Source organism: Trinickia sp. HAY1-2D, assembly GCF_056754935.1.
Window position 1 is genome coordinate 3014775 of the sequence record NZ_JBPGWX010000002.1, and the last position, 57029, is coordinate 3071803.

The 57029-nt window shown below is 64.7% G+C and carries 51 protein-coding genes, 1 other RNA gene and 1 pseudogene (2 of these 53 cut by a window edge); 21 read left to right on the plus strand and 32 right to left on the minus strand.

Annotation, left to right across the window (positions count from 1 at the left end):
- The 3 genes from ACR9ZC_RS21065 to ACR9ZC_RS21075 form a co-directional block, all read left to right on the plus strand.
- Positions 1-174 carry the end of an AMP-binding protein gene (locus tag ACR9ZC_RS21065; protein WP_481581802.1) on the plus strand. It extends 2625 nt beyond the left edge of the window, so 174 of the gene's 2799 nt are visible here — the last part of the coding sequence; its start codon lies off the left edge, out of view; it ends in the stop codon at positions 172-174.
- 11 nt (positions 175-185) lie between these two features.
- Positions 186-1052 carry an alpha/beta fold hydrolase gene (locus tag ACR9ZC_RS21070; protein ID WP_481581803.1) on the plus strand — a complete coding sequence of 289 codons (867 nt, stop codon included), beginning with the start codon at positions 186-188 and terminating at the stop codon, positions 1050-1052.
- Positions 1053-1152: 100 nt separating this feature from the next.
- Entirely contained in the window at positions 1153-2565 is a 1413-nt protein-coding gene (locus ACR9ZC_RS21075) for a DHA2 family efflux MFS transporter permease subunit (RefSeq protein WP_481581804.1), read from the plus strand.
- 23 nt (positions 2566-2588) lie between these two features.
- Here ACR9ZC_RS21075 and ACR9ZC_RS21080 read toward each other — a convergent pair whose 3' ends face one another.
- Positions 2589-3437 (minus strand): helix-turn-helix domain-containing protein, encoded by an 849-nt coding sequence (locus ACR9ZC_RS21080; protein ID WP_481581805.1) that lies wholly within the window; start codon positions 3435-3437, stop codon positions 2589-2591.
- A gap of 165 nt (positions 3438-3602) precedes the next feature.
- On the opposite strand from ACR9ZC_RS21080, the gene ACR9ZC_RS21085 reads away from it, so the two are divergent.
- Entirely contained in the window at positions 3603-3971 is a 369-nt protein-coding gene (locus ACR9ZC_RS21085; protein ID WP_481581806.1) for a nuclear transport factor 2 family protein, read from the plus strand.
- A gap of 74 nt (positions 3972-4045) precedes the next feature.
- On the opposite strand, the gene ACR9ZC_RS21090 is transcribed toward ACR9ZC_RS21085, so the two are convergent.
- Entirely contained in the window at positions 4046-4534 is a 489-nt protein-coding gene (locus ACR9ZC_RS21090) for an Lrp/AsnC ligand binding domain-containing protein (protein ID WP_173258793.1), read from the minus strand.
- Between the two features lie 97 nt (positions 4535-4631).
- Here ACR9ZC_RS21090 and ACR9ZC_RS21095 point away from each other — a divergent pair, with 97 nt between their 5' ends.
- A complete protein-coding gene (locus ACR9ZC_RS21095; protein WP_481581807.1) occupies positions 4632-5918 on the plus strand; it encodes a D-amino acid dehydrogenase in 1287 nt (428 codons plus the stop codon).
- A 66-nt stretch (positions 5919-5984) separates the two neighbouring features.
- On the opposite strand, the gene ACR9ZC_RS21100 is transcribed toward ACR9ZC_RS21095, so the two are convergent.
- The 5 genes from ACR9ZC_RS21100 to ACR9ZC_RS21120 all read right to left on the minus strand — a co-directional run bounded on the left by ACR9ZC_RS21100 (position 5985) and on the right by ACR9ZC_RS21120 (position 11524).
- Entirely contained in the window at positions 5985-7775 is a 1791-nt protein-coding gene (locus tag ACR9ZC_RS21100; RefSeq protein WP_481581808.1) for an acyl-CoA dehydrogenase, read from the minus strand.
- Between the two features lie 143 nt (positions 7776-7918).
- The gene (locus ACR9ZC_RS21105) at positions 7919-8866 is read right to left on the minus strand and encodes an electron transfer flavoprotein subunit alpha/FixB family protein (RefSeq protein WP_481581809.1); all 948 of its coding nucleotides are present in this window, start codon (positions 8864-8866) and stop codon (positions 7919-7921) included.
- 15 nt (positions 8867-8881) lie between these two features.
- Entirely contained in the window at positions 8882-9631 is a 750-nt protein-coding gene (locus ACR9ZC_RS21110; RefSeq protein ID WP_481581810.1) for an electron transfer flavoprotein subunit beta/FixA family protein, read from the minus strand.
- Between the two features lie 215 nt (positions 9632-9846).
- Positions 9847-10500, minus strand: coding sequence for a methionine ABC transporter permease (locus tag ACR9ZC_RS21115; RefSeq protein WP_481581811.1), 654 nt, complete (start codon positions 10498-10500; stop codon positions 9847-9849).
- Positions 10493-11524: a methionine ABC transporter ATP-binding protein gene (locus ACR9ZC_RS21120; protein WP_440559390.1), complete on the minus strand. Its 1032-nt coding sequence runs from the start codon at positions 11522-11524 to the stop codon at positions 10493-10495. The genes ACR9ZC_RS21115 and ACR9ZC_RS21120 overlap by 8 nt, the downstream gene beginning before the upstream one ends.
- A 239-nt stretch (positions 11525-11763) precedes the next feature.
- On the opposite strand from ACR9ZC_RS21120, the gene ACR9ZC_RS21125 reads away from it, so the two are divergent.
- On the plus strand, positions 11764-12678 hold the full coding sequence (locus tag ACR9ZC_RS21125) for an alpha/beta hydrolase (RefSeq protein ID WP_481581812.1): 915 nt from the start codon (positions 11764-11766) through the stop codon (positions 12676-12678).
- Between the two features lie 55 nt (positions 12679-12733).
- On the opposite strand, the gene ACR9ZC_RS21130 is transcribed toward ACR9ZC_RS21125, so the two are convergent.
- Both ACR9ZC_RS21130 and ACR9ZC_RS21135 read right to left on the minus strand, forming a co-directional pair.
- Positions 12734-13570: an enoyl-CoA hydratase gene (locus ACR9ZC_RS21130; protein WP_481581813.1), complete on the minus strand. Its 837-nt coding sequence runs from the start codon at positions 13568-13570 to the stop codon at positions 12734-12736.
- A gap of 76 nt (positions 13571-13646) precedes the next feature.
- Complete coding sequence (locus ACR9ZC_RS21135; RefSeq protein ID WP_481581814.1) at positions 13647-14570, minus strand: histone deacetylase family protein; 924 nt, start codon at positions 14568-14570, stop codon at positions 13647-13649.
- A gap of 198 nt (positions 14571-14768) precedes the next feature.
- Between ACR9ZC_RS21135 and mltB the strand changes: the two genes are divergently transcribed.
- Complete coding sequence (gene mltB, locus ACR9ZC_RS21140; protein WP_481581815.1) at positions 14769-15950, plus strand: lytic murein transglycosylase B; 1182 nt, start codon at positions 14769-14771, stop codon at positions 15948-15950.
- 48 nt (positions 15951-15998) lie between these two features.
- Here the strand turns inward: mltB and cysM are convergent, their stop codons facing one another.
- The 17 genes from cysM to gyrA all read right to left on the minus strand — a co-directional run bounded on the left by cysM (position 15999) and on the right by gyrA (position 35212).
- Positions 15999-16901: a cysteine synthase CysM gene (cysM, locus tag ACR9ZC_RS21145; RefSeq protein WP_331570544.1), complete on the minus strand. Its 903-nt coding sequence runs from the start codon at positions 16899-16901 to the stop codon at positions 15999-16001.
- 270 nt (positions 16902-17171) lie between these two features.
- Positions 17172-17543, minus strand: coding sequence for a ComEA family DNA-binding protein (locus tag ACR9ZC_RS21150; protein WP_481581816.1), 372 nt, complete (start codon positions 17541-17543; stop codon positions 17172-17174).
- A gap of 78 nt (positions 17544-17621) precedes the next feature.
- On the minus strand, positions 17622-18614 hold the full coding sequence (gene rfaD / locus ACR9ZC_RS21155) for an ADP-glyceromanno-heptose 6-epimerase (RefSeq protein ID WP_481581817.1): 993 nt from the start codon (positions 18612-18614) through the stop codon (positions 17622-17624).
- A gap of 44 nt (positions 18615-18658) precedes the next feature.
- Entirely contained in the window at positions 18659-19654 is a 996-nt protein-coding gene (rfaE1, locus tag ACR9ZC_RS21160) for a D-glycero-beta-D-manno-heptose-7-phosphate kinase (protein ID WP_481582732.1), read from the minus strand.
- 1 nt (position 19655) lies between these two features.
- Positions 19656-21062, minus strand: coding sequence for a UDP-glucose dehydrogenase family protein (locus ACR9ZC_RS21165; RefSeq protein WP_481581818.1), 1407 nt, complete (start codon positions 21060-21062; stop codon positions 19656-19658).
- Between the two features lie 135 nt (positions 21063-21197).
- Positions 21198-22373, minus strand: a complete 1176-nt coding sequence (gene lapB / locus ACR9ZC_RS21170) for a lipopolysaccharide assembly protein LapB (RefSeq protein WP_331570536.1) — start codon at positions 22371-22373, stop codon at positions 21198-21200.
- A 57-nt stretch (positions 22374-22430) separates the two neighbouring features.
- Positions 22431-22724 (minus strand): LapA family protein, encoded by a 294-nt coding sequence (locus ACR9ZC_RS21175; RefSeq protein ID WP_331570534.1) that lies wholly within the window; start codon positions 22722-22724, stop codon positions 22431-22433.
- Positions 22725-23015: 291 nt separating this feature from the next.
- Entirely contained in the window at positions 23016-23348 is a 333-nt protein-coding gene (locus ACR9ZC_RS21180; protein ID WP_173258764.1) for an integration host factor subunit beta, read from the minus strand.
- A gap of 21 nt (positions 23349-23369) precedes the next feature.
- Entirely contained in the window at positions 23370-25082 is a 1713-nt protein-coding gene (gene rpsA / locus ACR9ZC_RS21185; RefSeq protein ID WP_331570532.1) for a 30S ribosomal protein S1, read from the minus strand.
- Between the two features lie 188 nt (positions 25083-25270).
- Positions 25271-25945: a (d)CMP kinase gene (gene cmk, locus ACR9ZC_RS21190; RefSeq protein ID WP_331570530.1), complete on the minus strand. Its 675-nt coding sequence runs from the start codon at positions 25943-25945 to the stop codon at positions 25271-25273.
- A 3-nt stretch (positions 25946-25948) separates the two neighbouring features.
- Positions 25949-27262, minus strand: a complete 1314-nt coding sequence (gene aroA / locus ACR9ZC_RS21195; RefSeq protein ID WP_481581819.1) for a 3-phosphoshikimate 1-carboxyvinyltransferase — start codon at positions 27260-27262, stop codon at positions 25949-25951.
- A 12-nt stretch (positions 27263-27274) separates the two neighbouring features.
- On the minus strand, positions 27275-28219 hold the full coding sequence (locus ACR9ZC_RS21200) for a prephenate dehydrogenase (RefSeq protein WP_481581820.1): 945 nt from the start codon (positions 28217-28219) through the stop codon (positions 27275-27277).
- Positions 28220-28303: 84 nt separating this feature from the next.
- Complete coding sequence (gene hisC, locus ACR9ZC_RS21205; protein ID WP_481581821.1) at positions 28304-29416, minus strand: histidinol-phosphate transaminase; 1113 nt, start codon at positions 29414-29416, stop codon at positions 28304-28306.
- A gap of 99 nt (positions 29417-29515) precedes the next feature.
- Positions 29516-30598: a prephenate dehydratase gene (gene pheA, locus ACR9ZC_RS21210; RefSeq protein WP_331570557.1), complete on the minus strand. Its 1083-nt coding sequence runs from the start codon at positions 30596-30598 to the stop codon at positions 29516-29518.
- A 72-nt stretch (positions 30599-30670) separates the two neighbouring features.
- Entirely contained in the window at positions 30671-31753 is a 1083-nt protein-coding gene (serC, locus tag ACR9ZC_RS21215) for a 3-phosphoserine/phosphohydroxythreonine transaminase (RefSeq protein ID WP_331570522.1), read from the minus strand.
- A 191-nt stretch (positions 31754-31944) separates the two neighbouring features.
- Positions 31945-32550: a DUF2059 domain-containing protein gene (locus ACR9ZC_RS21220; RefSeq protein ID WP_481581822.1), complete on the minus strand. Its 606-nt coding sequence runs from the start codon at positions 32548-32550 to the stop codon at positions 31945-31947.
- Positions 32551-32590: 40 nt separating this feature from the next.
- Positions 32591-35212, minus strand: a complete 2622-nt coding sequence (gene gyrA, locus ACR9ZC_RS21225) for a DNA gyrase subunit A (protein WP_331570518.1) — start codon at positions 35210-35212, stop codon at positions 32591-32593.
- A gap of 486 nt (positions 35213-35698) precedes the next feature.
- On the opposite strand from gyrA, the gene ompA reads away from it, so the two are divergent.
- From ompA to ssrA, 4 genes are all read left to right on the plus strand, one after another.
- Positions 35699-36358, plus strand: a complete 660-nt coding sequence (gene ompA, locus ACR9ZC_RS21230) for an outer membrane protein OmpA (RefSeq protein WP_331570516.1) — start codon at positions 35699-35701, stop codon at positions 36356-36358.
- Between the two features lie 188 nt (positions 36359-36546).
- Positions 36547-37254 carry a bifunctional 2-polyprenyl-6-hydroxyphenol methylase/3-demethylubiquinol 3-O-methyltransferase UbiG gene (gene ubiG, locus ACR9ZC_RS21235; RefSeq protein ID WP_481581823.1) on the plus strand — a complete coding sequence of 236 codons (708 nt, stop codon included), beginning with the start codon at positions 36547-36549 and terminating at the stop codon, positions 37252-37254.
- Complete coding sequence (locus ACR9ZC_RS21240) at positions 37251-37964, plus strand: HAD family hydrolase (protein ID WP_481581824.1); 714 nt, start codon at positions 37251-37253, stop codon at positions 37962-37964. The genes ubiG and ACR9ZC_RS21240 overlap by 4 nt, the downstream gene beginning before the upstream one ends.
- Before the next feature lie 99 nt (positions 37965-38063).
- Positions 38064-38454: a transfer-messenger RNA gene (ssrA, locus tag ACR9ZC_RS21245) on the plus strand.
- A gap of 110 nt (positions 38455-38564) precedes the next feature.
- Here the strand turns inward: ssrA and ACR9ZC_RS21250 are convergent.
- Positions 38565-39485 (minus strand): alpha/beta fold hydrolase, encoded by a 921-nt coding sequence (locus ACR9ZC_RS21250; RefSeq protein ID WP_481581825.1) that lies wholly within the window; start codon positions 39483-39485, stop codon positions 38565-38567.
- A gap of 161 nt (positions 39486-39646) precedes the next feature.
- On the opposite strand from ACR9ZC_RS21250, the gene ACR9ZC_RS21255 reads away from it, so the two are divergent.
- Together ACR9ZC_RS21255 and ACR9ZC_RS21260 are read left to right on the plus strand one after the other, a co-directional pair.
- Positions 39647-40144, plus strand: a complete 498-nt coding sequence (locus ACR9ZC_RS21255) for a winged helix-turn-helix transcriptional regulator (RefSeq protein ID WP_481581826.1) — start codon at positions 39647-39649, stop codon at positions 40142-40144.
- Positions 40145-40255: 111 nt separating this feature from the next.
- Positions 40256-40639 carry a hypothetical protein gene (locus tag ACR9ZC_RS21260; RefSeq protein WP_481581827.1) on the plus strand — a complete coding sequence of 128 codons (384 nt, stop codon included), beginning with the start codon at positions 40256-40258 and terminating at the stop codon, positions 40637-40639.
- A gap of 28 nt (positions 40640-40667) precedes the next feature.
- On the opposite strand, the gene ACR9ZC_RS21265 is transcribed toward ACR9ZC_RS21260, so the two are convergent.
- Both ACR9ZC_RS21265 and ACR9ZC_RS21270 read right to left on the minus strand, forming a co-directional pair.
- Positions 40668-40940 carry a hypothetical protein gene (locus ACR9ZC_RS21265; RefSeq protein ID WP_481581828.1) on the minus strand — a complete coding sequence of 91 codons (273 nt, stop codon included), beginning with the start codon at positions 40938-40940 and terminating at the stop codon, positions 40668-40670.
- A 173-nt stretch (positions 40941-41113) separates the two neighbouring features.
- Complete coding sequence (locus ACR9ZC_RS21270; RefSeq protein ID WP_481581829.1) at positions 41114-42202, minus strand: substrate-binding domain-containing protein; 1089 nt, start codon at positions 42200-42202, stop codon at positions 41114-41116.
- 134 nt (positions 42203-42336) lie between these two features.
- Here ACR9ZC_RS21270 and ACR9ZC_RS21275 point away from each other — a divergent pair, with 134 nt between their 5' ends.
- The 4 genes from ACR9ZC_RS21275 to ACR9ZC_RS21290 are packed head-to-tail and all read left to right on the plus strand — an operon-like array spanning position 42337 to position 47702.
- On the plus strand, positions 42337-42867 hold the full coding sequence (locus ACR9ZC_RS21275; RefSeq protein WP_481581830.1) for an NAD(P)H-dependent oxidoreductase subunit E: 531 nt from the start codon (positions 42337-42339) through the stop codon (positions 42865-42867).
- Positions 42864-44456: a formate dehydrogenase beta subunit gene (locus tag ACR9ZC_RS21280; RefSeq protein ID WP_481581831.1), complete on the plus strand. Its 1593-nt coding sequence runs from the start codon at positions 42864-42866 to the stop codon at positions 44454-44456. The genes ACR9ZC_RS21275 and ACR9ZC_RS21280 overlap by 4 nt, the downstream gene beginning before the upstream one ends.
- 38 nt (positions 44457-44494) lie before the next feature.
- Entirely contained in the window at positions 44495-47440 is a 2946-nt protein-coding gene (gene fdhF / locus ACR9ZC_RS21285; RefSeq protein WP_481581832.1) for a formate dehydrogenase subunit alpha, read from the plus strand.
- Positions 47441-47459: 19 nt separating this feature from the next.
- Positions 47460-47702, plus strand: a complete 243-nt coding sequence (locus tag ACR9ZC_RS21290; protein ID WP_481581833.1) for a formate dehydrogenase subunit delta — start codon at positions 47460-47462, stop codon at positions 47700-47702.
- Positions 47703-47743: 41 nt separating this feature from the next.
- On the opposite strand, the gene ACR9ZC_RS21295 is transcribed toward ACR9ZC_RS21290, so the two are convergent.
- Positions 47744-49465, minus strand: coding sequence for an FAD-dependent monooxygenase (locus tag ACR9ZC_RS21295; protein WP_481581834.1), 1722 nt, complete (start codon positions 49463-49465; stop codon positions 47744-47746).
- A gap of 130 nt (positions 49466-49595) precedes the next feature.
- Between ACR9ZC_RS21295 and ACR9ZC_RS21300 the strand changes: the two genes are divergently transcribed.
- A complete protein-coding gene (locus ACR9ZC_RS21300; RefSeq protein WP_481581835.1) occupies positions 49596-51506 on the plus strand; it encodes a tetratricopeptide repeat protein in 1911 nt (636 codons plus the stop codon).
- Positions 51507-51563: 57 nt separating this feature from the next.
- Here the strand turns inward: ACR9ZC_RS21300 and pgsA are convergent, their stop codons facing one another.
- Together pgsA and uvrC are read right to left on the minus strand one after the other, a co-directional pair.
- Entirely contained in the window at positions 51564-52154 is a 591-nt protein-coding gene (pgsA, locus tag ACR9ZC_RS21305) for a CDP-diacylglycerol--glycerol-3-phosphate 3-phosphatidyltransferase (protein ID WP_481582733.1), read from the minus strand.
- 138 nt (positions 52155-52292) lie between these two features.
- Positions 52293-54317 carry an excinuclease ABC subunit UvrC gene (gene uvrC, locus ACR9ZC_RS21310; protein ID WP_481581836.1) on the minus strand — a complete coding sequence of 675 codons (2025 nt, stop codon included), beginning with the start codon at positions 54315-54317 and terminating at the stop codon, positions 52293-52295.
- Positions 54318-54430: 113 nt separating this feature from the next.
- Here uvrC and earP point away from each other — a divergent pair.
- The 3 genes and pseudogenes from earP to ACR9ZC_RS21325 form a co-directional block, all read left to right on the plus strand.
- Positions 54431-55626, plus strand: a pseudogene (earP, locus tag ACR9ZC_RS21315) (elongation factor P maturation arginine rhamnosyltransferase EarP).
- Positions 55627-55727: 101 nt separating this feature from the next.
- The gene (efp, locus tag ACR9ZC_RS21320) at positions 55728-56285 is read left to right on the plus strand and encodes an elongation factor P (RefSeq protein ID WP_331573969.1); all 558 of its coding nucleotides are present in this window, start codon (positions 55728-55730) and stop codon (positions 56283-56285) included.
- 325 nt (positions 56286-56610) lie between these two features.
- On the plus strand, positions 56611-57029 hold the 5' portion of the coding sequence (locus tag ACR9ZC_RS21325) for a sigma-54-dependent transcriptional regulator (protein WP_331573971.1). Its footprint extends 958 nt past the window's final position; 419 of the gene's 1377 nt are visible here — the first part of the coding sequence; the start codon lies at positions 56611-56613; the stop codon falls past the right edge of the window.

Genomic DNA, 57029 nt, shown 5'->3' on the forward strand with positions numbered 1-57029 from the left:
ACGAAAGCCGACTATCTCGAGCAGGAGCTCAAGCGCTGGGACGCGTTCGCGCGCGGGACGAACCGCTATATCGAGGTTGGCGGCGAGCATCACACGATGCTCGATGTCCGGCACGTCGCCGCCTTCCAGGCCACGCTGCGCGCCGAGATCGATCGCGCCATGCAAGGCCGTTGAGGGGGACGGGGATGAGCACGAAAGTCCGGCAAATCGATTGGGACGGCACATCGTTGCACTATGTCGACGAAGGGCACGGCTCGCCCATCGTCTTCGTTCATGGCTACATCTCGGACGAGCGCGTCTGGCGCAACCAGCGCGCCGCCTTTGCGCGATCGCACCGCTACATCGGAGCGACACAGCGCTACTTCGGTCTCGCGCCGTGGCCCGACTCCGGCGAGCGGTTTTCGCTCGATACGCACGTGGAGGATCTCGCCGCGCTCATTCGAGCGCTCGGGGCGGGTCCCGTCGAAGTCGTCGGCTGGTCGTACGGCGCCTCGCTCTCGCTCGAGCTCGCCGCGCGTCACCCCGAGTGCGTCCGCTCGCTGTTCGCGTACGAGCCAGCCAATCTGGCATGGCTCAGCGATCGCGTCGCGCAGGAGGCCGCCGCCAAAGACAGGGGCGAGATGGTCGGACCGGCGCTCGCCGCGCTCGAGCGAGGCGACACGACCGATGCGGTTCGACAAATATTCGATCATGCCCACGGCCGGCCCGGGCTCTTCGACACCTTGCCCTCCGACATGCGCCGCTGTTTTCTCGACAACGCGCGCACGGTTGCGCTGCTGTTCGGCACGAAACCGTTGCCGGGCATCGATGCGTCCGCGTTGTGCTCGCTGACGATGCCGATCGCGGTTGCCCACGGCGCGCTGACGAGACCGTTCTATCGGATCGTGGCCGAAGGTATTGCGGCACGGATCGCGAGCGCCCGGCTCGTCGTGCTGCCGAACGGCATGCACGCCGCGCCCGTGCTTGACGCGGCACAGTTCAACGCCACGGTCGCGGACTTCCTGCATACGGCGCAAGCCGATGGCACCGCACGCATGCCGGCGAGCGCTTAGACACCGCCGTCGACGCTCGCTTCATCGTCGCACGACGTGCGCCGAGCCCCGACGTCCTCATCGATCGATATACAGCCACCCCCTTAATGACCAGGACTGCATGATGAACCCTCCGACCGATCAGCAATCGATGCAAAAGTGGGTACTCGCCCTGACGTCCGTCGCCGCGTTGATGGCGATGCTCGACGCGATGGTCGTCGCCACCGCGATCAACGCGATCCGAGCCGATCTCGGCGCCTCGCTCGATGCGTTGCAATGGACCGTCAACGCCTACAACCTCAGCATCGCCACGGTACTGCTCACCGGCGCGGCACTGGGCGACCGCTTCGGACGCCGACGCATGTTCTCGTTCGGTGTGGCGCTGTTCGCCGTATCGTCGGCGGCTTGCGCACTCGCAAAAAGCGTCGCTTGGCTCATCGCCGCCCGTATTGCACAGGGCGCCGGTGCAGCGTTCATCATGCCGCTGGCGATGGCCATCCTCACCGCCGCCTATCCGCCCGAGCGGCGCGGCAAAGCGCTCGGGCTCTTCAGCGGCATCACCGGGCTCGCGCTCATCGTCGGGCCCGTGCTCGGCGGAGCCATCGCGGGCAAGCTGTCGTGGCAATGGATCTTCTGGATCAACGTCCCGATCGCCCTCGTCATCGTGCCGCTTGCGTGGCGTCGTATCCCCGAGAGCTTCGGTCCGGCTGTCGCCGTCGATGTGCCCGGCATGGTGCTGGCCGCGCTCGCCGCGCTCGGCATCGTCTGGGGCCTCATTCGCGGCAGTGTTGCGGGCTGGAGCAGCGCCGAAGTCGTCGCCGCACTCGGGGGCGGCGCGGCGCTCGCGGTCGCATTCGTCGCGCGCGAGCGTGTCGCCGCGCAGCCGATGATGCCGATGCGTATGTTCGGCTCGCGCGCATTCTCCGCGAGCATCGCCGCCAGCTTTCTCTTCTACGCCGCCATGTACGGCGTGGTGTTCTTCCTGCCGCAATTCTTCCAGGTCGCCCAAGGGTGCGATCCGCTCGGCGCGGGTCTGCGCCTTTTGCCATGGACGGCCACGCTGTTCGTCGTCGCACCGGTCGCGGGCAGCCTCGTCGACAAGATCGGCGAACGCGCGCTCATGATCGTGGGACTTGCGTTGCAAACGCTGGGATTCGCCTGGGTCGCGTACAACGCAACGCCCGATGTGTCGTACCTCCACCTTGCCGTCGCGCTGACGCTCGCCGGCGCCGGCGTGTCCATGGCCGGTCCCGCGGCGCAAAAGGCGGCGGTGGGCGCGGTGAGCCTCAAGGAGATCGGCAAGGCCTCGGGCATCTTCAATATGTTCCGGATTCTCGGAGGCGCAGCCGGCATCGCACTGGCCGTTGTCGCGTTCTCGGTGGGCGGGCGTTATGCGTCACCTCAGGCATTCGCCTCCGGATTCGGCGCCGCGATGAAGGTGTCGGCCATCCTCTCGGCCGCCGGCGTGCTCGCGGCGCTCGGCCAGCCGGCGCGCCGCGCGCTGTCCGCCGCGTCGGCCAGAGCCAAAGTATAGAAAGCCCGTGCCGGGCGGGCACGCTACGCCGTTCGTTCCCTCGCGTACGCGCGCAGCGCCTCGCCCGTTTGCTCATCGCTCGGAAAAAACGCCTCGATGGCGAGTTCCGCGAGCGTGATGTCGACGGGCGTACCGAACACCGTTGTCGTGCTGAAGAACGACAACGTTCCGAGCGCCGTACGCAGGCGCAACGGCACGACGATATCCGAGGACATCTCCGTGTCCCCGGGTGCGTCCTCGGCGCCCGGCGGCGCGGGATAGGCCGCCAGTTCCTCGACGAGCGCTTCGAGCACCGCATCCCCGCTCGTCTGGGCCTGGCGCTCGACGCGCTGGAGCACATGCGCGCGCCAGGCAAACCAGTTGACGATACTGCTCGCGAGCCCCTCGGGATGCAGCGACAGACGCAACACATTGACGGGCGGCTCGAGGAGCCTCGGCGCGGCGCCCGCCACGAGCGGCGCGAGCGCGCCGTTTGCAGCGATCATCGTCCAATGCCGGTCGACGGCCAGTGCGGGAAACGGCTCGTGCGCGCGCAGCACGAGTTCCACCGCCTGGCGCGCAGCACTGAGTTGAGGATCGTCGAGCGGACGCTCGCGAAAAAGCGGAGCGTAGCCGGCCGCCACGAAGAGCGCGTTGCGCGCCCTCAGCGGCACCTCGAGGCGCTCGGCCAGACGCAGGATCATCTCCCGGCTCGGCACGGCGCGGCCCGATTCCACGAAGCTCAAGTGCCGCGACGAAATCTGCGCTTCCGTAGCGAGCACGAGTTGGCTCATGCGGCGCCGCTGGCGCCATTCGCGCAGTAGATCGCCGACGCCGCGGCTCGTGCCGCGCGCCGCGGGAGGGCTTCGAAACGAAGTGGCAAGCGTATTCATGGCGTCGATCATAACGAATCGGCGCGGCATTTCCATTACCTGCGACGTAATCGACCGGCCTCGCGGTTTCGACGATCCTTCGTTCTCGAGCGAGTCGCCATTCCCGAAGCGGCGACCGCACCACCCGCGGCCTCGCGCCGCCATTGAACGTCCAAGGAGCCTGACATGAACGCACATACCCCGCTCGTCGCCCGCTACTTCGCCGCCTGGAACGAGACCGACGCCGTGCGCCGCCGCGCGCTCATCGGCGAAACCTATGCCGACGGCGCCGTCTATGTCGATCCTATGCTCGAAGGCAAGGGCCATGAAGGCATCGACACCATGATTGCGGCCGTGCATGAGCGATTCCCGGCCTTCGTGTTCCACCTCAGCACCGACATCGACGGATTCGGCCCGTACGTACGCTTCTCCTGGGAGCTGGTCGGCCCGGACGGCACCGTTGCGGCAAGGGGATCGGACTTTGCCGTCGTCGATGCAACGGGACGCTTCTCGAGCGTCACGGGCTTTCTCGACGCGGTAGCGCAACCTGCCTGAGCGACGTGCAGGCGAGCGCCGCGGCGAACCCCTCTGTCGCGGCGCCGAGACACAGCGGGCGGCTCGCCTGAGCCTCAACCCGGGACAGGGATCGCGAGCGTCTCCTTGATTTCCTCCATGACGACATAGCTCTTCGACTGCACCGCGCCCGGCAACTGCAAGAGGATGTCGCCGAGCAACTTGCGGTAATCGGCCATCTCGCCGATGCGCGCCTTGATGAGATAGTCGAACTCGCCCGACACCAGATGGCACTCGAGCACCTCGGGGATCTTGTGCACCTCGCGCCGAAACTGCTCGAACATGTTGCCGCTCTTGTGGCCCAGTGTGATTTCGACGAACACGAGCAGCGCCGCGCCGAGCTGGGCCGGATCGATACGCGCGTAGTAGCCCGTGATGACCCCGTCGCGCTCCATGCGCTTGACGCGCTCGATGCACGGCGTGACCGTCAGCCCCACGCGCTCGGCCAGATCCTTCATCGCGATACGGCCGTCTTCCTGAAGGATGCGCAGGATATGGTGGTCGAGCTTGTCGAGCTTGCGGATCGGTTGGCGCTGCGTTCTCACTGTTTTCACCAAAAATATGAAAACTACAAAAACAAAAACTGCTTTCGTCGCAATAGTATAGCTCCAATAACTGGATCAAGCGTCTTTTGGAGTAGCTATGCGAGTCATCGTCTTGGGCAGCGGCGTGGTGGGCGTAACGAGCGCCTATTACCTGGCGCGCGCGGGCCATGAAGTCACCGTGGTCGACCGCGCCGCGGGTCCCGCGCTCGAAACGAGCTTTGCGAACGCGGGCCAGATTTCTCCCGGTTACGCGGCACCGTGGGCCGCGCCGGGCGTTCCGCTGAAAGCCGTCAAGTGGATGTTCCAAAAGCATGCCCCGCTCGCCATCCGCCTGGACGGTACGCAGTTCCAATTGAGTTGGATGTGGCAAATGCTGCGCAATTGCACGGCCGAGCGCTACGCGGTCAACAAGGGCCGCATGGTGCGCCTGGCGGAGTACAGCCGCGATTGCCTGCAAGCATTGCGCGCCGATACCGGCATCCGGTACGAAGGCCGCACGGGCGGCACGCTGCAACTCTTTCGCACGCAGCAGCAACTCGACGGTGCGCAGAAAGACATCGCGGTGCTGCGCGAGGCGCAGGTGCCTTACGAACTGCTCGCGCCGGACGAGCTCTCGCGCGCGGAACCCGCACTCGCCGCCGTCTCGCACAAGTTGACGGGCGGGTTGCGTCTTCCGGGCGACGAAACGGGCGACTGCCAGCTGTTCACGACACGGCTGGCCGCGCTTGCCGAACAGCTCGGCGTGAAGTTCCGCTACAACACGCCCGTCGATGCACTCGAGATGGCGGGTGGCAGGATCGCCGGTGTCCGCAGCGGCAACGAAACCCTGCGCGCCGACACCTACGTCGTCGCATTCGGTGCGTATTCGACGCAGTTCGTAGCCGACATCGTGAAGATTCCGGTTTATCCGCTCAAGGGCTATTCGATCACGGCACCCATCGTCAACCCCGCCGCGGCGCCCGTATCGACGGTGCTCGACGAAACGTACAAGATCGCCATCACGCGCTTCGACGATCGGATTCGAGTGGGCGGCATGGCGGAAATCGTCGGCTTCGATCAGAAACTGCGCAACGCACGCCGCGAGACGCTCGAGATGTGCGTCAACGACCTTTTCCCCGGCGGCGGCGATACGGCGCATGCGACATTCTGGACGGGCTTGCGCCCGATGACCCCGGACGGCACGCCGATCGTCGGCCGCACGCCTGTCGCGAATCTGTTCCTCAATACCGGCCACGGCACGCTGGGCTGGACGATGTCGTGCGGCTCGGGCCAACTGCTTGCCGACCTCATCTCCGGCCGGCGCCCCGCCATCCAGGCGGACGACCTATCGGTGCATCGCTATCTGGGCGACATCGGCACGTCGCCCAGACCCGCTTACGCGTAACGGCTCACGCCACCCGAAGAGCCCAGGCAGCACAAACGGCGCCCCACACGGGCGCCGTTTGCATTTTCAGAACTGGTCTTCGGACAGTGCGTAGACGCCCTCACCGCCCTTGCCGGTGACGATGGCCGTTTCGAGCGCGGCGGCCCGAGGCAGGATTTGCTCGGCGAAAAATCGCGCGGTTGCGATCTTTGCGCCATAAAACGGCGCGTCGCCGACTTCGTCGCGCGCCGCGACGAGCATGGCACGCGCCATATGCCAGCCTGCCAGCACGATGCCCGCGAGCTCCAGGTACAGCACACTGCCCGCGAACACGGCTTTTGGATCGGACTTCGCATTGGCGAGCACGAAATCGACGACGGTGTCGAACGAACGCACGGCCAGCGACAACTGCAAACGCATGGCCGCGAAAGCGGGCCCCTCGTGCGCCGAAAGCGCATCGAGTGTCGCGCGAATCTGCGCGGCGAACTTCTTTGCGACGGCGCCGCCATCGCGCAGCGTCTTGCGACCGACGAGGTCGTTCGCCTGGATCGCCGTGGTGCCTTCGTAGATGGTCAGAATGCGCGCGTCGCGATAGTACTGAGCCGCCCCCGTTTCCTCGATGAAACCCATGCCGCCATGCACTTGCACGCCGAGACTCGCGACCTCGATCGAAAGCTCGGTACTCCATCCCTTCACAATGGGCACGAGAAACTCGTAGAGCGCCTGATGTTCGGCGCGCACGGCGGCATCGGCATGACGATGCGCAACATCGCAGTGCGCCGCCGCAACATACGCGAGGGCGCGCGCGCCTTCCGTCAACGCGCGCATGGTGGCCAGCATTCTGCGCACGTCGGGATGATGAATGATCGTGACGGGGTCTTTCGCGCTACCGTCGACCGGGCGGCTCTGCACGCGCTCCTTTGCGTAAGCCACCGCCTTTTGGTACGCACGGTCCGCGATGGCCACGCCTTGTATGCCGACGGCGAAACGCGCCGCATTCATCATGATGAACATGTATTCGAGACCGCGGTTCTCTTCGCCGACGAGGTAGCCGGTCGCGCCGCCATGGTCGCCGAACTGGAGCACGGTGGTCGGGCTCGCCTTGATGCCGAGCTTGTGCTCGATCGATACGCAGTGCACGTCGTTGCGCGCGCCGAGCTTGCCATCGTCGTCAATCTGGAACTTGGGCACGATGAAAAGCGAGATGCCTTTTACGCCCTCCGGCGCATCGGGCGTGCGCGCGAGCACGAGGTGGACGATGTTCTCGGCCATGTCGTGCTCGCCCCAGGTGATGAAAATCTTCGTGCCGAAGATTCGATAGGTACCGTCGCCTTGGGGCTCGGCGCGCGTGCGTACCAGTGCGAGATCGGAGCCGGCCTGCGGCTCCGTGAGGTTCATCGTCCCTGTCCACTCGCCTGAAAGCAGCTTGGGCACATAGCGCTGCTTCTGCTCGGCGCTACCGGCAGTGAGCAGCGCTTCGATCGCGCCGTCGGTCAGCAGCGGACAGAGCGCGAACGAAAGATTCGCGGCATTGAGCATCTCGACACAGGGCGTCGCGATGAGCTTGGGCAAACCTTGCCCGTCGTAGTCGACGGGATGCTGCACACCTTGCCAACCACCCTCGACGAACTGGCGGAACGCTTCCTTGAAACCGGGCGTCGCGGTGACGGCACCGTCCTTCCAGACGCTCGGATGGCGGTCGCCCTCGACATTCAGCGGAGCAAGCACTTGCTCGCACAGTTTCGCCGACTCGCCGAGCACGGCTTGCGCCGTTTCGAGGGTCGCGTCATCGCTGCCCGGCAACGCGGCAACCGTCTCGAGACCGGCCAGTTCCTTCATCGCGAATAGCATGTCCCTGATGGGCGCGGTATAGCTCATCGTGCTCCTCCTGAGTCGTTGCTCTGCATTGGGGCCTCAGTAAGCGCTAAAGCGCTAACTGGGACCGTAAAAAAAGGGGCGCGCCGCGCCCCCTCCCCTGTTGCCGTCAGGCGCCTAGTCGAACGGCGCTTCGCGTCGTTCGTTCAACCGAGCTCCGCGACCAGCTCCGGCACGAGCGCGAACAAATCGCCGACGAGTCCGTAATCGGCCACACTGAAGATCGGCGCCTCAGGATCCTTGTTGATCGCGACGATCACCTTCGAATCCTTCATGCCGGCCAGATGCTGAATCGCACCCGAGATACCGACCGCAACGTACAGTTGCGGTGCGACGATCTTGCCCGTCTGGCCCACCTGGTAATCGTTGGGTACATAGCCCGCATCCACCGCGGCGCGCGAGGCGCCCAACGCCGCGCCGAGCTTGTCGGCCAGCGGCACGAGCACGCTCTGATAGTTCTCGCCGCTGCCCAGACCCCGGCCACCCGACACCACGATCTGCGCGCTCGTCAGCTCGGGACGGTCCAGCTTGGTCACCTCGCGGTTCACGAACTGCGAGATACCACGGTCAGCCGCCGCCTCGATCTTCTCGATTGCGGCGCTACCGCCAACGGCTGCCACGGCGTCGAAGCCCGTCGCACGCACCGTCAGCACCTTGATCGGATCGCTCGATTGCACCGTCGCAATCGCATTGCCCGCGTAGATCGGCCGCTCGAACGTATCGGGCGACACCACCGCGGTGATCTCGCTGATCTGCGCCACGTCCAGCTTCGCCGCCACGCGCGGTGCGATGTTCTTGCCGTATGCCGTGGCCGGCGCCACGATATGCGAGTAGTCCTTCGCGATCTCCAGCACCGTCGCTTCGATGTTCTCCGCCAGACCTGCAGCCAGTTGCGGCGCGTCGGCGAGCAGCACCTTCGAGACGCCCGCGATCTTCGCCGCCGCATCGGCCGCGGCCTGCGCGTTGTGACCGGCAATCAGCACGTGAATATCGCCGCCGACGAGTTTGGCAACCTCGTGCGCGGCAGCAATAGTGTTCAATGTCGCGCCCTTGACGGTCGCGTTGTCATGTTCGGCAATCACCAGAATCGTCATTTCTTCGCGCTCCCCTTACACCACCTTGGCTTCGGTCTTCAACTTCTCGACCAGCGTCTTCACATCCGGCACCTTCACACCGGCGCTGCGCTTGGGCGGCTCGGCCACCTTCAGCGTCTTCAAGCGCGGCGTGACGTCCACCCCAAGGTCTTCGGGCTTCAGCGTTTCCAGCGGCTTTTTCTTCGCCTTCATGATATTGGGCAGCGTCACATAGCGCGGCTCGTTCAGGCGCAGATCCGTCGTCACCACCGCCGGCAAGCTCAGCGTCAGCGTCTCCGCACCCCCGTCCACTTCGCGCGCCACCGTCGCACGGCCCTCGGCGATCGTCACCTTCGAGGCAAACGTCGCTTGCGGCAGGTTCGCCAGCGCCGCCAGCATCTGGCCCGTCTGGTTCGAATCGTCGTCGATCGCCTGCTTGCCCAGAATCACGAGCTGCGGCTGCTCTTTATCGACCAACGCCTTGAGCAGCTTCGCCACGGCCAACGGCTGCAAGTCCTCGTTCGATTCGATCAGAATCGCCCGATCGGCACCGATCGCCAGCGCCGTGCGCAGCGTCTCTTGCGCCTGCGCCACCCCGCACGACACCGCCACGATTTCCGTCGCCACGCCCGCTTCCTTCAGCCGCACCGCCTCTTCCACCGCGATTTCGTCGAACGGGTTCATCGACATCTTCACGTTCGCAATATCGACGCCCGTGCCATCCGACTTCACGCGAACCTTCACGTTGAAATCGACCACGCGCTTGACCGGCACCAGAATTTTCATGCACACGCTCCAAAGTTACGAATACGTCAACCCAGCGGCCATTATAACGACAGCCAAACAGCAGCCCGAGGGGCCGCCGCGCCGGGCGCCGGATGTCGAGCGGGCTTCCGCTCGATGGTGCGCCTAAATAACGAACGATCGTTTTATTTTAATGAGGCTGGGCCGACTCGCCAAGCCCGAATTCTCGATCAACGCCTCTAACCGCACCGATGTTCTCAGCGATGGCTCAAACGCCGCACGAGCCAGTCGCCCAATGACTGCACGAGCTGAACGAACACGACGAGCACCGCCACGACGGCCAGCATGACCTCGGGCAGGAACCGCTGGTAGCCATAGCGAATGCCCAGGTCGCCGAGCCCGCCGCCGCCGATCGCGCCCGCCATCGCCGAGTAGCCGACCAGCGAAACGAACGTGATCGTCAGCCCCGCTACGATGCCCGGCAGAGCCTCGGGCAACAGCACCTTGAAGACGATCTGGTACGTCGTCGCGCCGAGCGCTTCGGCCGTCTCGATCAGGCCGCGGTCGACCTCGCGCAGCGCGGTTTCGACGAGGCGCGCGATGAAGGGCGCCGCCGCAATCGTGAGCGGGACCACCGCGGCCGCCGTCCCGATCGAGGTGCCGACGACTAATCGCGTCAACGGAATGACCGCCACGAGCAGGATGATGAACGGCGTCGAGCGCACCGCATTGACCGTGAGCCCCATCGCGCGATTGGCCGCGGCGTTTTCGAGCACGCCGCCTGGCTCTGTCAGAAAGAGCACGATGCCGAGCGGCAGCCCGACCAGCGCGCCGAGCACGCCCGATATGCCGACCATCACCAGCGTCTCCCAAAACGACGCGAGAAACATCGGTAGCATTTCATCAAACATGCGCGAGCGCCTCCACCACGACTCCTTGCGCGCGCAAGTAAGCGAGCGCATCGCCGAGCTGGCCCGGTTCGCCGTCGGCCAGCACAGCCAGCGAGCCGAACGCCCGCCCCTGAATCTCGTCGATCTGACCGTGCAGAATGTTCACGTCGAGCGCATAGCGCCGGATTGCCTCGGACAGGACAGGCTTGTCGACGCTGCCTCCCGCGAACGCGAGCCGCAGCAGTTGGCCGGCGCCTGTCTCGAGGTGCTTTGCGACACGCGCTTTTACCGCGGCCGGCAACTCGTGCGCGATGACGTCGCCGAGCAGCGCACGCGTGACGTCGTGCCGCGGCTGCAGGAAGACATCGACGACCGCCCCCGCTTCGACGATGCGCCCTGCATCGAGCACCGCGACGCGATCGCACACCTCTTTGATGACTTCCATCTGATGGGTGATCAACACGACCGTCAAACCGAGCTCGCGGTTGATGCGTTTGAGCAACTGAAGGATCGAGCGCGTGGTCTCGGGATCGAGCGCCGAGGTGGCCTCGTCGGAAAGCAGCACCTTTGGCTTGCTCGCGAGGGCGCGCGCAATGCCTACCCGTTGCTTTTGCCCGCCGCTGATCTGCGCCGGATAACGCTGCCGTTGCGCGGAGAGGCCGACGAGTTCGAGCAGCGGAGAGACGACGGCGTCGATGGCGTGACGCTTCATGCCCGCGAGCTCGAGCGGCAGCGCGACGTTTTCGTATACCGTGCGCGAACTGAGCAGATTGAAATGCTGGAAGATCATGCCGATCTCGCGGCGCGCCTCGCGCAGCTGCGCTGGGGGCAGTCCCGTCAATGCGCGGCCCGCCACGACGACTTCTCCCTCGCTTGGCCGTGCGAGCAGATTGATGGTGCGCACGAGGGTGCTCTTGCCGGCGCCGCTTCGGCCGATGATGCCGAAAATTTCGCCGGGCGGAATCGTCAAGTCGATCCCTTTGAGCGCCTCGACCCAGCCGCCGGGGCCGGCAAAGCGCTGTGAAACGTTGCGTAGTTCGATCATGAAAAAAAGAAGACGGCGGGGGTCGCGCGGCGTTTTGCGCAGGGCGACTAGCGCCCAGCCATGGTTGGCGGGACATCCGGACCCGCTATTTTATCGCGCCGCACAAATAAGGTTTCATAATTAATTCTCAACATCTAATAACTCAAAGGAATTAGAGCTGTCGGTCTCCTTTCGGGGGCCCGCCCTCGGCGCGCGAGGATTAACATGGCGCTCGCATTCCGTCAGCGGGCAAACCCATCATGGCCACCTTCGACGCACCGTCCGATCTCGCGCCCGACGCCGCCGGCTCAGATACGGGCCCTACGCGTTCGACTGTACGCACCGCCGACGGGGTCGAGCTTGCGCTATACCGTTGGTGCCCAGGGCAGGCTCGCTTCCAGCCCAAGGCAACGGTGGCACTCGCGCACGGGCTGGCCGAGCACGCGGGGCGCTACGCGCCGCTTGCCGCACGGCTTGGCGAAGCAGGGATCGAGCTCGTTGCCATCGATTTGCGCGGACATGGCCATTCGCCCGGCCCGCGCGTATGGGCCGGATCCATCGACGAATATTTGCGCGACTTCGAAGCGTTGCTCGGGGCGGCGGCCCGCCCGCCCATTCCGTTCTTTCTGATGGGACACAGTATGGGTGGGACGATTGCGGCGCTTTACGCAGCCGAGCGACTCGCGCATGGTGCGGCACACGGGCAACGGCCCGCCGGACTGATTCTGTCGAGCCCCGCACTCGTTGCCGGCCGCGATGTGCCGCGCTGGATGATCGCGGCGAGCCAACTCGTGAGCCGCGTCTGGCCGCGTTTCCCGGCCATGAAAATCGATCCCGCGCTACTCGCGCGCGATTCGGCCGTCGTCGAGGCGAATCGCAACGATCCCCTCGTGCACCACGGTCCGATACCCGCGCGTACCGGCGCCGAAATCCTCGTTGCCATGAAGCGTATCGAACGCGCCCGCGCAGCGCTCGAACTTCCCGTACTCATCTTTCATGGCAGCGACGACAAGCTGACCGAACCGGAAGGAAGCCGCGAGTTCGCGCACGAGGTGGGCTCGGCCGATTGCACGCTGACCATCTTTGAAGGCAGCTATCACGAGACCATGAACGATCTCGACCGTACGCGCGTGATCGATGCGTTGATCGAGTGGATCGGGGCGCACTCAGGATAATCGCCCGGCGCATCGCGCCGACGCCCGATCGCGATACCCCGTTCGCGTTAGGGCCCTAGGCGCTCCAGTTCGGCTTGCGCTTTTCCACGAACGCCTGCATTCCCTCGAGCGTCGCATCTTCCATCGCGTTACAGGCCATGGTCTGCCCCGCGAGCTGATATGCGGCTTCGATGCCGGTTTCGAGCTGCCGGTAAAAAAGCGCTTTGCCCGCGCTCACCGCAGCTGCGGGCTTGGCGCAAATCCCGGACGCGAGCGAAATCACTTCGGCGTCGAGCGCATCGAGCGGCACCATCCGGTTGATGAGCCCCTCGTCGCGCGCCTTGGCCGCATCGATGAATTCGCCCGTCATCAGCATCTCGAATGCGGCTTTGCGCGAGAGATTGCGCGACAACGGTACGGCCGGTGTCGCGCAAAAGAGGCCCACGTTGATGCCGGAAACGGCAAAGCGCGCCGTGTCGGCCGCCACCGCGAGATCGCACATTGCAACGAGCTGACAGCCCGCGGCCGTCGCCATTCCTTGAACGCGTGCAATGACGGGTTGCGGCATCCGCTGAATCGTCATCATCAACGCCGAGCAACGGGCGAAGAGCGCCTGATAGTGGGCCAGCGACGGCGCCGCGCGCATTTCCTTCAGATCGTGGCCCGCGCAGAACGCGCGGCCCGCGGCTGCAAGGACGACGACTCGTGCATCGCTTTTCGCGATCGTGCCCAAGGCGGCATGGAGCTCGGCAATCAGTTGCTCCGACAGCGCGTTGAACGCATCGGGACGGTTCAGCGTCAAGCGGACGGCGCCCGGAAGTCCATACGCCCCATGCTCGATGAGCAGCACGCCCGTCGGTTCCGTGCCGGCCGAACTCTCGGCCGGATGTGTCGACGATGAATCGGAGTTCATGACCGTCACCTCCATGGTTCCATCATGCGGGCAGCGGGCGATGCCGGGCCGCCCGCGCGCACCGCCGTTCGATGCGTCAAATGCCGGCCAGCGCGCGCACGTGGGCGGCCACGCTGCGACCGAGCGCCGACAGGTTGTAGCCGCCTTCCAGGCAGCTCACGATGCGCCCGCGCGCATAGCGCGCCGCAATGCCGCGGATCCTATCGGTTATCCAGACGTAGTCGTCCTCGACGAGCCCCATGTTGCCGAGATCATCCTCGCGATGTGCGTCGAAACCGGCGGAGATGAAGATCATCTCAGGCTCGAAAGCCGTGAGGCGCGGCACCCAGGCGAGCTCGATGGCTTCTCGTACCGCCTCGCCCTTCGTGCGGGCCGGCATCGGCAGATTGACCATGTTCGAGGCAACGGTGTCCGCACCGCTGTACGGATAGAACGGATGCTGAAAAAAACTGCACATGAGCACGCGCTCATCGCCCGCGAATGCCGCTTCGGTGCCATTGCCGTGATGCACGTCGAAGTCGACGATGGCCACGCGCTCGAGCCCGTGCGCCTCGAGTGCGTGGCGCGCCGCGATCGCGACATTGTTGAAAAAGCAAAAACCCATCGCACGACCCGGCTCGGCGTGATGGCCCGGTGGCCTGACCCCGCAAAACGCGTTCTCGTAGCGGCCTTCGATGACGGCGTCGGTCGCCGCCACCGCTGCTCCCGCCGCGCGCAGCGCCGCCTCCCAGGTATGGGCGTTCATTGCGGTGTCGGGATCGATCCAGGCGTAGCCTTCGGCCGGCGACCGGCTCTCGATGTATTCGATATGCGAGCGCGTATGCACGCGCGCAATCTGCTCGAAATCGGCGCGCGGCGCCGTCTCGCGCTGGACATGCGGGGCGATACGGCTGGCGATCAGTTGGTCTTCGATCGCATGCAGGCGTTCGGGACATTCGGGATGCCCGGGCCCCATCTCATGAAGCAGACATTCGGGATGTGAATAGAAAGCGGTTGCCATGATGTATCCGCCTGCCGCGCAAGCATGTCTCCAAGCAGCTACGTTACCACAGGCCGATGTGCGCCAACGCCGAGACCCGGAGCGCTCCTCCCGCGCACGACGCGGACCCGCTACGGTTTCGCGCGAGCCGCCCGTTCGCTATACTGCGCCGAGCCCCGAAACGTTCACGCACCGCCCGCCGTTCCCATCCCATCCAATATGACCGTCATCCTCGCCTCGCGCACAGCCCAGCGTTTTGCCGCCCTCGCCGCCACCGTCGCTTTCGCTGCCGCCAATGGCAACGCGGCGCTCGCGCAGACGCACCCTGCCCACCGTTCGGTCAGGGTCGCGCAAGCCGAGCCGCAACCCGCCTCGCAGAGCCAGACATTCGAAGAAGAGATCGTTCCGCAGCGGTATGCGCACAATGCGGATGTGGACGCATTCATCGACGACATGGTCGCGCGCTACGATTTCGACGCCGCGGCGCTGCACGCGCTTTTTGCGAGCGCGGCCTACTCGGCCACCGTCGTGAAACTCGTCACGCCGTCGCCCACGCCCGCGCTCAAGAACTGGCATGCGTACGAATCGCGCTTTCTCGATCCGGTTCGCATCAACGCAGGCGTCAAGTTCTGGCACGACAATCAGGCAACGCTGCAGCGCGCTTACGAGCAGTATGGCGTGCCGCCCGAGATCGTCGTCGGCATCATTGGCGTGGAGACGATCTATGGGAAGTACATGGGCAACTTCCGCGTGATCGACGCGCTGACCACGCTCGCATTCGACTACCCGAACACGCCGAACCGCGCCGAACGCGAAATGACGTTTCGCAAGAACCTCGAAGACTATCTGGTCTGGACGCGCAACGCGCAGCTCGATCCGAGCAGTGTGCGAGGCTCGTACACAGGCGCCATCGGCATTCCGCAGTTCCTGCCGAGCAGCATCGTCAAATATGCAGTCGACTACGAAGGCAACAATCGCATCGATTTGCGCTCGAGCACGGCCGATGCGATCGGCAGCGTCGCCAACTATCTGAGCGAAAACGGCTGGAATACCGGGCGCCCCGTCGTATGGCAAATCGCGCACGATGCCGGCAGCATCGGGATCGCGCAGGCAGCCGCCGATGGCAAGCCCGAGCCGCACTGGCCACTCGCCCAGATGCTGCGCGCCGGCATGTCGCTCGACGAACCGGGCCTCGATACGAACGTCGAGGCAGCCACGCCGGTGCTGGTCATCGATCTGCCGACCCCGGGCCAACCCACCGAATACATGCTCGGCCTGCAGAACTTCTATGTGCTCACGCGCTACAACCGCAGCTTCTTTTATGCGCTGGCCGTTTATGAACTCGGGCAGCGCGTGAAAGCGCGCATGCAGGCCGACGCCGCAGCCGCGGCCTCCAGTTGAGCGGCCGGCTGGCGCTGACCGGAACCGAAGCTCGGTGGAAGGTCGGCGTCAGGCCGGAAAAACGCCGGTGGACAGATAACGGTCGCCGCGGTCGCAAACGATGAACACGATCGTCGCATTCTCGACTTGTCGCGCAACGCGCAATGCCACCTCGCACGCACCGCCGGACGAAATGCCGCCGAAGATACCTTCGACGGCAGCCAGTCGGCGCGCCATGGCTTCGGCTGCCGCCTGCGAAACGTTCTCGGTGCGATCGATCCGGCTGCGATCGAAAATCTTCGGCAAATAAGCCTCGGGCCATTTGCGGATGCCCGGAATGCGCGAGCCTTCCTCGGGCTGCGCGCCGATGACCTCGATGGCGTCGTTTTGCTCCTTCAGGTAGCGCGAGACGCCCATGATCGTACCGGTCGTTCCCATGGACGAAACGAAGTGCGTGATGCGCCCTTCCGTTTCGCGCCAAAGCTCGGGGCCCGTGCTCTCATAATGCGCGAGCGGGTTGTCGGGGTTCGCGAACTGATCGAGGATGACGCCCTTGCCCTCGCGCTGCATCTGCTCCGCCAGGTCCCGCGCGTACTCCATTCCGCCCTTGACCGGCGTGAGCACGATCTCGGCACCGTACGCCGCCATGCTCTGGCGCCGCTCGGCAGACAGGTCCTCGGGCATGACGAGCACCATCTTATAGCCTCGGATTGCGGCGGCCATCGCCAGCGCGATGCCGGTATTGCCGCTGGTCGACTCGATGAGCGTGTCCCCGGGTCTGATGCGCCCACGCGCCTCCGCGTGCTTGATCATCGATACCGCCGGACGGTCCTTGACCGAGCCCGCGGGATTGTTGCCTTCGAGCTTGGCGAGCACGACATTGTTGCGGCTGCGGATCTCGTCGTCCGGCACGCGCACGAGTTGCACGAGCGGCGTGTTGCCGACCGTATCTTCAATAGTCTTGTAAGGCATGTGTTAGACGCGCAAAGCGCAATGACGTAATGAGCAATCGAGAATTCGAGGTATTGGGATGGATTGTAAAGCAGCGCGCCACGACGTGCCGGAGCGGCTCGGTCGGCAGTAAGTTCGCGGGCCCGATGCCACGCGCCCCAGCCGAGAACGCAAAAAACCCGCGGCAAGCCGCGGGAAGCCGTCGAACCGCATGACGGTGAAGGAGAGCTGCGAGAAGACGCATCGACAAGCGCACGCGTGCGGTGCGCAGGTCGAAGCGTCAACGATGGGTCATCGATGCGTTACGGCCACCGCGGCGCGACGCGCCGACGCACTCGTTGCGCGGCTCGGAACACCGCCGGATACAGGGATGGATGGCCGGGGCGACGATGGGACGGATAGCGGCCGCCCCACTGAAAGTCCTTCGGCTTGCAGCCGCTCGAGCGTTCGGCCGCCGAATCCCTTGACACGAGCGACCAGATCCGACGCGTCTTCGAACGGCCCATTGCGTGCGCGTTCGTCCAGAATGGCACGCGCCTTCGCGGGACCAATGCCTTTGACGCTGCGCAGGGCCGCTTCGTCAGCGGCGTTGACGTCGACGGCCGCGCTGAGCTGGCCGCATGCAGCGGCCAGAAGGCATGCGGCAAGGAATCGTTGATACATGGGACCTCCGTTGATCGAGCGGCCGGCATGAGAGGAAGCCGACCCGAAGACCCCAGTCTAGGGAGATGCGCCGTCGTCTTACAGCTGGCCGGATAGCCAACGCACGTATCTGTCGACGCCTTCTTGCACCGTCAGAAAGGGCGCGTCGTAGCCGGCCGCGCGCAAGCGCGTCGGGTCCGCTTGCGTGAAGCACTGATATTTGCCGCGCAGGGCGTCGGGAAACGGTACGTATTCGATGAGCCCGCTCTGGACCATTTCGGCGAGCGAAAGCGGCGCCTGACCCTCGAGGGCACGCAGCGTGTTGACGACGCTCGACGCGATGTCGTTGAACGGTTGCGCGCGGCCCGTGCCGAGATTGAAGATGCCCGATTTTTCCGGATGGTCGAAGAAAAAGAGGTTGACCTTCGCGACGTCCTCCACGGAGACGAAATCGCGTGTCTGCTCTCCGGCGGCGTAGCCGTTGTACTCGCCGAACAGCTTCACCTTGCCCTCGGCGCGGAACTGATTGAAGTTGTGAAACGCCACTGACGCCATGCGTCCCTTGTGCGATTCGCGCGGACCGTAGACATTGAAGTAGCGAAAGCCCGCAATCTGGCTCGTTGCGGCCGGCAGCACGCGGCGGACCAACTGATCGAACAGGAACTTCGAGTAGCCGTAGACGTTGAGCGGGGCTTCGACGGCACGGTCTTCGACAAAGCGTGTCGAGCCGCCGTAGATGGCCGCCGACGACGCATACAGAAACTGCGCACCTTGCGCGAGACAAGCGTCGAGCACCGCCCGGCTGTATCGAAAGTTGTTGTCCATCATGTAGCGGCCGTCGGTTTCCATCGTATCGGAGCAGGCTCCTTCGTGGAAAACGGCACGCACCTTGCCGAAATCGCCGCGCGTGAAGCGTTCGACGAATTCGGTCTTGTCGAGATAGTCGTCGATCTCGCAATCGACGAGATTCTTGAACTTGTCGGCGCGCTTCAGATTGTCGACTGCAACGATGCGCGTCTCGCCGCGCGCGTTGAGCGCCTTGACGAGGTTACTGCCGATGAAGCCGGCGGCGCCGGTGACGATGAGAGTCATGATCGGTTTCGCAATGAAAGGGATGTGTCGGAAAGCGGCCCGCCTCAGTGCGCGGGCGCAAAAAGTTCGTCATAGTCCACGGTCGCCGTACCGAGCTTGCCGACGACGATACCCGCCGCACGATTGGCCAGTGCGACCGCATCGACGAGCGGCACACGCGCGCCGAGCATTGCGGCAAGCGTCGCGATGACGGTGTCGCCCGCACCCGACACATCGTAGACCTCGCGTGCGACAGCCGGTGCATTGAGCTCGCCATTCGCCGTAAAGAGCGTCATGCCCTCTTCCGAACGCGTCAGCAACAGCGCCTCGAGCTCGAGCGATGTGCGCAGTTCCGTGACGCGCGCAACGAGGTCCTCCTCCGATTTCCATCGGCCGACCACCTCGCGCAGCTCGGCCCGGTTCGGCGTGATGACCGTGGCCCCGCGGTAGCGCTCCCAGTCGTCCCCCTTCGGATCGACGAGCACGGCTTTGCCGGCCGCTCGCGCCTTGGAGATCATTTGCGTCACGTGCGTGAGCCCGCCCTTCGCGTAGTCCGAAAGGAGCACGACATCGTGCGACGCGAGCAACCTATCGAAGCGCGCGAGCCCGGCGAGCAACGCCTCGTGCGCAGGCATCTTCTCGAAGTCCATGCGCAGCAGTTGCTGCTGGCGCGACAGTACACGCAGCTTGATCGTCGTCGGGAGTTCCGGGTCGCGTTCGAGATGCGGTATGACGCCGCTGTCCTTCAACAACTCGACGATGCGCTCGCCGGGCTCGTCGTGACCGACCACGCAGAGCAGGCCAGTGCTCGCACCGAGCGCCGCGGCGTTGCGCGCAACGTTGGCGGCGCCGCCAAGCCGGTCCTCCTGGCGCTGGACATGCACGACCGGCACAGGCGCCTCGGGCGAGATGCGGTTGACGTCGCCGAACCAGTAGCGATCGAGCATGACATCGCCGACTACGAGTACGCGTGCGCTCGCGAGCCGCTCGCGCGCAATGACAGGCAAGGGCGGCAACGCTTGCGTGGGTGCGGCGACGGGACGAGCCCCGCTCTCGCTCATCTCAGGCGTGCGGATCGGTTGCGGACTGGAGTGGGACATAGGGACGCCCGATTGCGTAGTAATCGATGCCGAGCTCGGCCATCGCTTGCGGTTCATAAAGGTTGCGCCCATCGAAGATCACGGGCGACTTCAGCACCGACTTCATGTGCATGAAATCGGGACTCTTGAATTCCTTCCATTCGGTCAGCACGATGAGCGCATCGGCCCCGGACAACGTTTCCTCCTGCGAAGCCTCGAACGCCAGCCGGGCATGCTCGTCGCCGCGATCGGCGAGATCGAGCGCGAATACGCGGCGCGCCTCGTCGAGTGCGACCGGATCATAGGCCTGCACGCACGCACCGCGCGCCAGCAAAGCCGCAATGACGCGCCGGCTCGGCGCTTCGCGCATGTCGTCGGTGTTCGGCTTGAACGAAAGCCCCCAGACCGCGAAGGTGCGCCCCGTGAGATCGGCGCCCAGCACTTGCTCGATCTTGCGCACGAGTACTTCCTTCTGATCGTGATTGACCGCCTCGACGGCTTCGAGGATGCGCAGTTGCTGACCGCTGTCATTGGCCGTGCGCACGAGCGCCTGAACATCCTTCGGAAAGCACGAGCCGCCGTAACCGACGCCCGCGTAAAGGAAGTGATAGCCGATGCGCGGATCGGAGCCGATCCCGCGGCGCACCGCTTCGATATCCGCGCCGACACGATCGGCCAGATTGGACATTTCGTTCATGAATGAGATGCGCGTCGCGAGCATGGCGTTGGCCGCGTACTTCGTGAACTCGGCCGAACGGACGTCCATATAGAGCGTGCGCTCGTGATTCCGGTTGAACGGCGCATAAAGGCGCTTCATCTTTTCGCGCGCCAGACGTCCGGCTTCGTCGTCGTCGCTGCCGAGCACGATGCGATCGGGCCGCATGAAATCGTCGACGGCGGCGCCCTCTTTCAAAAACTCCGGGTTCGATACGACCGAAAAACTGCGCGCCGCGCGATCTGCGAGACCGCGCGCCGCCAACTCAGCTTCCACGACGGCGCGCACGCGTTCCGCGGTGCCGACCGGCACCGTCGATTTGTCGACGATGACCTTGAAGCCGTTCATGTAGCGGCCAATGTTGCGCGCCGCCTCGAGGACGTACTGCAGATCGGCCGAGCCGTCCTCGTCCGGAGGGGTGCCGACCGCGATGAACTGGATCTCGCCGTGCTCCACACTGGCTTTGACATCGGTCGAAAACGTGATGCGCCCGTGTGCACGCGTGCGCGCGATGATTTCCTTCAGCCCCGGCTCGTGGATCGGCACGCCGCCGTTATTGAGGATGTCGATCTTGCGCGGGTCGACATCGAGACAAAAAACGTCGTTGCCGATTTCCGCCAGGCAAGCCCCGGTGACGAGGCCGACATACCCGGTGCCGATGATGGTGATCTTCATACCTGTTCCGCTGGTTGATGCCGGCGCTCGAACGCGCGCCGGCGCGGGCGCACGCGCCCGAATTGCATGAGGCTCTTTCGACTGCAGACGCTGCCGCGCCTCGCTAAAGCGTCATGGCCTGCTTCGCCGCCCGCATCACTGCGGTGTGGCGATCGGCTCGACGCGGCGCGGCGCATAAGTTTCCCAGCCGCTGCACCCCGGACACTGCCAGTAAAAAAGGCGCGCGCGGAAGCCGCAATTTTGGCATGTATATCGCGGCAGATTCTTGGTGCGTTGCTTGACGAGCGTCCTGATCAACGCGAGCTCGCTGCGCCGCGGCTCCTCGGCCGTCGTCATCTGCGCTTCGATCAGGCGCATCATGCCCGCTAGATTGGGCGCTGCCTGCATTTGCGCGCGCGCGAGCGTATGCGCGGCCTCGGGCCCGCGCAGCTCGGCCACGTACGGGTAGACGACGTCGAGCAGATCGCTCGAGCCGAAGCGCTCCACGTATTCCGTCAGCAACGCCGCGCCTTGTTCGGCACGCGAGAGCGCCTGGTAGGCCTTCATCAGCTTTTCGGCAACGAGCGGCAAATAGACCGGATTCTGCTCTTCCACGCGACGCCAGGCTTCGATGGCCGCTTCATGCTGTCCCGCCGCGCATGCCACATCGCCCGCCAGGATCGTCGCGCGCACGTTTTGGGGGTTGGCCTTGAGCGCGAGCGCCAGTTCGTCGGCTGCCGCGCGCGGCTCGTTGCGCGCAAGGGCTTCTTGCGCAAGCTCGCAGTGGAACTGCGCGATCTCCTTGCCGAGCGGGCTCGCGCCCATCGATTCCAGCTTCTCCGCGATCTTGATCGCCTTCGTCCATTCCTTTTCGATCTCGTAGATCGTCAGCAGCGCACGCTGCGCGCCGAGCGCGTGCTCGCCGCTTTCCAGATGGGCGAGCGTCTCTTCGGCGCGGTCGAGCAGACCCGCTTTGAGAAAATCCTGGCCGAGTTCGAAAAGTGCGTGGTCGCGCTCGTTCGCGGGCAAATCGACGCGGCTCAGCAGGTTCTGATGGATACGAATCGCACGATCGGTCTCACCGCGGCGGCGAAACAGATTGCCGAGCGCGAAATGCAGCTCGATCGTTTCGGGATCGAGCTTGACCACCTCGATGAACGCATCGATGGCCTGATCGGGCTGCTCGTTGAGCAGGAAATTGAGACCGCGAAAATACGACCGCGGCAGATTGGCACTCTCCGAGAGGAGTGTCTTCAAATCGTAGCGCGCCGCCACCCAGCCGAGCGCGAACGCCACGGGGATGGTCAACAGCCACCAGAAATCGAGATCCATGCGAGGGCGGGCGATGCGAAGAAAGTGCGTGTTAGGGCAATCGGCTCGATGCGGCCATCAGACGACCGGCGGCAACGGCGGCTCGCTCGCCACCGGCGGCGCTTCGCGCGCAACGCGCAAGTCGCGCTTGAGGCGGCCGTTTTCCAGTTTCAGACGGACCAGGCCGGGAAATGCCGATACGAGCCCCGCCAGCAGTCCGACGCCAAAAAAGGCCAAGCCGATCAAGATCAAAGGTGCTTGCCACGCGTAGCCGGCCAGGAAATTCAGCGTAGCGTTTTGCGTATTGGCGAGCGCGAGTACCAGCAACAGCACGAAGACGAACGCGCGAACCAGCCAGACGATCAATTTCATAAAGGCTCTCTCGAGGGAACACCACGTGCCTGACACGCGCACGATAACGGCGGTGGCGCGTTGTCGGGCGGAGAAACGCCCCGTATTGTAAAGGAAAGCTTCGGCCAGCCGTCGCGGCGGGTTATCGGAACAGGATCGCGCTCCGCCATGGCATACGAGCCTCCAACCACGACCGGCGCTCGTGGGACCAGCCCAGGCGTGAAAGGCCGCATCGCCGGCAAATGCCAGCCTCAAAAGAAAAAGCGCCCGAAGGCGCTTTTCATCTTTCCTTGGCCGTGCTTGTCGCACCTGTCAAAGCGTATCGTCGGCGTCGTCGGCCTCGACCGCTTTCAGCGGCTCGCCCGCACGACGGTCCACCCGTTCACGCAGTTCCTTGCCGGGCTTGAAATGCGGCACGTGCTTTTCGGGCACGAGCACCTTCTCCCCCGATTTCGGATTGCGTCCCACGCGAGACGGGCGCCGATTCAGGCCAAAGCTGCCGAAGCCCCGAATTTCGATGCGATGGCCCTTGGCCAACGCCTCCGACATCGCATCGAGCATCGTCTTCACCGCGAAATCCGCATCCTTGAGGACAAGTTGCGGAAATCGCGCTGCCAACTGGGCGACCAATTCCGATTTGGTCATGCTGCGGCAAACCTCTCAGGCTTACTGGTTCTGACCGTCGAGCTTGGCTTTCAGCAACGCGCCAAGGTTCGTCGTGCCCGAAGCCGCGGAACCCGAATCAGCTGCCAGTCCGCGCATCGCTTCTTGCTGCTCGGCCGAGTCCTTCGCCTTGATCGACAGGTTGATACCACGCGACTTGCGATCGATGTTGATGATCATCGCGTTGACCTTGTCGCCTTCCTTCAGCACATTGCGCGCATCTTCCACGCGGTCTTGTGCGATTTCGGACGCGCGCAGATAGCCTTCGACTTCGGTCGAAAGCGCCACCACGGCACCCTTGGCGTCCACGGCCTTCACCGTGCCGTCGACGATCGAACCCTTGTCGTTCATCGCCACGAAGTTGCTGAACGGATCGCCTTCGAGTTGCTTGATGCCGAGCGAAATGCGCTCTTTCTCGACGTCGATACCGAGCACGACAGCTTCGACTTCGTCGCCCTTCTTGTACTTGCGGACCGCCTCTTCGCCGGTTTCGCTCCACGAGAGGTCGGACAGATGCACGAGCCCGTCGATACCGCCCGGCAGACCGATGAAGACGCCGAAATCGGTAATCGACTTGATCGCACCGCTGATCTTGTCGCCCTTCTTGAAGTTGCGGCTGAAGTCGTCCCACGGATTCGGCTTGCACTGCTTCATGCCGAGGCTGATACGGCGACGGTCTTCGTCGATCTCGAGCACCATGACTTCGACTTCGTCGCCGAGCTGGACCACCTTCGACGGGGCGACGTTCTTGTTCGTCCAGTCCATTTCCGACACGTGGACGAGGCCTTCGATGCCCGACTCCACTTCGACGAACGCGCCGTAGTCGGTGATGTTCGTGACCTTGCCGAACAGACGCGTGCCCGACGGGTAACGGCGCGAGATGCCTTCCCACGGATCGTCGCCCAGTTGCTTGATGCCGAGCGAAACGCGGTTCTTTTCCTGGTCGAACTTGAGGATCTTCGCCGTGACTTCCTGGCCGACCGACAACACTTCGCTCGGGTGACGCACGCGGCGCCACGCGATATCGGTGATGTGCAGCAGACCGTCGATGCCGCCCAAGTCTACGAACGCGCCGTAATCGGTGATGTTCTTGACCACGCCGTTGACGATGGCGCCTTCCTTGAGCGTCTCGAGCAGCTTCGCGCGCTCTTCGCCCTGCGTCGCTTCGATCACCGCGCGGCGCGACAGCACCACGTTGTTACGCTTGCGATCGAGCTTGATGACGCGGAATTCGAGCGTCTTGCCTTCGTAAGGAGTCGTATCCTTGACAGGGCGCGTGTCGACGAGCGAACCGGGCAGGAACGCGCGGATGCCGTTGACCATGACGGTCATGCCGCCCTTGACCTTGCCGGTGATCGTGCCGGTCACGAGCTCGTTGTTGTCGAGCGCCTTTTCCAGCGACAGCCACGAAGCGAGGCGCTTCGCCTTGTCGCGCGACAGGATCGTGTCGCCATATCCGTTTTCGAGCGCGTCGATCGCGACCGAAACGAAGTCGCCCGCCTGCACTTCTACCTCGCCCGCGTCGTTCAGGAATTCTTCGAGCGGAATGTAGGCTTCGGACTTGAGACCCGCGTTGACGACCACGAAGTTGTGGTCGACACGCACGACTTCGGCGGAGATCACTTCGCCGGCGCGCATGTCTTGCTTGGTCAGCGACTCTTCGAACAGAGCCGCAAAGGATTCGGTAATCGGGTTGGAGGTTTGCAGGTCGGACATAAAAATCGTAAAAGCATGGCTTCGCTCTGCCTCACGCGGTCCACGTTCCGTTTGCCTGGGACCGGCGCGCCGCGGCACGGCATACGCCATACGGGGTTAAGGGTTGATACAACGTTTCGCGACACCGCCGAAGCGGCCCCGCCAAACACCTGACGACAACTCGAGACTACTAAAGCACCTACTCGGTACTACAGCGCCCGGTACCATTGCACCACTTGTTCGACCGCCTGGTCGACCGTGAGCGCCGAAGTATCGAGCAGCTTCGCATCCGCCGCGGGAGCGAGCGGCGCGACCGTGCGATTCGTATCGCGCGCATCGCGCTCGCGCAAATCCCGGAGCAAGTCATCCATATTAGCAGAAAACCCTTTTTGGATCAATTGCTTATACCGGCGCGCCGCGCGTGCCTCCACGCTCGCGGTCAGGAACACCTTTAATCCCGCATCAGGGAAGATCACCGTCCCCATATCGCGGCCATCGGCCACGAGCCCGGGTTCCCTGCGAAACGCGCGCTGGCGGGCGACCAGCGCCGCGCGCACGGGCTGGTGCACCGCGATGGCCGACGCCCGATTGCCGACTTCCTCCGCGCGGATTTCGTTGGACACGTCGATCCCGTCGAGCTGCGCGCAGCCCTCCCGGAACGTGATATGCAGGCCGTCGACGAGGTCGGCGAGCGCCTCGGCGGCATCCGTGGGCACCTGGTAGCGCAGGCTCGCCAGTGCCGCGAGCCGATAAAGCGCGCCGCTGTCGAGCAAGTGAAATCCGAGCTTTGCCGCGACGAGCGCGGCCACTGTGCCCTTGCCCGAGGCGGTCGGCCCGTCGATGGCAATGACAGGGGTCTGGTGAAAGGGACGGGTCGGTTTCATCGATCAATCGGGGGCGACCAGCGTCTTGAAGCGGTCGAAGTAATCGGGGAACGTCTTGGCGACGCATTTGGGGTCGTTGATGCGCACGGGCGCACCGATCAGGCTCACGAGCGAAAAGCACATCGCCATGCGGTGATCGTCGTACGTGTCGATCGCCGCATTCGGCACGAGGCGCCCTGACGCGGGCGGTGTGACGGCCAGCCAGTCCGGCCCTTCTTGCACATTCGCGCCGAGCTTGCGCAATTCCGTCGCCATCGCCGCGATGCGGTCCGTTTCCTTCACACGCCAGCTCCCGATGTTGGTGAGCCGCGTCGTCCCGTCGGCCGCGAGCGCCGCAATGGCGAGCGTCATCGCGGCATCGGGAATGAGATTGCAGTCCATTTCGATCGCTTCGAGACGGCCGTGGTCATGGCCGATCCCCCGGATCTCGATCCAGTCTTCGCCCATCGCCACGTTGGCGCCCATGCGCGCGAGTGCCTGGGCGAAAGCCACATCGCCCTGAATGCTGGCGCTGCCCACGCCCACGACACCCACCGGCCCGCCGCCGAGCGCACCCGCCGCCAGGAAGTACGAGGCGGACGACGCGTCGCCTTCGACGGCGATCGAGCCGGGCGACTGATAGCGCACTCCCGACGGCACCGTGAACCGCCGCCAGTCTTCGCGCTCGACGGTCACACCGAAGCGCGCCATGAGTCGTATCGTGATCTCGATATAGGGTTTCGAGATCAGCTCGCCGTCGACTTCGACGATCGTCGTGCCGCTTTTCGTGCGCACGAGCGGCAGCGCCATCAAAAGCGCGGTCAGAAACTGGCTCGACACGTCGCCGCGCACGGTGATCGGCGCTTCGACGCTGAGCGCCGCGGGACGAATCCGCAGCGGCGGATAGCCCTCGTTCGCCTCGTAATCGATACGCGCACCGATTTGCCGCAGCCCATCCACGAGATCGCCGATCGGCCGCTCGTGCATGCGCGGCACGCCATGCACGCGATAATCGCCGCCGTTGACGGCCAGCGCCGCCGTGAGCGGACGCACGGCCGTGCCGGCATTACCGAGAAAAAGATCGGCCGTTTTCGCCGTGAACGCGCCGCGTGTGCCCTGCACCACGCACCGATCGCCGTCGCGCGTGTACTTCACGCCGAGCTTCGCGAGCGCGTCGAGCATCACGCGCGTGTCGTCGGAGTCGAGCAGATTCGAGATCGTCGTCTCGCCTTCGGCGAGCGCGGCCAAGAGCAGCACGCGGTTCGAGATGCTTTTCGAGCCGGGCAAACGAACCGTGCCCCGCGCATGCGGGTACGGTCCAAGATCGAGATAGTCCATAGCCGTTCCTGTTTATTCCGGAGCGAGGTCGCCGTGGGGCCGCGCCGCCACGGTTTGCGCGCCGCGTTCCTGCCATTCGGTGCGTGCTTCGCGCGAGCGTGCGAACACCGCTTCGAGCGCAGCGCCGTCGCCGGAGACAATCGCCGCCCGCAAGCGTGCGAGCACGGCCGTGTAGGCATCGAGCTCCGCGACGAGCGCCGTCGCGTTCGCCAGGCAGACATCGCGCCACATCTCCGGGCTCGACGCGGCGATCCGCGTGAAATCCCGGAACCCGCCGGCGGCAAACGAGAACTTGAGCGCCGCATCGGGCGCGCCGAGAATTTGCTCGACAAGTGCGAACGAGAGCAAATGCGGCAGGTGGCTCACCGATGCCAGCACGCGATCGTGCTGCTCGGCTTGCATCGTGCGAACGCGCGCGCCCGCCGCGAGCCAAAGCGCCTCCACGCGTGCCACGTCCTGCGCCCGATTCTCGGGCAGCGGACACAGCACGACGTTGCGTCCGACATAGAGATCGGGCAATGCCGCCTCGACGCCGCTCGATTCGCGGCCTGCGATGGGATGCCCGGGCACGAACTGCGCGATACGGGTACTCAGCGCGGCGCGCGCCGCTGCGACGACATCGCCCTTGGTGCTGCCCGCGTCGGTCACGAGCGTCCCGGGATCGAGAAACGGCGCGATCCGTGCCAGGAGCGGCGCGGTCTGCGCCACCGGCGCCGCGAGCAAAACGAAATCCGCGCCGGCGAGCGCGCGAGCCAATTCGGCGTCATCGTCGAGCGCGGCCGTCTCGTCGACGACACCGAGCGCGCGAGCCCGTTCGGCCGATGCAAGGGAGCGGCCCACGCCCACGATCGTACGTGCGCCGCCCACCCCGCCGCGTTCGCGCAAGGCGCGAGCGAGCGAGCCGCCGATCAGGCCCACACCGAAAATCACCAGTTTGTCGAAAAAGAAGGTGCCCACGACCGTCCGAAAAAATGAAACATCAAACTCTTAGCGCCTGCCGCTCCGAGCGGGGCGGCACAGCGCAACACGCGGCGCGCCGGCTCAGGCCGGCGCAAGTGCCTTCTCGAGCGCGGCGATGAACGCGGCGTTTTCCTCCGGCAGGCCGACCGTCACGCGCAGCCATTGCGGCAAACCATAGTTGCCGACGGGCCTCACGATCACGCCTTGCTTGAGCAGCGCAAGGTTCACGCGCGCACCCGCGCCATCGTCGTGGCCTACGCGTACGAGCACGAAGTTGCCGAACGAAGGCACATATTCGAGACCGAGCTTTTCGAACGCCTGCGTCAGCTGGCGGTAGCCCGCCGCGTTGAGCGCGGCGCTCTTCTCGAGGAACGCCGTGTCGCCGAGCGCGGCGATCGCTGCGGCCTGCGCAACGGTGTTGACGTTGAAAGGCTGACGCAGGCGGTTCAGGAGATCGGTCAGCGGCGGTTGGGCGATGGCGAGGCCGATGCGCAAACCCGCGAGTCCATACGCCTTGGAAAAGGTGCGCGAAACGAGCAGGTTCGGATAGCGGCGTACCCACTCGATCGAGTTGTAACGCTTCTCGGCGGGCAAATATTCGGTGTAGGCCTCGTCGAGCACGACGACGACGCTCTTGGGCACCTTATCGAGAAACTTCTCGAGTACCGGCCCCTCGACGAAGGTACCGGTCGGATTGTTGGGGTTCGCGATGAACACGAGCCGCGTATCGGGCTCGATCGCGCTCAGCATTGCATCCAGGTCATGACCGTACTCGACGGCGGGGACCACGATCGCGCGCGCACCGAGGCCTTGCGTGGCGAGCGCATAGACCGCAAACGAATACTGGGCATAGACGACCGATTGCCCTTTTTCCACGAACGCATGCGCCGCGAGCTCGAGAATGTCATTGCTGCCGTTGCCGAGCGTGATCCAATCGGCCGGCACGCCGTAGCGCGCGCTGATCGCGGCCTTTAATTCGAATGCATTCGAATCCGGGTAGCGTCCCAGTTCCTCGACGGCCCGCGCCATTGCGGTCTTGGCCGCGTCCGGCATGCCGAGCGGGTTTTCGTTCGACGCCAGCTTCACGATGCGCGCCTCGTCGAGCCCGAATTCGCGCGCAACCTCGGAGATCGGCTTGCCGGCGATATAGGGGGCGATCTGGCGCACATAGGAAGGGCCGTATTGCGTGGTCATGAAAGTCTCCAAACGGGCGATGCTGCGTGTCATAAGAATACGATTGGGTCGCTCTCGGTGCGCGTGGCCGGCCGCCTCGGTGGCCACGCGTTCACCGCGTCAGCGCGCGCGCGGATACGAGCCCAGGATCTTGAGAAAAGCCGCTTTTTTCTCGAGCTCGGCGAGCGCCGCGGCAACGGGCGCGTCCTCACGATGGCCTTCGACGTCGATATAGAAGTAGTACTCCCACGTTCCGACACGTGCGGGCCGCGATTCGAAGCGCGTCATCGAGACGCCATGCCGCGCAAGCGGCTCGAGCAACTTGAATACGGCACCCGGCTCGTTCTTGACCGAAACGATCAGCGAAGTCTGGTCAAGCCCGCTTTGCCCCGCTGGTGCGCGCCCGATCACGACGAAGCGCGTGCGGTTATGCGGATCGTCTTGAATCAGCGCAAACGCGGCCTGCAGGCCATAGCGCGCGGCCGCGCGGTCGCCCGCGATCGCGGCAACGCTCGCATCGGCCGCCGCGATGCGCGCGGCCTCGGCATTGCTCGACACCGCTTGCCGCTCGACGTGCGGCAAGTGCGTCGCGAGCCAGCGCTGGCATTGCGCAAGTGCCTGCGCGTGCGCGCATACGCGGGTGACACCGTCGGTGCCGCCGCTTTGCGTGAGCAGATTGTGGTGAATCGGCAGTGCGATTTCGCCGCCGATGGAAAGCTGCGTCTGCAAGAGTAGATCGAGCGTGCGCGAAACCGCGCCTTCGCTCGAATTCTCGGCGGGCACGACGCCGAACTCGGCGGCGCCTGCCTCGACGGCACGGAACACTTCGTCGATCGACAGACACGGCAGCCCTTCGATCGAATGACCGAAATACTCGTGCATCGCCTCTTCGCTATACGTGCCGGCCGGCCCGAGAAACGCCGTCATGATCGGACGCTCGAGCGCGCGGCTCGCGGCCATGATCTCGCGCCAGATGGCACTGATATGTTCGTCGACGAGTGGCCCCGCGCTCATCGACTGCAGCCGCGCGATCACCTGCTGTTCGCGCTCCGGGCGGAACACCGGCGCGTTGTAGTGCTTCTTCACCTCGCCCACTTCGAGCGCGATCGCCGCGCGCTGGTTGAGCAGCGCGATCAGTTGCGCATCGATTTCATCGATGCGGTCGCGCAGCGGTTTCAATCTTGAATTGAGTTCGTCGTCCATGCGTGAAACGGCCATATCGAAAGTCGGCGCGCGCGTGCGGCGGCGCGCCGGCTTCCCGTTACCCGCGCCTTCTCAAGCGCGGGACTGTTCGAATTCCAACATGTACTCGACGAGCGCTTCGACGCCCTCGAGCGGCACCGCGTTGTAGATCGATGCCCGCATGCCGCCGACGGACTTGTGACCCTTCAGCTGCATCAAGCCGCGCGCTTTGGCGCCGGCCAGGAAATCCTCGTTGCGCGACTCGTCGGCAAGGAAGAACGGCACGTTCATCCTCGAGCGAGAGCCGGGCTCCACCTTGTTGATATAGAAGTCGCTCGCGTCGATCGTGTCGTAAAGCAGCTTCGACTTCGCGAGATTGCGCGCCTCCATCGCCCGGATACCGCCTTGGCGCTTGAGCCACTTGAACACGAGCCCCGCGATGTAGATCGCGTATGTGGGCGGCGTGTTGTACATCGAATTGTTGGCCGCCACGGTCTTCCATTCGAAGGCCGACGGGCAGATCGCGAGCGAGCGCTCGAGCAGATCCTCACGCACGACGACGAGTGTCACGCCGGCCATGCCGATGTTCTTTTGCGCGCCGCCGAACATCACCCCGAATTTGGCAACGTCGAGCGGGCGGGAAAGAACATGCGAGGAGACGTCCGCAACGAGCGGGATATCGCCGAGATCGGGAATATCGAAGGTCTCGACGCCGTGAATCGTCTCGTTCGTGCACAAATGCACATAGGCGGGATCGTCCGAAAGCTGCCACTCGGCGCGCCGCGGCGCGCGCGTGAATCCGTCCTCCGTCTGCCCGCTCGCCGCGAGATGCGGCGTGCAGTACTTGCCCGCTTCCTTGAACGACTTTTGCGACCACGAACCGGTGATGACGAAATCGGCCGTCTTGCGCGCGCCGAGCAGATTCATCGGCACGATCGCATTCTCGGCCAGGCCGCCGCCCTGCATGTAGAGAATATGGTGGCTGGCCGGCACCTCGAGCAATTCGCGCAAATCGACGAGCGCCTCTTCGTGAATCGATACGAACTCGCGCCCGCGATGGCTCATTTCCATCACGCTCATGCCGCTGCCGCGCCAATCGAGCATCTCGTCGGCCGCCTGGCGCAACACTTCCTCCGGCAACGCCGCAGGACCGGCGGAGAAGTTGAAGACGCGCATCGTTGAAACCCCTGGGGAGTGAGACACGGCGGCGAACACCATTCGATTGGGCCGCACGGGTCGGAAATAGATAATGGCCGTTCGCGCATGTCGCGCAAACGGCCATTATCGCATCGTCGCTCGAAAGCCGCCAAAGCGTGCCCGCTCGGGGAGGCACGCCGGCGGCTTGCCGGCGCCGAAACTCAGGCGACTTACTTGCCCGGCTTGACCGACGCCACTTCCTTGTCGGCCTGGTCGCGCGTTGCCTTGATCGATTGCGGCATGTACTTCTGCATCAAGCCGTTCACGACGTCGCGGCCCACCTGGTCCTGGACTTCGATGAACTTGTGACCCGTCGGGCTCTTGTAGAACGTCGTGAGGTCCTTGATTTCCTGCGTCGTGTAGTACTTACCGTACGCATCGTATTGCGCTTGCATCGCGTTGTTGCGGAACGAGTCCGTCGCGAACACCTGGCCCGCGGAGTCGACGAGCTTCGGCACCGCATTCTTTTGCAACGTCGGCACGGCTGCCTGCTTTTGCTTGTCGTTCAGCGACTTGTTCTCCGACAGCGCGTCCGAGAGGATCGCCGGCACGAGCTGCTTGGCCTGCATCTGCGCGCTGTTGGCGATGGCGCCGACGAGCTTTTGCGCGTCGATGGCGGCGAGCAGTTCCTTGATCGCAGCCTGCTTGGCCGGATCGTTCGCAGCGGCGGCTGTCGTCGTGGACGGTGCCGAGCTCTGCGTCGACAGAGCCTGCGCCATGGCAAAGGTCGGCACAAAGGCGGCCAGCAGCATCCATTGTTTGAAACGTCGTTGCATCGTCACTCCCTCTAAAAATTAATTCGGTTCCGGCGTTCGATCAGACTTCGCCGTCTTCGCCGTTTGCGTCTTCAGCCGGTGCCGCGTCCACTTCGACATCCGCGTCGGCTTCCGCGATCTGCTGCAGGCCCGAAAGCTTCGTGCCCTCGTCAAGGCTGATGAGTGTAACACCCTGCGTGGCCCGCCCCATCTCGCGGATCTCGGCAACGCGCGTGCGAATCAGCACACCCGTCGTCGTGATCAGCATGATCTGGCTTTCGGGGTCGACGAGCGTGGCGGCCACCACCCGGCCGTTGCGCTCCGAGGTCTGAATCGCGATCATGCCCTTCGTGCCGCGGCCGTGGCGCGTGTACTCCGTGATCGGCGTGCGCTTGCCGAACCCGTTTTCGGTTGCGGTCAGCACCGACTGCTCCCCGCTGCCCGCGACGAGCATCGCGATCACCTGCTGCCCCTCTTCGAGCTGCATGCCGCGTACGCCTCGCGCCTCGCGGCCCATCGGGCGCACGTCGTTCTCGTCGAACCGCACGGCCTTGCCGGCATCGGAAAAGAGCATGACGTCGTGCTGGCCGTCCGTGATGGCCGCGCCGATCAGGAAATCGCCTTCGTCGAGACCGACCGCAATGATACCTTTGCGCAATGGTCTGCTGAAAGCCTCGAGCGGCGTCTTTTTGACCGTGCCGAGGGATGTCGCCATGAAGACGTACTTGTCGGCCGAGAACTCCTTGACCGGCAGCACGACGTTGATCTTCTCGCCATCTTGCAGCGGGAACATGTTCACGATCGGACGGCCGCGCGAATTGCGCGAGCCCTGCGGCACCTCGTAGACCTTGACCCAGTAGACGCGGCCGCGGTTCGAGAAGCACAGGATGTGGTCGTGGGTGTTCGCGATGAAGAGCGTGTCGATCCAGTCGTCCTCTTTCATCTGCGTGGCCTGCTTGCCGCGCCCGCCGCGTTTTTGCGCCCGATACTCGGAAAGCGGCTGCGACTTCACGTACCCCGCGTGCGACATCGTCACCACCATGTCCTGCGGCGTGATCAGATCTTCGGTGTTGAGCTCGGTCGCATTGAGTTCGATACGCGAACGGCGCGCGTCGCCGAACTCGGCCTTCACCGCCGCCAGCTCGTCGCCGATGATTGCCGTAATGCGTTCCGGGCGCGCGAGGATGTCGAGCAGATCGGCGATCTGGGCCATCACTTCGCGGTACTCGCCGATGATCTTGTCCTGCTCGAGGCCCGTCAAGCGCTGCAGACGCATCTGCAGGATTTCCTGAGCCTGCGTATCGGAGAGCTTGTAAAGGCCGTCCGCCTGCATGCCGAAGGCCGGGTTGAGCCCTTCCGGCCGGTAGGCCTCGCGCCCGCCCGCGGCTGCATTCTCGGTTTCGGCGCGCGCGAGCATGTCGCGCACGAGCGACGAATCCCAGGCTCGCGCCATCAATTCCTGCTTCGCGATCGGCGGTGTCGGCGCGGCCTTGATGATCGAGATGAACTCGTCGATGTTGGCCAGCGCGACCGCCAGGCCTTCGAGCACGTGGCCGCGCTCGCGAGCCTTGCGCAACTCATATACGGTGCGCCGCGTCAGCACCTCCCGCCGGTGCGAGAGGAATGCCTGGAGCATTTCCTTCAGGTTGAGCAGCTTCGGCTGGCCGTCGACGAGCGCAACCATATTGATGCCGAACGTGTCCTGCAGCTGCGTCGCCTTGTACAGATTGTTGAGGACGACTTCCGGCACCTCGCCGCGCTTCAGCTCGATGACGACACGCATGCCGCTCTTGTCCGACTCGTCGCGAATATCGGAGATGCCCTCGATCTTCTTCTCGTTGACGAGCTCGGCGATGCGCTCGAGCAGCGAGCGCTTGTTCACCTGGTACGGCAGCTCGTCGACGATGATCGCCATGCGCTGGCCGCGATCGATTTCCTCGAAGTGCGTCTGCGCGCGCATGACCACGCGTCCGCGGCCCGTGCGATAGCCGTCGCGCACGCCGGCCACGCCGTAGATGATGCCGCCCGTCGGAAAGTCGGGCGCCGGCACGATCTCGATGAGCTCGTCGAGGCTCGCGCCCGGATCCTTCAGCAGATGCTGGCAGGCATCGACGACTTCGCCGAGATTGTGGGGCGGGATGTTGGTCGCCATGCCGACGGCGATGCCCGACGAACCGTTGATGAGCAGGTTCGGAATGCGCGCGGGCAGGATGAGCGGCTCGTTTTCACTGCCGTCGTAGTTCGGGCCGAAATCGACCGTTTCCTTGTCGATATCCGCGAGCAGCTCGTGCCCGATCTTCGCCATGCGGATTTCCGTGTACCGCATGGCTGCGGCGTTGTCGCCGTCGACCGAGCCGAAGTTGCCCTGCCCGTCCACGAGCATGTAGCGCAACGAAAAATTCTGCGCCATGCGCACGATCGTGTCGTATACCGCCTGGTCGCCGTGCGGATGGTATTTACCGATCACGTCGCCCACGATACGCGCGGACTTCTTATAGGCGCGGTTCCAGTCGTTGTTGAGTTCGTGCATCGCGTAGAGCACGCGCCGATGCACGGGTTTGAGGCCGTCCCGAACGTCGGGAAGCGCACGTCCGACGATTACGCTCATCGCGTACTCGATGTACGAACGGCGCATTTCCTCCTCGAGGGAGATGGGCAGAGTCTCTTTGGCGAATTGATCCATTATCCGTATCTTTTCGGGGCGAAAGCGAACCGGGAGCCGGTTGCCCGCCAACCCGGCATCGGGCGCCGGGCATCACGCGATTCTAGCATGCCGGGCGGGGCTGCCCCGAGCGCGCACATACTCCCCCAGCGGGGCGACGGCAAGAGGGCGCCATGGCGTCGATTTAGGGCCGTCGCGAGGCAAATTTTTCTTTTCCGCTGGCACGCATCGTGCGGGTGCCGACCGCTCGGAGAAGCCCGTCCCGCTTACCTGTTGCGGACGCACCACAATAAAAACGGGAGGCTCCAGGCGGCGGGATTTTTTTTTCGTAAGAAGGGAACGATATGGCAAAATGCCAACGCACTTGGTTAGACGCTGCTCGAAGTGTCCGCATGGCGTGGCGTTTTTTGTGCCGCACCAATGTTATACTTCGAGCAATGTATGACTTGTCTTCGTCATCCAGGCTCGCAGTAAACCTGCGGTAATCTCAAATTCGAGAGGAGAAATATGAATAAACTTTCAAAGCTCGCGTTCATTGCAGCTACCGCAGTTATGGCTGCATCCGCTTCGGCACAGTCGGTGCCGGCGTCGCGACAAGCCACGAATGACAACTGGGTCAACGGCACCGGTGAATACGTGTGGATGAACGGCACGAACGAGCTTTGCTGGCGCGATGCATTCTGGACGCCCGCAACGGCGAATGCCAAGTGCGACGGCGCTCTCGTCGCCCAGGCCCCGACGCCGCCGGCTCCCCCGGCCCCGGCAGCTCCGGCCATCACGAGCCAGAAGGTCACATATCAGGCCGACACGCTGTTCGACTTCGACAAGGCCGTCCTGAAGCCGTCTGGTAAGCAGGCGCTCGACGATCTGGCCTCGAAGATTCAAGGCATGAACACGGAAGTCGTCGTTGCAACGGGCTACACGGACCGCATCGGTTCGGACAAGTACAACGACCGCCTGTCGCTGCGCCGTGCGCAAGCCGTGAAGGCCTACTTGGTCAGCAAGGGTGTTCCGGCGAACAAGATCTACACGGAAGGCAAGGGCAAGCGCAATCCGGTCAAGGACTGCGCAGGCAAGAAGGTCACGGCAAGCCTCAAGGCCTGCCTCGCACCGAACCGCCGCGTGGAAGTCGAAGTGGTCGGCACGCAGCAAACGAACGCTCAGTAAAACAGCGTCCGCTGCAGCCTCAAAAAACCCCGCTTCGGCGGGGTTTTTTTCTGCTCGGCGCGCGGATTCGACCCATCGCCGCGCCGGCGACTTTTAACGCCGCACCGGGCCCGATATACTCGGCCCTAGCCCGTGTGCGTCTATTTATATTGTTACCCTCTATTAATATTGTTACCGCTCGATACGCCATGACCAACGCCGATCCCCACGAATTGCAGAAATTCAGCGATCTTGCTCATCGCTGGTGGGATCCGAATGCAGAGTTCAAGCCGCTGCACGAGTTGAATCCCGTGCGGCTCGCCTGGATCGACTCCCATGCGCACCTGCCCGGCAAACGCGTGCTCGATGTCGGTTGCGGCGGTGGCATCCTGTCCGAATCGATGGCAGGCCTCGGGGCACAGGTCAAAGGCATCGATCTTTCGTCGCAGGCGCTTGGCGTAGCCGATCTGCACAGTCTCGAAAGCGGCATCACCGTCGAGTACGAGGAAATCGCCGCGGAGGCCCTGGCGGCACGCGAACCGGGCACCTTCGATGTCGTCACGTGCATGGAGATGCTCGAACACGTGCCCGATCCGGCTGCCATCGTGAAGGCGTGCGCCATGCTCGTGAAGCAGGGCGGATGGGTGTTCTTCTCGACGCTCAACCGCAGCATCAAGTCATATCTGTTCGCCGTCATCGGCGCGGAATATATCGCTCAAATGCTGCCCAAGGGCACGCACGATTACGCACGCTTCATCCGCCCTTCCGAACTCGCCGCATTCGCGCGCGCGGCCAACCTCGACGCTGCCGAGGTGAAAGGCATCACGTATCGGCCGCTTGGCAAGCATTTCATGCTCTCCGACGACACGAGCGTCAATTATCTTTTTGCCTGCCGCCGGGCGAAGGTGGACGCATGAGTCAGCCGACGCCCCAACCCGAACTGACCGACGGCATCGCATCGATCGGCTTGTGCCGCGGCGTGCTGTTCGATCTCGACGGTACGCTGGCCGACACGGCGCCCGATCTCGTTGCTGCCGTCAACAAGATGCGAGTGGACCGGGGCCTCGACATGGTGCCGCTCGACACGTTGCGGCCGCTGGCGTCGGCCGGTGCGCGCGGCTTGATCGGCGGCGCATTCGGCATCGGCCCGGAGGATCACGGGTATGCGTCGATGCGCGACGAGTTTCTCGCCAATTACGAAGCGGACCTTTGCATCGAAACGACGCTCTTTCCCGGCATCGGCGAATTGCTGGACGTCCTCGATGCGCGCAACGTGCGCTGGGGCATAGTCACGAACAAAGTCGGCCGATTGACGATGCCTCTCGTCGAGCAACTCGGACTTGCCTCGCGCGCAGCATGTGTCGTCTCCGGCGATACGACCCCTCATTCGAAGCCGCACCCTGCCCCCCTGCTCCACGCGGCTGAAAGCCTCGCGATGCGTCCCGAGCGGATCGTTTATATCGGTGACGATCTGCGTGACGTGCAAGCGGGGTTCGCGGCGGGCATGATCACGGTGGCGGCGGCCTACGGATACTGCGGCACCGATCTGCCGCCGGCGATGTGGCACGCGCAGCACATCGTCGATTCGCCGCAACAGTTGCAGCAGTTGCTGCACGAGCTGCGGTGAAGGCCCGGCCGGGGTGCCCGCCGGGTCGACAGCGCAGCGCTTGAAATACGGCCGAGCCGCACCATCTTGTGTTCTGTGGGATAATCCCACCTACACACAGGGGCCGACCTGGTTTCGACGTGGGTAATGAAGCAGTTCAGGGCATACCGAGGACCCGTCACCTCGTAAATCAATGGGAATTAAGTAACTGCGAACGATCTTTCGAAGCGCTTCGGCGCGGCGTCTAACGACGCTCTCGCACTGCAGGCCGCCTAAAACCGGTCTCCCTCGCACTGGCTCGCTGATGGGTCAGGGTCGCAAGACCAGCGAGGTCTCTTACGTCAGCTAATCCTTGGTGGTGTCACGCTGCCAGGGCCGAAAATCAAGTGACTCGCCGTAACGAAGCGTGTTCGTCCGCGTCGGTGCGGTTAAATCAAATGACTGAACTAAGTATGTAGAACTGGCTGTGGACTATTTGCGGACGCGGGTTCGATTCCCGCCGGCTCCACCAATACCGAAGGTTCGGATGATCTCCGAACCTTTTTTTTCAGAGACCGTCGCCCGGTCAGGCATCGCGATGCCGCGATCCTGCCCGACATGCGCGACGCGGGCAGGAGTCCATCACGCCCGCTCGAGGAAGGAACGGACGCTTGCAGTGATCGCTCGCGGCGCATCCTCTAGACTGTAGTGCCCCACACCTTCGAGCTCGTGTATCGGCGCCCCCGGAAAAAGCTCGCTAAAGAGCGGCAGAAAATGATCGGCGTGCAACGTGCGATCGGCGATTCCCCAAATGGCCAGGGCCGGCTTCGCCGAAATGGCGCGACGCGCGGCCGTGTCGGGCACCTCGAAACGGTGCGCGCCGATGGCGAACCCTTTGGCCCACCCGATTGCTCCCGCACAATCGGCGGGCGTTGCGAAACGGCCGCCGTAGGCGCGCAGCCAGGCGTCGGTTATCACACCATGATCCTCGAATCCGTTCAGCTTCAATGTACTCAGAATGTTGAAGCCGAGCTCACGTAGTACGGCATCGAGGCGCCCCTGGGACTCGGCTTTCATCACCCATTGAAACCACGGTGAAACAGCGGTGTTAGCGCGTAATCGTTCGGCGAGCGTCGCCTGTCCGAACGGCGTCGGCGCGTTCACGCTGACGATTCGCCGAATGCGGTCCGGGTGGCGCGACGCTAAGCCCATCCCGACGGGCCCACCGAAATCATGCATGACCAGCGTGATCTCGCGCAGGTCCATCGCCAGGACGAAACGCTCCAGATTGTCGATGTGGTCCTGCAGCCAATAGTCGCGCAACGGCGGGGTGCTACTCCTGCCAAACCCCATATGATCCGGCACGACGACGCGATAAGCGCCGCGCAACGCTGCAATTAGCGCTCTGAATAGGAATCCCCAGGTCGGCTCGCCATGCAGGCAAAGCACAATCTGCCCATCGGGCGGCCCCTCGTCCACATAGTGCATTTGAAAGCCCGGCGCTTCATGGAAGTGCGGTGCATAGGGGTACATTCCGTCGAACGTATCAACGAATCGATTCATGAAACGCCTCCTCCTGGATGGGGCATGGTCGTTTTCAGCCAAATAGTTTCAACATGAAACCGTTGCGTTATATCCCACTCGGTTTTATATTGCAACCATACGAGTGCATTTAACCGCCGGTGCTGGTCCGGCGAACGGGTTTCAGGCTGAAAGACAGGACTATGGTCAAACGAACGACTCACGCCGATTCGCTGTGTGGAGTGGCTCGACCGCTCGATGCCATCGGCGACTGGTGGTCCTTGCTCATCATTCGCGACGCTTTCGACGGCCTGCGCCGTTTCGGCGAATTTCAGCGAAGCTTGGGACTCGCAAAAAACATTCTGTCGGTCCGGCTGCGCAACCTGGTGACCCACGGCATTCTGCATACGGGGCCCGCCTCGGACGGAAGCGCCCATCGAGAATATGTCCTCACCGAGAAAGGACGCGGGCTGTTTCCGCTGCTTGTCGCGCTGCGGCAATGGGGCGACGAGTTTTTCTTCGAGCCGCAAGAGGCGCATGCGGTGCTCGTCGAGAAAAAGACCGGCGCCCCTATCCCGAAGCTCGAGATCCGGGCTCGGAGTGGGCGCACGTTGGCGCCCGAAGACACGATCGTCATGCGCCCCTCAACGGAAGCCACGAAAAAACGAAGCGGGAAAGCAGGCACGGCGAGCAGCAGATGACCTGGTTTTTGGCCTTTTTTCGGCGAATTCTTTGCATCGATCGGCGGTTAGACTAACGTTGCCCATCGGAGACCTCGGTCTCGCCGTCTTTTCGCTCCTAACCGCGTTCACATGACCAAAATTTTTGCCGCCTTGGCCGCAGTGCCGCTTCTCGGATTGGCCGCTTGCGGCTCGTCTCCCACCGCCTCGAACAATGCCGGCCTGTCGCCCGCGACAGCCGCACGTGCGTCGGATTCCGCGATGGCCTTCACCTCGCACCGCTCGCCGAGTTCGATCACGAGCTGTCTCTCGAGCCGGATGCGCGGTGTGCACCGCGCCAGCTCCGGCACTGCCACCGAACTCGTCATCGGCAACGGTGCGCGCGCCAACGCGTGGCGCATCACGCTCGCGCCCGCCGGGGCCGGCAGCGCCGTCAACGTGCACAAGCCGTCGTCCGACGACGGCTCCGTGTCCGAACCGGAACTGCGATATCACATCGCGCGTTGCGTCGTATGACGCTTGCCGCCCTCTTGCGCGGGAACGTTCACTGATCCTGCGGACATTGGAGGTTGCAGCCGTCCGGGTCGCCGTTGTCGCCGCGTTTGCGCCGTTGCGAACGGCCATTCTGAAACTTCTTGTCGCGCGCCGCGGATTCCGATGCCGCAAATTGCAGTTGCGGATGTTCCTGCAAACGGAACTCGTCGTTGAGGACGCCGCCCGGCACGCCGGGCGAAATCTGTGCGAACGCAACCGATGTTGCGGCGCATAACGCGCCGATGGACATGACGCACGCAGTGAATTGGATAAGCCGTTTCATATCGCTTGCCGCGCCCCACGGCGCGTAGATCGATCGGAGGAAAGAAGGCTGCAAGCGTACCGCGAAACCGACTCACTGTGCAGCGACGCGCGTTACCGCGGTAATACCGGGCCGCGGGAACGCGCCGCCCCAGCGGTGTGCGTGAAGGCTGCCCCCCGATGACGGGCGTCGCATCAACCGGCGATGTGCGTCCCGCCCCGCAAGCCGTTTTGAATGTCGACGAGGGAGCCGCACTCCGCCGGGTCGTAGCCTTCCAGGTGCGATACGCCGAGCCGAAACGTGTCGCTGCGCAGCACCGCCAGCGCGGCGGCCAGCGGCCCCGCTGACAGCCGCGCTCGCTCGCAGGCGAAGTAATAGTCTTCATCGACGATCGGCACGAAATCGAGACCGAAATGATGCGCCGCGGGTGCCACGCCAAAGCCGACGTCCGCCATACCGCTCGCGACGAACGCCGCAATCGCGGTATGCGTGAGTTCGGTCGAGGCGTAGCCGTTGATGCGCTCCGGATCGACGCCGACACGACGCAATTCAAGATCGATCAAGAGCCGGGTTCCGGAACCTGGCTGCCGGTTGACGAAGCGCACATCGGCGCGGGCGAGATCGTCGAGCCCGCGGACCTGCTTCGGATTGCCCTTTTGCAGGAAGAGCCCTTGTTTGCGCCGGGTCAAATAGATGAGGACATGCCGGCGCGGATCGAGCCAGCGCCGATAAATGTCTGCACAAAGCTCCCGAAACGCGCCGCGCGGCAAATGAAAGCCCGCAAAGTCGCATTCGCCACGCGCCAGCGCCGCGACGGCTTCCGCGCTCTCGCGATACTTGATGTCGACGGAGCCGGCCTCGCGGGTTTGCAGCGCCGTGACGAGCGCCGCCACCGCATAACCGTGCGACGCATGGATGCGTACCATCGCACTGCGCCCCAGTTGGCGACCAAGCTCCTCGGCAATCTCGCTCGCCAGCCCCTGCATCGGGGCATCGAGCCGCTCCGCGCACAGGCGCTGCGCGCGCACGACCGCATGGCCCAGACTCGAGAGCGCCGAGCCCTTGCCGCGCTCTTTCGCAATCAGGTCGCCGCCGAGGCGCGCCTCGAAAAGGCGCAGCAATCCCCACGCATGGCGGTACGACAGCCGGCTTTGCTCGGCGGCCTGCGCAATGCTGCCCGTCTCGTCGACGAGCGCTAGCAGCGGCACGATATCGGTCAGGCTCGCCTCGCGGCCCGCGCTGTCGCGCACGATCAATTCAGCGACGCATTTGATATCAATCATTTATGTCGTCCAATTTCCTATTGCACTTCGTATTGACCGCGCCTATCGTTCGATCATAACTGGAAAACGTCGAGCATATATGTGCGCCATATGAGTATCAAGTACATATATGCCGGGCTGGAAGGAGACCCCACTTGGAATATGCAAGCCCCCCGGCGCCGGATGAGCTCGTCCGCCGGCATTGGAAGCCGGGCGTGTCGCTCCTCGCGGTGCTGCACGCGATACAGGACGAAGCCGGTTTCATCCCGCCCGAAGTGGTGACGCCACTGGCGCGGGCGATGAACCTCTCGCGCGCCGAAGTGCATGGCGTGCTGACGTACTACCACCATTTCCGCACGAGCGCGCCGCCGCGCGTGGGCGTGGCACTGTGTCGGGCCGAATCGTGCCGCAGCATGGGCACCGAAGCGCTGGCCGCGCATATCGAAGCACGCACCGGTTGCCGCTTCGATGCCAAGCATGCCGACGGCACCAACCACGGCCACACTGCCGAAGGCGAGCCGGTCGAACTCGAATCGGTCTACTGCCTGGGCCAATGCGCGCTGTCGCCGGCCATGACGATCAACGGCACGCTGCACGCGAAGGTGACGCCGGCCAAGTTCGATGCGCTGTTCGAGGCGGCCTGCACGCAGGCCGGCATCGACCCCGCTCATAAGGAGTCCGTATGAATTCGCAGGCCGGGACCCCCCCGTCGGCGGTGCGCATCTTCGTGCCGCGCGATTCGTCGGCGCTCGCGCTGGGCGCCGATGCACTGGCCGCGGCGATCGAGGCCGAAGCCGCGCGGCGCGGCGTGGCCATCGAGCTCGTGCGCAACGGCTCGCGCGGGCTCTTGTGGCTCGAGCCGCTCGTGGAAGTGCAAACGAGCGCGGGCCGCGTGGGCTACGGCAACGTCGAGGCGGCCGATATCGCCGCGCTGTTCGACGCGGGCTGGCTCCACGGCGGCGGCAGCACGCACGCGCGGGCGGTGGGCCTCGTCGAGGAGATTCCGTATCTGAAGCGCCAGCAGCGGCTCACGTTCGCGCGCCTGGGGCTCACCGATCCGCTGTCGATCGACGATTACCTGGCCCACGAAGGCCTCGTGGGCCTCAAAGCGGCGCTGGCGATGGACGGTGACGCGGCCGTCGAGGCGCTGATCGAATCGGGCCTGCGCGGGCGCGGCGGCGCGGCGTTTCCGGCCGGCATCAAATGGCGCACGGTGCGCGCGGCCCAGGCCGCCCAGAAGTACATCGTGTGCAATGCCGACGAGGGCGACTCCGGCACGTTCTCGGACCGCTTGTCGATGGAGGGCGATCCGTACGGGCTGATCGAAGGCATGATCATCGCGGGCGTGGTCACGGGCGCCACGCGCGGCTACATCTACGTGCGCAGCGAATACCCGCATGCGATCGCCATGCTGAACGCGGCGATCGAACGCGCGCGCGAGGCAGGCTGGCTCGGCGCGAGCGTGCTCGGCTCGGGCCGCGCGTTCGAGCTGGAGGTGGCCAAGGGCGCGGGCTCGTACGTGTGCGGCGAGGAAACGGCGCTGCTCGAGTCGCTCGAGGGCAAGCGCGGCATCGTGCGGGCCAAGCCGCCGGTGCCGGCGCTCGCGGGCCTGTACGGCCAGCCCACGGTGATCAACAACGTCATCACGCTGGCCACGGTGCCGGTGATCTTCGCGCGCGGCGCGGCGTACTACCGCGACTTCGGCATGGGTCGCTCGCGCGGCACGCTGCCGTTTCAGCTGGCGGGCAACATCTTGCGCGGCGGGCTCGTGGAGCTGGCCTTCGGCGTGACACTGCGCGAGCTGCTCGAGGAGTACGGCGGCGGCACGGCCAGCGGGCGGCCCGCGCGGGCGGTGCAAGTGGGCGGGCCGCTGGGCACGTACTTGCCGGAGAGCCAGTGGGACATTCCGCTGGACTACGAAGCGTATGCGGCCGTGGGCGCGGTGGTGGGCCACGGCGGGCTGGTGGTGCACGACGACACGTCGAACCTGGCGGAGCTGGCGCAATACGCGATGCACTTCTGTGCGATCGAGTCGTGCGGCAAGTGCACGCCGTGCCGTATCGGCTCCACGCGCGGCGTCGAGGTGATCCAGCGCATGCGCAATGGCGACACCTCGGACAAGCAGGTGCAACTGCTGCGCGATCTGTGCGACACGATGGTGTCGGGCTCGCTGTGCGCGATGGGCGGCATGACGCCGTATCCGGTGCGCTCCGCGCTCGATCATTTCCCGGAAGATTTCGGTCTGCGTGCCGAGCCCAAAGCGGCCGCGGCTTGAGCCGCTGGCGCGCACGCAACCCTCAGGAGTACTGATTCATGTCCGACGCACTTGTTTCCCCGAAGACCGGTGGTTGCGGCTCAGGCAATTGCGCCTGCAAGAGCGCCGCGCAGAACCTGAACCCGCTCGATGACATCGACTACGGCACGCCGCGCCGGCACGCCGACACGGACGTGACGCTCACGATCGACGATCGCGAGGTGACGGTGGCCGCGGGCACCTCGGTGATGCGCGCGGCGATCGAAGCGGGCGTGAACGTGCCCAAGCTGTGTGCGACCGATTCGCTCGAGCCGTTCGGCTCGTGCCGGCTGTGCCTGGTGGAGATCGAAGGCCGGCGCGGTTACCCGGCCTCGTGCACGACGCCGGTCGAAGCGGGCATGCGCGTGGCCACGCAAACGCCGCGGCTGCAGGATTTGCGGCGCAACGTGATGGAGCTGTACATCTCGGACCATCCGCTCGATTGTCTGACGTGTCCGGCCAACGGCAACTGCGAGCTGCAGGACATGGCGGGCGTGGTGGGCTTGCGCGAGGTGCGCTACGGCTTTGACGGGGCCAATCACCTCAAGGACCAAAAGGACGAATCGAACCCGTACTTCACCTACGATCCGTCCAAGTGCATCGTGTGCAATCGCTGCGTGCGCGCGTGCGAGGAGACGCAGGGCACGTTCGCGCTGACGATCGCCGCGCGCGGGTTCGATTCGCGCGTGGCGGCCAGCGAGAACGTGCCGTTCATGGACTCGGAGTGCGTCTCGTGCGGCGCGTGCGTGGCGGCGTGCCCGACGGCCACCTTGATGGAAAAGTCCGTCACGGTGCTCGGTCAGGCGGAACATTCGGTGGTGACGACGTGCGCGTACTGCGGCGTGGGCTGCGCGTTCAAGGCGGAGATGAAGGGCAGCCAGGTGGTGCGCATGGTGCCGTACCGCAACGGGCAGGCCAACGAGGGCCACGCCTGCGTGAAGGGGCGCTTTGCGTGGGGCTACGCGACGCACAAGGACCGCATCACCAAGCCGATGATCCGCGCGAAGATCACGGACCCGTGGCGCGAGGTGAGCTGGGACGAGGCGATCGCGTATGCGGCCTCGGAGTTCAAGCGCATCCAGGCCAAGTACGGGCGCGATTCGATCGGCGGGATCACCTCGTCGCGCTGCACGAACGAGGAGACGTATCTCGTGCAAAAGCTCGTGCGCGCGGCGTTCGGCAACAACAACGTGGACACGTGCGCGCGGGTGTGCCATTCGCCCACGGGCTACGGGCTGAAGACGACGCTGGGCGAATCGGCGGGCACGCAGACGTTTGCCTCGGTGGCGCACTCGGACGTGATCGTGGTGATCGGGGCGAACCCGACGGACGGGCATCCGGTGTTCGCCTCGCGCTTGAAGCGGCGCGTGCGCGAGGGCGCCAAGCTGATCGTGGCCGATCCGCGGCGCATCGATCTGGTGGACGGCCCGCACCTGAAGGCCGATTACCACTTGCCGCTGCGCCCGGGCACGAACGTGGCGCTGATCAATGCGCTGGCGCACGTGGTGGTCACGGAAAACCTGGTGGCCGAGGCGTTCGTGGCCGAGCGCTGCGAGCCGGTGTCGTTTGCGCAGTGGCGCGAGTTCGTGGCGCGCGAGGAGAACTCGCCCGAGGCCACCGAGGCGGTCACGGGCGTGTCGGCCGCCGATGTGCGCGCGGCCGCCCGCCTGTACGCGACGGGCGGCAACGCGGCGATCTACTACGGGCTCGGGGTGACCGAGCATGCGCAGGGCTCGACGATGGTGATGGGCATCGCGAACCTGGCGATGGCCACGGGCAACGTCGGGCGCGAGGGCGTGGGCGTGAATCCGCTGCGCGGGCAGAACAATGTGCAGGGCTCGTGCGACATGGGCTCGTTTCCGCACGAGCTGCCGGGCTACCGGCACGTGGGCGGCGACGCGGTGCGCACGCAGTTCGAGGCGGCCTGGCACGTGGCGCTGCAAGCGGAGCCGGGGCTGCGCATTCCGAACATGTTCGATGCGGCGCTGGACGGCACGTTCCTGGGGCTGTACTGCCAGGGCGAGGACATCGTGCAGTCGGACCCGGACACGCAGCATGTGGCCGCGGCGCTCTCGGCGATGGAGTGCATCGTGGTGCAGGACATCTTCCTGAACGAGACGGCCAAGTATGCGCACGTGTTTCTGCCGGGCTCGTCGTTCCTGGAGAAGGACGGCACGTTCACGAACGCGGAGCGGCGCATCTCGCGGGTGCGGCGCGTGATGCCGCCGATGGCGGGCTTCGCGGACTGGGAGGTGACGCTCAAGCTGTCGAAGGCGCTGGGCTACGAGATGGACTACGCGCATCCGGGCGAGATCATGGACGAGATCGCGCGGCTCACGCCGACGTTCGAGGGGGTCTCGTATGCGCTGATCGACGAGCTGGGCAGCGTGCAGTGGCCGTGCAACGCGCAGGCGCCCGAGGGCACGCCGACGATGCACGTGGACGAGTTCGTGCGGGGCAAGGGCAAGTTCGTGATCACGAAGTTCGTGGCGTCCGACGAGAAGGTGACGCGGCGCTTCCCGCTGCTGTTGACGACGGGGCGGATTCTGTCGCAGTACAACGTGGGGGCGCAGACGCGGCGCACGGAGAACGTGCGCTGGCACGACGAGGACCGGCTCGAGCTGCATCCGCACGATGCCGAGGAGCGCGGCGTGAAGACGGGCGACTGGGTGGGCATCGAATCGCGCGCGGGCACGACCGTGCTGCGCGCGCTGGTGACCGAGCGCATGCAGCCCGGGGTGGTCTACACGACGTTCCACTTCCCCGAGTCGGGGGCGAACGTGATCACCACGGACAGCTCGGACTGGGCGACCAACTGCCCCGAGTACAAGGTGACGGCGGTGCAGGTGATGCCGGTGCAGCAGCCTTCGGCGTGGCAGCAGGCGTACTCGCGCTTTACCGACGAGCAGCTCACGCTGCTCAACGAGCGCGAGCGCGGCGCGGCCCATGCGGGCACGGGCAAATGAGCACAGTGAGAGACCGACGATGAACGAGCACCACCTGATCGAGATGGCCAACCGCATCGGCGAGTTCTTCGAGTCGATGCCCGATCGCGACGAGGCCCTCGCCGGCATCGCCGAGCATATCCGGCGCTTCTGGGAGCCGCGCATGCGGCGGGCGATTCTGGCGACACTCGACGATGCTCAAGCGAGCGCCGCGATGCTGCCGATCGTCAAAGACGCGTTGGTCCGGACACGCGAGAAGCTCACGCCAGCCGAAGCCGCTTGACGTTTTCCCCGGGGAATCGCTCCCCGGGGAAACAGCAATCATCAACCGTTTTCGCGCCTCGCCGCGAACCAGCTCTCGCAATGCCTTGCCAGTGCGCTGGCATCGGTTGCCGGACGGCCGCGCGCACAAATGTAGCCGTCGGGCCTCAGCAGATAGAACGCCGGGCGAGTCCTTCCGTAAGCCTCCATCAGCGGCGTGCCGCTTCCGCTTTGCGCATCGGTCACATGCCAAATGCGCACATTCCCCGCCAATACACGCTCGACGAGCGAGGCAAGCTTCTCGATGCTCGGATCGGGCGGGGTGGACGTCGCGGCAAGCGCGTCGGTGGCATCGAACCCCCTCGGATTGTCGCCGGGCGTGCCCACCAGTAAAAAGAGCGAAAAGTAGGCTGGGTCGTGCAGATCGAAAATGCAGCCGGTGCCCGGTGCCCGGCCAAGCGGCCCATCGATCACATGCACGAGTGCATCCGGCGCGCGCTCGCCGGCACGTGGGCCTCCATCGAGCACGCGCTCGAGCGTGAGCGCGCTGCGCCGGTACTGGATCGAGAGCTCGCTCACCATCAGGCGCGCCGCATCGCGCAGCGGCCCGAATGCCGCGAGGATCGGCATCGCCCGTTCGCGCAACAGCTTCAGCGCCCCCCGTTCGGCCTCGGCCAACTGAGTAATGAAGTTCGTCTGCCGCAGCACGTCGCGCTCGATGGGGTGACGCTCCGCCTGATAGGTATCGAGCAGATGCTCCGCGGCGTGCCCTTTGAGCACGCGCGCCAGTTTCCAGCCCAGGTTGAATGCTTCCTGGATGCCCGTGTTCATGCCTTGTGCGCCGGCCGGACTGTGCACGTGCGCCGCGTCGCCCACGAGGAAAGTACGCTGCACGCGCAATCGCTCGACCATCCTGCTGTTCAGTCGAAAGTACGACGACCATTCAAGCCCCGACAACTCGAGCGGACGATGAATGCGGCGCCCTGCAGTCTCGCGAAAAAGCGCGAGCGGTGGATCGCCGGGTGGATCGTCACCGTCGCGCGAACTCGCCTCGGCGTGCGCCTGCGGCTTTGCCTTTCCATCGGCGAGCGGCTCCGGATGATCGGCGATGAACCGGTGACGGCCGCCGCCCATCGGGAACAGGGCCGCCAAGCCCTCTCCCGATGCGAATAGATGGAACTCGTCGTCGGGCAAATCCCAGTCGGCATGCAGGTCTGCCAACATGAACGTCTGTTCGAACGTCTTACCGGCAAAGCTGAGTCCGAGCAAGCGGCGCACCGTGCTATGAGCGCCGTCGGCCGCGACGATGAATGGGACGTGCACCGTCTCGCGCCGGCCGTCGGCATCAACGAGTTCGGCCTCGGCGCGCGCGGCCCCCTGCGTCAGGCCGACCAGTTCGGTACCGCGTTCCACCGTCACGCCGAAAGTGGCGAGATGCTCGGTCAGGATGCGCTCCGTCACCGTCTGATCGAGGCACATCAAGTAGGGATAGCGCGTGTGCAACGGGTCGAAATCGAGCCGAGCGAGCCGATGACCGTTTGAATACAGGTTGGCGGCTCGCAGCCGGTGACCGGCCGCGAGAAACGGCTCGACGACGCGATGCTGCTCCAGGAGTTCGAGCGTGCGGGCTTGTATGCCGATCGCACGCGAGTGCGCCGCCGGTTGCGGCGCTCGATCGATGATGCGCACGGCGACCTGCGCACGTGCGAGGCTCATCGCGGCGGCAAGCCCGGTTGGGCCCGCGCCGACGATCAGCACGGGCTGCTCGTTTGCGGCGACGGCCATGCGTTTTCCTCCGGCGAACCACGACTCGCCTAGTGTACGCTGGCCGCCCGCCGGCCGGCGCGGCGAACGCGCTTTTCGCGTGGCGCGGCGAGTGTGGGAAAATGCCGCGTTCGCCGCTTTTCCTGCCGTCATGGATTCTCTTTTCGCTCGCGCTTACGCGGCGCATCGTGACGGAAGGCTCGCCGACGCCGAGCGCGATTATCGCGCGGCGCTCGCCGCCGACCCCACGCACGCCGACGCCCTGCATCTGCTCGGCGTACTGCGCCATCAGCAAGGACGACACGCCGAAGCTGCCGATCTCGTCGGCCGCGCTGTACGGCTGCGTCCGGACGACGCCGGTCTGCAACTCAATCTCGGCAATGCGCTGAAGGCGCTCGGCCAACTGGACGGCGCCATCGAGCGGTTTCGAAACGCGCTGACGCTTGCACCGGAGTTCCCGCTCGCGCATTACAACCTCGGCAACGCCTATGCAGCGGCGGGCCGGCACGCGGACGCCGTCGATGCATTCGAGCGCTCGCTGCTTCTTACGCCCGGCGACGCGCCGACCTGGAACAATCTCGGCAACGCGCTGCACGCGGTCGGACGGCACGACGACGCGATCGAGGCCTTCAGGCAGGCGCTGGCCCTGCGCCCCGATCACGCAGGCGCTCACAACAACCTCGGCATGGCCTATGCGGCGCTCGGCCGAGCCGATGATGCCATCGTCCATTTCCGCCGGGCGCTGGCGCTCGAGCCGCGCTTCATCGCCGCACACTTCAATCTGGGTAACACGCTCGACGCGACGGGCCAGCACGAGCAAGCCGTCATGGCATTCGAGGCGGCACTCACGCTGCACGCGCCATTTGCACCGGCACTCCTCGGGCTCGGCAATGCGCTCGCCGCGCTGGGCCGTCATGCGCAGGCGATCCCCGCACTCGAGCGCGCGGTCGGGCTCGATCCGCGCATGAGCCTCGCCTGGCTCAGTCTCGGCAACGCGCACCACGCGCTTTGCGCGCACGATGCAGCGTTGCGCGCCTACGACCAGGCATTGCGGCTGCGTCCGGAACTCGCTTCGGCCCGGCTCAACCGGGCGCTGACGCTGCTTGCGCTCGGCGACTTCGCACGGGGCTTGCCCGAATACGAAGCCCGGCTGGAACTCGCGGCGACCGCCGACGCGGCGTCGGGCCGCGCGGTGCAATGTGCCCTGCCCCGCTGGCATGGCGAGCCGATCGAGACGCGGACGCTACTCGTCGAAACCGAACAGGGCTTCGGCGATACGCTTCAATTCATGCGCTTCGTGCCGCTCGCCCGCGAACGCGCGGGGCGTGTCGTATTTGCCGTGCAGCCCGAGCTGCTGCCGCTCGTCGAGCCGCTCGGGCCGATTTGGCGGGTCAAGATCGTCGCGCGCGACGAAGCTCGAGTCGAAGCCGATCTGCAGTGCCCGCTACTGAGCCTGCCGCTTGCGCTCGGCACGAGGCGCGATACACTGCCCGCCCAACGCCGCTACGTCGAAGTACCCGGGGCTTACCGGCGCCGCTGGCGGGGCTCGCTGGGCGGTCACGCGCGTTTCAAGGTGGGGATTGCATGGGCCGGCCGCATTCAGGCCCATGAGACGCGCACGATGCCGGTCGACGCACTCGCGCCGCTTTTCGCACTTGCGGGCATCGACTGGATCGTTCTGCAGCCGACTATCGGCGAACTCGATGCGCAATCGCTGGCCATACACGCCAAGCGCGCGTCGATTCATCGTTACGACGGCCGGATCCGCGACTTCGCCGATACGGCCGCCATCGTCGAAAGGCTCGATGCCGTGGTTTCGATCGATACGTCGATCGCGCACCTTGCCGGCGCACTGGGCAAACCGCTTTTGCTGATGCTGCCGTTCGCCGCCGATTGGCGATGGTTCACTGCCGAGCCCCGCACGCCGGCGCAAGGCAACATGGCTGGGGAGCCCACTCCGTGGTATCCGAGCGCACGCCTGATTCGCCAACCGATGCCCGGCGCGTGGCTGGAGGTGACGCAAGCCGCCGCGCGGCTTTTGCGGCGCGAACTGGGTCTTTGATGAGGCTCGATCCGTCGGAAACGTTTCGACGAACGACGAGAGCCTTGCGCCCTATGCCTACACAATGCCGCCGCGCTCGCGAATTTGAGGCCAGGCAAGCTTCATGTAATACAGCATCGACCAGATCGTCAGGACGGCAGCGAGATAGATGAGCCAGACGCCCCACACGTGTGTCGCGATGACCCACCCGCCGATGCGCAGCGGCGCCTCGAAGAGCAGCATCGGAATCGCAACCATCTGGCAGGCTGTCTTGAACTTGCCGAGCTGATTGACCGCCACGCTTTTCGATGCCCCGATTTGCGCCATCCATTCGCGCAGGGCTGAAATCGCGATTTCGCGCCCCACGATCACGAGCGCGATCGCCGCTTCGATTCGGCCAAGCTGTACCAGGATCAGGAGCGCGGCCGTCACCATCAGCTTGTCGGCCACGGGATCGAGAAACGCACCGAACGCCGAGGTCTGATTCCATTTGCGGGCGAGATAGCCGTCGAACCAGTCGGTCAGCGCGGCGAGCACGAAGATGACGCACGCCGCCGCGTTGCGATGCGGCTCGCTCATCCATGCGTCCGGCACATAGAACACGCCAACGACGAGCGGAATCAGCACGATCCGCAGCCACGTCAGGAAAATCGGAAAATTGAACGGCATGAGCGAATGGCCGGCGGCCCCGCGAAGTTGACGGAACAAGGAGACGCCATTGTGCCGTGTCGACGGACCCGCCACAAGCCAAGCCGCAGCCAAGCCGCGGCGGTGGGCAACTCAGCCGCCGAAGCCCTTCGCGCCCCTTCAGTGCAGTTGCCTGTAGATCTGCTCGGCCAACGCGAGCGAAATACCTTCGACGCTTGCCAGATCCTCGACACTTGCCGCCACCACGCCGCGCAGCCCGCCAAATCGCGCCAAAAGCCGCTGCCGGCGTTTGGCGCCGATGCCCTCGAGCTCTTCCAGCCGCGAGGTCTGACGCGCCTTGGCACGCTTGGCGCGCATGCCGGTAATCGCAAAGCGATGTGCCTCGTCGCGAATCTGGGCGACCAGCATGAGCGCAGCGCTCTCCTTGCCGAGCTCCAGCGGTGCGCGGCCGTCGGCGAACACGAGGGTCTCGAGTCCCACCTTGCGCCCTTCTCCTTTCGCCACGCCGACGAGAATCGAGCGGTCGATCCCGAGCTCCGCGAAGACCTGGCGCGCGACCTCGACTTGCCCTTTGCCGCCATCGATCAGCACGATATTCGGCAGCGTGCCGCCGGCCGCGGTCGGTTCGGCCGCATCGGCGGCGAGCCCCGGATCGGTTGCCGCCTCGGCCTGCAGCTCGGCTGCGCGATCGTCCGCGTTGCCCGCGGCCGACTCGACCATCTTCTCGTACCGGCGCGTCAACACCTGGCGCATGGCCGCGTAATCGTCCCCGGGCGTGATTCCGGTGATGTTGTAGCGCCGGTACTCGCTCGACTGCATCTTGTGATCGCGGTACACGACGCACGATGCCTGTGTGGCCTCGCCCATCGTATGGCTGATGTCGAAGCATTCGATACGCAGATGCGCGAGATCGTCGCATTCGAGACCGAGCGTTTCGGCGAGTGTGCGTGTACGCGCTTGCTGCGAGCCCTGCTCCGACAGCAGCCGCGTGAGCGCAAGACGTGCATTGTTCTCGGCCATTCCGAGCCAGACGCGTTTTTGGCCTTGCGGTTGACGCACGAGCGTGACCTTGTGGCCCGCCTGCTCGCTCAGGAGCTCGACGAGTTCGCGGCTCGCCGGAGCGTGGCTGACGACGAGCACCGGCGGCACCCGATTGCCGAGATAATGCTGCGCGATGAACGCTTCGAGGACCTCGGCTTCGATGCCCGCCGCGACGCCGGATTCGGGCATGTCGTCGGCGTCGAGCGGCGCGGGCGCATCGAGCGCAGCCTCCAACGCCGCCTCCTCGACGCCGGCCGGGGTGTCGACATGCGCCGGGAAATAGGCCTTGTCGCCGAGGTGCCGCCCGCCGCGGACCATTGCCAGATTGACGCAGACGCGTCCCCCTTGCGCGACGACGGCGAGGATGTCCACATCGCTGTCGCTGCCGACTTCGATCGCCTGCTGATGCAGGACCGTCGACAGCGAACTCATCTGGTTGCGCACGGCCGCGGCCTGCTCGAACTTGAGCTCCGCCGCGAAGGCATGCATCTTGGCCTCGAGTTCTTTCATCACCTCGTTTTGGCGGCCGAGCAAAAAGCGCGATGCGTTTTCGACGTCGCGCGCATAGTCCTCCTCGCTGATGGCACCGACGCACGGCGCGGTGCAGCGCGCGATCTGATGCAGCAGGCAAGGCCGCGTGCGGTTGCTGAACACCGAGTCCTCGCACGTGCGCAACTGAAACACGCGCTGCAGGATCTGAATGCTTTCGCGCACCGCCCACGCGCTCGGAAACGGCCCGAAATACTGATTCTTCTTGTCGACGGCTCCGCGGTAATACGCCATGCGCGGAAACTTGTGCCCCGTCAGCTTGAGATAGGGATAGGACTTGTCGTCGCGAAACAGGATGTTGTAACGCGGCGCCAGCGCCTTGATCAGATTGTTCTCGAGCAGCAGCGCCTCGGCTTCGGAGCGCGTCACCGTTGTTTCGATGCGTGCGATGCGCGTGACCATCATCGCGATGCGCGGCGAGAGCTGCGTCTTGGTGAAGTAGCTCGAGACGCGCTTTTTCAGGTCGCGCGCCTTGCCCACGTAAAGCACTGCACCGAGCTTGTCGTAGTACCGGTAGACGCCGGGCATATGCGGCAATTGCGCGAGGATGCGCTTCGGCTCGAAGGCGGGTTCGGGGGCGTGCGGTTCGGTCATGCGGATGTCGGACGGAAAGCGCCGCGCGTGGCTGCGAGCCGGCACGGCGTGCTTTAGAATCGCCAGTTTAGAACATTTGCGCCGGCTCCCGCGCCCGCGCGGCGCGCTGCATCATGTCCGATCCGTCCCATCCGAGCGCCTCGGCGCCAGCGAGTGCAGCGTCGTCCGTGCTCGCCTGCGACATCTTTTGCGCCGTCATCGATAACTTCGGCGATGTCGGCGTCTGCTGGCGCCTGGCCCGCCAGCTCGCCGGCGAACATGGCTGGCAGGTGCGCTTGATCGTGGACGATCTTCCTACTTTCGCGCGGCTCGAGCCGGCCGTCGATGTCGCCGCATCGAGACAGACAGTGGCCGGCATCGAGATCGAGCAATGGCACGACGTTCATGCCGGCGAAACGCTGCAAGTCGCCGACGTCGTCATCGAGGCGTTCGCCTGCGAATTGCCGGCGCCCTATCTCGCGGCAATGGCACGACGCGAGCGCGTACCGGTCTGGCTCAATCTCGAGTACCTGAGCGCCGAGGACTGGGTGGCCGGCGTCCACTTGAAGCCCTCACCGCATCCCCGCCATGCGCTCGTGAAGACGTTTTTCTTCCCCGGTCTCGGGCAGGGCACGGGCGGTGTCATCAAGGAGCGCGATCTCGACGCGGCGCGCGCGCGCTTCCTTTCGTCCAGCGAAGCGCGCCAGACGTGGTGGCAGCGCATGACGCTCGGGCCGCCCCCGGCCCCGAAGCAACGGTCATCTCGCTGTTCGCGTACGAAAACCCGGCCGTGCAAGCACTGCTCGCGCAATGGCGCGACGCGCCGGGCCCGGTGATATTGCTCGTGCCGGAAGGACGCAACTCCGGTGCGGTCGCGCGCTTTTTCGATCTTGCTTCGTTCAAGGCCTCCGCACTGGCGGAGCGTGGCAACCTGCGCGCGCATGCGCTGCCGTTCGTGCCCCAGGCCGCCTTCGACGCGATGCTCTGGGCAAGCGACCTGAATTTCGTGCGCGGAGAAGACTCTTTCGTGCGCGCGCAATGGGCGCGGCGGCCGTTCGTCTGGCACATCTACCCGCAAGCCGACGCCGCCCATCTGCCGAAGCTCGATGCCGCGCTCGCCCACTATGCGGCCCCGCTGCCGGCCCCGGCTCGCGCGGCGATGGATCGCTTCTGGCACGCCTGGAACGGGGCCGGCACGCCCGACTGGACGGACTTCTGGTCCCACCGGGAAGCCTTTTATGCGCGCGCCGCCAGTTGGGCCGATGAGCTCGCGACGCTCGGCGATCTCACATCAAACCTAGCGCAGTTTGCAAAAAGCCAGTTAAAATAACCGGTTATCTCCAACGGCGGTCTGGCGTTTTCAAGCGATGTCTTCAAGCGATCGATGCCGTTGAGCAACAGGAAACCTCATTCGCAAGGACAGTGTTTTTTATGAAGATCGCACAAGAACTCCGCACGGGCAACGTCGTGATGATCGGCAGCGATGCCATGGTCGTCCAGAAAGCCGAATACAACAAATCGGGCCGCAATGCCGCCGTCGTCAAGATGAAGTTCAAGAACCTGCTGACCGGCGCGGGCATGGAAACGGTCTACAAGGCGGACGACAAGTTCGACGTCGTCGTGCTCGACCGCAAGGAAGTGACCTACTCGTACTTCGCCGACCCGATGTACGTGTTCATGGACGCCGACTACAACCAGTACGAAGTCGAAAAAGAGATGATGGGCGATGCGCTCAACTATCTCCAGGAAGGCATGGTCTGCGAAGTCGTGTTCTACAACGAAAAGGCGATCTCCGTCGAACTGCCGACCACGGTCGTGCGCGAAATCATCTACACGGAACCGGCTGTGAAGGGCGATACGTCGTCGGGCAAGGTCCTCAAGACGGCCAAGATCAATACCGGGTTCGAGCTGCAAGTCCCGCTCTTTTGCAACATCGGCGACAAAATCGAAATCGACACGCGCACGCACGAATACCGCAGCCGCGCGTAAGCAGTTTGAAAGAAAAAGTAAGGGCAAGCACCCTGCCGAATCCGGGCGCCCCATCGGGGCGCTTTTTTTTTCGTATGAGTGGTGTATGGTTGAGAAAACTTTACCGGTCGTTTTTTCCGTCCCTGGCCCGACAAACCCGCAGCGATGCCTGGCGTTTTTTGCTAGCCCGCTGTTTTGAAAGCAAAAACGTTTATGGCGTGAAACCTGCTTGTCGCAATGATTGCCGCTGCGGCTCACGTTTTCGCCCGCCGGCCCAGCCCCGGCCCACTCCCGGCCCGGTCCGCCGGGCGAGCCGCTCCCTTGAATTGATTGATTGCCGCCCGCAATGCCACATGCTCTGATTGTCGAAGACGATCCCAACAGCCTGTCCGGCCTGTCCGCGATCGTCGCAGCAGACGGATTTTCCGTCGACACCGCCGTCTCGCTCGCCGAAGCGCGGGCCGCGTTGAGCCGCTTCATTCCCGATGTCGTGCTCATCGATTTGAACCTGCCCGACGGCAGCGGCCTCGATCTCCTTTCGCACCTCCCCGCCCAGCCGGATGGCGTACTGCCGGTGATCGTGATGACCGGCAATGCGACGGTCGAAAGCGCGATCGAAGGGCTGCGCCACGGCATTTGGGATTACCTGCTCAAGCCCGTCAACATCCCGCGCCTGCGCAGCCTGCTTGCACGCATTCCGCGGCCCTACGAGCTCACCGAGGAAGTTCAGGCATTGCGTGCGAAGTTGCGCCGGCTCGGCCGCTT

Excerpts from the sequence above, each read along its gene's own strand:
- ACR9ZC_RS21120 (WP_440559390.1), bottom strand. The coding sequence starts at position 11,524 with ATGATCGAACTACGCAACGTTTCACAGCGCTTTGCCGGCCCCGGCGGC.
- ACR9ZC_RS21105 (WP_481581809.1), bottom strand. The coding sequence starts at position 8,866 with ATGACGATTCTGGTGATTGCCGAACATGACAACGCGACCGTCAAGGGC.
- hisC (WP_481581821.1), bottom strand. The coding sequence starts at position 29,416 with ATGACCACGCAATACGGCCCTTCCTATGTGCGCCAGATCGCCCCCTAT.
- aroA (WP_481581819.1), bottom strand. The coding sequence starts at position 27,262 with ATGGACTATCTCGATCTTGGACCGTACCCGCATGCGCGGGGCACGGTT.
- fdhF (WP_481581832.1), top strand. The coding sequence starts at position 44,495 with ATGTCCGACGCACTTGTTTCCCCGAAGACCGGTGGTTGCGGCTCAGGC.
- rpsA (WP_331570532.1), bottom strand. The coding sequence starts at position 25,082 with ATGTCCGACCTGCAAACCTCCAACCCGATTACCGAATCCTTTGCGGCT.
- uvrC (WP_481581836.1), bottom strand. The coding sequence starts at position 54,317 with ATGACCGAACCGCACGCCCCCGAACCCGCCTTCGAGCCGAAGCGCATC.
- pheA (WP_331570557.1), bottom strand. The coding sequence starts at position 30,598 with ATGGACGACGAACTCAATTCAAGATTGAAACCGCTGCGCGACCGCATC.
- ACR9ZC_RS21165 (WP_481581818.1), bottom strand. The coding sequence starts at position 21,062 with ATGAAGATCACCATCATCGGCACCGGGTATGTCGGCCTCGTCACCGGG.
- ACR9ZC_RS21250 (WP_481581825.1), bottom strand. The coding sequence starts at position 39,485 with ATGAATCGATTCGTTGATACGTTCGACGGAATGTACCCCTATGCACCG.
- serC (WP_331570522.1), bottom strand. The coding sequence starts at position 31,753 with ATGCGCGTCTTCAACTTCTCCGCCGGTCCTGCGGCGTTGCCGGAGGAA.
- ACR9ZC_RS21240 (WP_481581824.1), top strand. The coding sequence starts at position 37,251 with ATGAGTCAGCCGACGCCCCAACCCGAACTGACCGACGGCATCGCATCG.
- ACR9ZC_RS21070 (WP_481581803.1), top strand. The coding sequence starts at position 186 with ATGAGCACGAAAGTCCGGCAAATCGATTGGGACGGCACATCGTTGCAC.
- ACR9ZC_RS21295 (WP_481581834.1), bottom strand. The coding sequence starts at position 49,465 with ATGGCCGTCGCCGCAAACGAGCAGCCCGTGCTGATCGTCGGCGCGGGC.
- ACR9ZC_RS21300 (WP_481581835.1), top strand. The coding sequence starts at position 49,596 with ATGGATTCTCTTTTCGCTCGCGCTTACGCGGCGCATCGTGACGGAAGG.
- cysM (WP_331570544.1), bottom strand. The coding sequence starts at position 16,901 with ATGCCTTACAAGACTATTGAAGATACGGTCGGCAACACGCCGCTCGTG.
- ACR9ZC_RS21220 (WP_481581822.1), bottom strand. The coding sequence starts at position 32,550 with ATGCAACGACGTTTCAAACAATGGATGCTGCTGGCCGCCTTTGTGCCG.
- ACR9ZC_RS21135 (WP_481581814.1), bottom strand. The coding sequence starts at position 14,570 with ATGGCAACCGCTTTCTATTCACATCCCGAATGTCTGCTTCATGAGATG.
- pgsA (WP_481582733.1), bottom strand. The coding sequence starts at position 52,154 with ATGCCGTTCAATTTTCCGATTTTCCTGACGTGGCTGCGGATCGTGCTG.
- ACR9ZC_RS21150 (WP_481581816.1), bottom strand. The coding sequence starts at position 17,543 with ATGTATCAACGATTCCTTGCCGCATGCCTTCTGGCCGCTGCATGCGGC.
- rfaE1 (WP_481582732.1), bottom strand. The coding sequence starts at position 19,654 with ATGAGCGAGAGCGGGGCTCGTCCCGTCGCCGCACCCACGCAAGCGTTG.
- ACR9ZC_RS21270 (WP_481581829.1), bottom strand. The coding sequence starts at position 42,202 with ATGATTGATATCAAATGCGTCGCTGAATTGATCGTGCGCGACAGCGCG.
- ACR9ZC_RS21180 (WP_173258764.1), bottom strand. The coding sequence starts at position 23,348 with ATGACCAAATCGGAATTGGTCGCCCAGTTGGCAGCGCGATTTCCGCAA.
- ACR9ZC_RS21290 (WP_481581833.1), top strand. The coding sequence starts at position 47,460 with ATGAACGAGCACCACCTGATCGAGATGGCCAACCGCATCGGCGAGTTC.
- ACR9ZC_RS21260 (WP_481581827.1), top strand. The coding sequence starts at position 40,256 with ATGACCAAAATTTTTGCCGCCTTGGCCGCAGTGCCGCTTCTCGGATTG.
- cmk (WP_331570530.1), bottom strand. The coding sequence starts at position 25,945 with ATGAAACCGACCCGTCCCTTTCACCAGACCCCTGTCATTGCCATCGAC.
- mltB (WP_481581815.1), top strand. The coding sequence starts at position 14,769 with ATGACCGTCATCCTCGCCTCGCGCACAGCCCAGCGTTTTGCCGCCCTC.
- ACR9ZC_RS21265 (WP_481581828.1), bottom strand. The coding sequence starts at position 40,940 with ATGAAACGGCTTATCCAATTCACTGCGTGCGTCATGTCCATCGGCGCG.
- ACR9ZC_RS21115 (WP_481581811.1), bottom strand. The coding sequence starts at position 10,500 with ATGTTTGATGAAATGCTACCGATGTTTCTCGCGTCGTTTTGGGAGACG.
- efp (WP_331573969.1), top strand. The coding sequence starts at position 55,728 with ATGAAGATCGCACAAGAACTCCGCACGGGCAACGTCGTGATGATCGGC.
- rfaD (WP_481581817.1), bottom strand. The coding sequence starts at position 18,614 with ATGACTCTCATCGTCACCGGCGCCGCCGGCTTCATCGGCAGTAACCTC.
- ACR9ZC_RS21080 (WP_481581805.1), bottom strand. The coding sequence starts at position 3,437 with ATGAATACGCTTGCCACTTCGTTTCGAAGCCCTCCCGCGGCGCGCGGC.
- ubiG (WP_481581823.1), top strand. The coding sequence starts at position 36,547 with ATGACCAACGCCGATCCCCACGAATTGCAGAAATTCAGCGATCTTGCT.
- ACR9ZC_RS21095 (WP_481581807.1), top strand. The coding sequence starts at position 4,632 with ATGCGAGTCATCGTCTTGGGCAGCGGCGTGGTGGGCGTAACGAGCGCC.
- ACR9ZC_RS21125 (WP_481581812.1), top strand. The coding sequence starts at position 11,764 with ATGGCCACCTTCGACGCACCGTCCGATCTCGCGCCCGACGCCGCCGGC.
- ompA (WP_331570516.1), top strand. The coding sequence starts at position 35,699 with ATGAATAAACTTTCAAAGCTCGCGTTCATTGCAGCTACCGCAGTTATG.
- gyrA (WP_331570518.1), bottom strand. The coding sequence starts at position 35,212 with ATGGATCAATTCGCCAAAGAGACTCTGCCCATCTCCCTCGAGGAGGAA.
- ACR9ZC_RS21075 (WP_481581804.1), top strand. The coding sequence starts at position 1,153 with ATGATGAACCCTCCGACCGATCAGCAATCGATGCAAAAGTGGGTACTC.
- ACR9ZC_RS21110 (WP_481581810.1), bottom strand. The coding sequence starts at position 9,631 with ATGAAAATTCTGGTGCCGGTCAAGCGCGTGGTCGATTTCAACGTGAAG.
- ACR9ZC_RS21130 (WP_481581813.1), bottom strand. The coding sequence starts at position 13,570 with ATGAACTCCGATTCATCGTCGACACATCCGGCCGAGAGTTCGGCCGGC.
- ACR9ZC_RS21255 (WP_481581826.1), top strand. The coding sequence starts at position 39,647 with ATGGTCAAACGAACGACTCACGCCGATTCGCTGTGTGGAGTGGCTCGA.
- ACR9ZC_RS21100 (WP_481581808.1), bottom strand. The coding sequence starts at position 7,775 with ATGAGCTATACCGCGCCCATCAGGGACATGCTATTCGCGATGAAGGAA.
- ACR9ZC_RS21085 (WP_481581806.1), top strand. The coding sequence starts at position 3,603 with ATGAACGCACATACCCCGCTCGTCGCCCGCTACTTCGCCGCCTGGAAC.
- ACR9ZC_RS21175 (WP_331570534.1), bottom strand. The coding sequence starts at position 22,724 with ATGAAATTGATCGTCTGGCTGGTTCGCGCGTTCGTCTTCGTGCTGTTG.
- ACR9ZC_RS21280 (WP_481581831.1), top strand. The coding sequence starts at position 42,864 with ATGAATTCGCAGGCCGGGACCCCCCCGTCGGCGGTGCGCATCTTCGTG.
- lapB (WP_331570536.1), bottom strand. The coding sequence starts at position 22,373 with ATGGATCTCGATTTCTGGTGGCTGTTGACCATCCCCGTGGCGTTCGCG.